This is a genomic window from Novosphingobium sp., assembly GCF_036820275.1.
GTDB lineage: Bacteria > Pseudomonadota > Alphaproteobacteria > Sphingomonadales > Sphingomonadaceae > Novosphingobium.
Genome location: NZ_DAISLT010000043.1, coordinates 1 through 52238, shown reverse-complemented (window position 1 = coordinate 52238; position 52238 = coordinate 1). Strand labels below are relative to the sequence as shown.

The window sequence follows — 52238 nt, the reverse complement described above, 5'->3', positions numbered from 1 at the left end:
TCACGAAAGCTCCTTCTCACAAATTGGAGCCTCCGGAAAACCCGGGGCGCTTCAGGACCGTTGAAAGGCACCATGTTGACAAAATCTAGATAGGACCCCGGCTCGATCAGCGCCAAATACATGCCAGGCGCGGAAGGGTCGGGCACTACCCGATCCACTTTCGCGACTGCGAAGTACCCTTTCGAAAACCGAATCTTGCTTGGTTCGTAATAGATGACCCAATCGCCGACGCAGGCGCTCACTCGGCTCAGATACTGCGGAGGAAACTGATACCGCTCAGCAGGGCTATCGTCATAAATCGAGTCCGAACGATGGATGAAGACACCTTTGGCCATCAGACGTCGATACCTGGATAAGCTAGGTAGGGAAACTATTAACCCTCTATGGCAGCGCCAAATTCCTAACTAACCCATCACATTGCTCGCAGCCCCATTGTCGCTAGAGCGACGTCAGGGAGAACGGTCACCTCCTCGATTAGGCATCATTGCCCCTTGCAAACACCTTAGCGAACAAATCGCGGTCCCTAAGTACAGACGTTCGCGCCCCTTGTCGGTCACTCAGCCGTCAAAAGCTGATGCCGAGGTGCCGACGGTCAGGTTCAGCCGCTCGCGACCTTTCCCAGTCGTTCAACAGCCAATTTCGCGCTCTCAGGTGTGGTCCGTCAGTTCTCCTTCTTGCGGGCATCCAAGACAGGCCTTTTCCTGAACGTCATGTGTTAAGAATGAACGAGAACGACTCACGCGACAGGCGGCGTTCGTGGACGTGACGGGATAATGCCTCGTACCGTCATAAAGGCAGTTTAGCCGCAGAACTCCGATGTCATAAGATTGATATCATTTCCTATTTTCTCTTGCGTCGCTCGATTATCAGATTTCATTTGCGTAGGCGAACTGGTATCGATATCAGTTTAGGTATCGATACCAAAAAAGGTTCGAGGGAGTCGAGGAAGTTCAGGGCGCGCCAAAGCGTCCGAACTGCAGGAGGGGATACATGAAAAACACCGTACGTTTGACGTCCGCGCTTCTCGCAAGTTGCATTGCCATGCCTGCACTTGCCCAGACCGAGATTGAGCCAGCTGAAAACGCGAGCCAAGACATCGTGGTGACCGGCATTCGTGCCAGTCTGCAAAGCGCCGTCCAGATGAAGAAGAACACGATGGAAGTCGTCGACTCCATCACCGCGCAGGACATCGGCAAGTTGCCCGATCCGAACGTCGCCGAGACCCTCACCCGCGTCCCGGGCGTCCAGGCCTATCGCTTCGGCGGCGAGGCGTCATCGCCCGTCGGCAACGGTTCGGGCCTGACCATTCGCGGCCTCACGGGCCAGACCGGATCGCGCGTCGACGGACGCGCCTACTTCACCGCAGGGAGCCGCGAATTCAACGTCGAGGGCGCGAGCCCTGGCATGGTCGCTGGCCTCGATGTGTTCAAGAACCCGTCGGCCGAGCATATCGAAGGCGCGATCGGCGGCCTGGTCAACATCCGCACGCGCAAGCCCTTCGACTTCAAGGGCCTGGCTGTATCCACCGCAGCGGGCGGCCGCTACAACGATCTGGGCAAGAAGCTCACGCCCGAATATTTCGGGATGGTGTCGAACCGCTGGGACCTTCCGGGCGGCGGCGAGATCGGCGTGCTGCTGGCGGCAAGCTACGCCAAGAGCTTCAATCGCGGCGACAACACGCCATCGGTCGGCGGCACCCAGTTCCGCCGGGCGATCCGCGCGGACAGCGCCGAATACGCGGCGAACGTCGGCACCGGACTGAACCTCAATGGCGCCTATCTGGGCCGTTCGGACGTGACCTATCTGGCGGACGTCAATCCGGCGACCGTCTCGGCCAGCGAGCGCCAGAACCTGCTGACGTCGGTCGGCGTGCAGAACAACATTGCCCAGGAGGACTACACCCGCACCCGCAAGGGCCTCAACGGCGCGCTGCAGTGGCGACCGGCCCCGGGGCTCGAGTTCTACGTGGAGGGCAACTACAACTCGTACCTCTATCACCAGGACTATCGCTTCCTCAACGCGACCGACAGCCGCTACGCGCAAGGCCTGACGACACAGGCTTTCACGATCGACGAGACGCTGGCCAACCGCAACGCAAACGGCGGGTCTAACGACCTGCTGTCCGGCCAGCGCATAACCGGCGGTACGTTCCTCAATTCCGGGCTTTCGACCACCGGCGGCGACGAGCATCGCCGCTACGAGACCTTCGTCATCGCGGGCGGCACGAAGTGGGCCGCGAGCGATCACCTCGACGTCGATTTCGACTTCTCCTACGTCAAGGCCGATCAGTCTCAGGACAACCGGTCGGTGACGCTGGCATCGGCGGCCGGATTGACCTGGGACATCACACGCGATTTGGGCCGCCCGCAGCAGGTCTCCATCACCGGCCCCGACCTGTCTTCGGCCAGTTCGTGGGTGTTCAACAACTACTCGAACGCAACCAATCAGGTCTGGCACGATGACGGCATCGCCGCCGCACTCGACCTTGTCTACAAGTTCGACGATTCCTTCCTCAAGGACATCAAGTTCGGGGCGCGATACGCCACGCAGAAGGACCGCTACCGCAACTACTCGTTCAGCAACCGCAACCTTACCACCAACGGCCTGGCGCTCGCTGCCGATCGCTCGAACGCGATATCGGTAGCCTCGATGGCGGATCTGGTCGAAACGTCACCGACCAATTTCATGAATGGCGAGGCGGGTTACTCGGGCGGCTACCTGACGTTCTCACCCGATGCCCTGCTAGGCGACAACGTGCGTGCGCGCTTCGCGAACGCCGGTATCCTGCCGGAAGACTCGCTGGCCGAAATCGTCCTCAATCGCCGTTACTTCAGCGAGAAGAGCTATGCCGGCTACGTCGTCGCCGACTTCGGGTTCCTCGACGACCGGATCAAGGGCAATGCCGGCGTCCGCGTGGTCAAGACCGACACCTTCGTGCGCGCCATGATCGATCCGCTGAATACCGGCAACATCACCGCCAGCGAAAGCACGTCCTCGTATACGTACGCGCTGCCCAGCTTCAACCTGACAGGCTACATCACGCCTGATACGCTGGTGCGCTTCGGCTACGGCAAGGGGATCACTCGTCCGGAGTTCTCATCGCTCAACCCCTCGTTGATCATCAATACGGTCAGCGGCGTGGGCACGGTCGGCAACCCGGACCTCAAGCCCCAGACAGCCAACAGCTTCGACCTCTCGTTCGAGCATTACTTCTCGCCGGTGAACTACGTTTCCGCCGCGCTGTTCTACAAGAAGATCGACGGCTTCTTCAGCGGCGTATCCTCTTGCCAGAGCGTGGCGGGGGCCCCGACGCCGACCACCAACACCAGCTGCTCGGGCGACCAGTACTTTATCACCCAGACCATCAATGCGGAAAAGGGAACCGCCAAGGGCATCGAACTGGCGGGACAGACCTTCTTCGACTACGATTTCCTGCCCGAATTCGCGCATCATTTCGGTGTGCAGGGCTCGTTCACCTATGTCGAGACGAAGAACCCGCTGACGCTCAACGGCCAGCGCGTCAACACGATGCAGCCGCTGACGTCCAAGTATTCGTACTCGGTGACCGGGCTTTACGAAGACGAGACGATCTCGGCACGCCTTGTCTACACCTGGCGTTCCAAGGCGATCCTGTTCGGCCTGGCGGCCAACCCGATCGATGGTCGCTACATCCGCAGCTTCGGGCTGCTCGACGCCTCGATCAACTTCAACCTGGCGCACAATTTCTCGCTCGCGATCACCGCCTCGAACCTCACCAACCAGGCGGCTGACCGCTTCGTAGGCGAACCCGATCTCGCGACCGGGATCGAGCGCCAGCATTTCATGAACGGCCGCAACTTCGGCGCGACCCTGCGCTACAATTTCGGAAGCTGACGCTTCCGGAACGAGAGGGGATTCCTCCCAACGGACCCTCTCAAGCCTGATGGGTCGTCGGCTCCTCCGCTGGCGACCCATTTTTTCATTGCACGTACCTCACCGCGGTAAAGCCGAGATCCGTTCCGCGTAGAGTCCGACATCGATATCCTCGAGCGACAGAGCTCCATCCGGTCCGCCGACATCCACGAGGCTGACATCGCGCACGGTCCTGTGCGTATCGTATCCGGCGATGACGGGGCGGTTCACGCGCCCGCTGCGTAACCGGACGCGGCGCATCACAATGTTCTCGATCCCCCGACCCGGAGCCAGACTGTACTTCTGGTTGAAGACCACCCGGAAATTGAACAGTATCCCCTCCTCGATCCGATCGACGCGAATATCGTCGAACACCACGTTGCGGACCAGGTTGTTGTCACCGTCGGTGATCGCCAACGCGCCCTGATAGTCGCGATCGTCCTCGTCGTGATCGAGGATATCGATGTTGCGGAATACCAGGTTCTCGATCGTGCGCGGTACATCCTTGCTTCCGTGAAGCCCGATATTCACAGGATGGGCGACGTCCGCCCAGAGCGTGGAGTTCTCCACGAGGTAGTTGCGTGCATCGCCATGATAGTCCCAGCGATCGGCATAGATCGCCACGGCATCGTCGGAGGTGCGCAGGAATGCGCCGTCGATGTGGACATTCGAGCAGGCCATCAGGTCGATGCCATCGGTCCAGCCCCCCACACTGAAGGTGCGCAGGTTGCGGATTGTCAGCCCGCGCGATTGTCCGCACATCAAGGTATAATGACCTGGATTGATCACGATCGGACCGTCGATCTCGATGGCCTGCGAATGAAGGACGGTTATCCCCTCCTTGCCGCCCTTGAGGAGGCCCGGCCCGACGATGCGCACGTTGTGCGCCCTGCCGACATCGACTTGCCCCTTGAGAATCGCACCACCGGCAAGCCGCACGTCGGTATTCGATTCAAACCGGAAACTGTCCTGTCCTCGCGGCGGGACATGGATGCCGGGACCAAATGTCACGACCTTGCGACCTTCCTTGGGCCTCATGGCCGTATAGATCGGATTGGCAAAGAGATGGAGGTTATGCAGGCGATCATCGTCAAACTCGACCGACAGGTTGGCAGGGCCCTCCAGCTTCAAATAGGCGATCGCGCCGACGAGCCTGGCCTCTATTCCGCGTGACGCGGGCCGCACGGTGACGTGACGGACCGCGCCGTTGTTCTTCTGGATCGCCACCTCGACCGGGCCGCCGGTGCCGAACGTGACCATCGAGGCGGGCTGCGGCTTGTCGAGATCGACCATGACGCGGTATTCGTACAAGTCGCGCCATTCCCCTCCCGGCTGACGTACTCGCACAGTGAAAGTGTCGTCAAACGAGGTATAGTAGTCACTGCCCGGCGGCGGCGGGTAGACCTCGAGGCTTTCGGGCGTAATGAGCGGCGCAGCCTGTGCGGAAAGTCCAAAGACTAGCGCGCCGAGCGCGACAACCGCCAGGGGCTTCACTGACCGATCTTCCACCAGTCGTACTGTGCGTATCCGACACTCGTCGCGACCGCGGCCGGCGTGCCGATGGCCGCCTGCGCGAAAAGACCGATCTGAGCCCCGACCCAGCGTCCCTGCCTGGCTTCGAACGTCGATCCGAGCTCTTCGTAACGCATACCGTCAAGACTGTAGGCAAAGCGTACCGCCATGCGCGTATCTCGAAGCATCGAGGGCCAGTAGGGCGCGAAGTCCGGTGGCGGCACATCCACCATGACCGGTTTGGCGCAGGCCCTTAGCCAGACACGATCCTGCTTCAGCACCGGCCCTGCTGTTTCGGTGATGGGTAGGCCAGGGCTCTCGCCGTCCTTGCGCACCTGCACTATCCGAATGCCTTCAGCCCGGTTCTCCAGGCCGATCCATGCGAAGTTGAACCCGTGGACCGCCAGTCCGGCCCGCTCGCCGAGCCGCAGGGGCGCAAAGCGCATCAGCGTACTCGCGCAGAACGTCAATCCGGGAGCCTTCTGCGACAGCACCGCCCCGGTCTCATACAGGTCCGCAGATCCCGTCACCGACTTGAGCCTCAGCCATCCGTCCTCCACGCTGGCCCAGTCGCTCCCTGGATTGCTGCCAAACTGCCAGGCGAGAGAGTAGCCTCCCTCGAATTCATCATTGGCGACCGGCGCCGCGACCGGCTGCGTCGGCACGTCGGGTTTGCGATGTACCAGCACCGGTTCGCCGCGTCCGTCACCATCGGTATCAGCGCCGATGACCGGCCAGCCGTCCTTCCAGCGCATCGGCTGAAGGTGAACGATTCGCCCGTAGGCATCGCGATCCTGGAAATGGAGGAACCAGTCCTCGCCGCCCGGCGTGTCGACCCACGCGCCCTGGTGCGGCCCGTTGATCGCCGTGCCGCCCTGATCCATAACATTGCGCCCTTCGTATGGGCCGGTAATCCTGCGACTGCGGAAGACACCCTGCCAGCCGCCCTTGACGCTGCCGCTGGGCACGAAGACGTAATACCAGCCATCGCGCTTGTAGAGCTTGGGACCCTCGGTAGTCTGCCAGGGACGCGGCCCGAGACTTGTCGCGACCTTGGGCATTTGCCCGGCGTCGATGATGATGCGTTCGGGGCCTTCGGTTCTGCTCCCGTCCGCACTCAGCCGCCTGAGTGCGATGAGATTGGCCTTGCCCGCCCTGCTCTTCGCGAAGGCGTATGCGAGCCAGGCGGTGCCGTCATCGTCCCAGAACGGCGCCGGATCGATCGCCCCAGTGGTACCGTCCACCAGCACCGGCTCGCTCCATGGTCCTTTCGGATCGATCGCCGAGACCATGAAGATGCCGCGGTCCGGGTCGGGATAGTAGATCACGAAGCGGCCATCGCGATGGCGGATCGCGGGAGCCCACACTCCTCCCCCGCGCCGGGCGGTGCGATAGTGGTCGTCAGGCGGAATACGGCCGAGGGCATGGCCGATCAGCGTCCAGTTGACGAGGTCGCGCGAGTGTAGGATCGGCAGGCCCGGCACATCCGTGAACGAGGATGACACGAGATAGAAATCGTCACCCACGCGAACGGCATCGGGATCAGAATAGTCGCCCGCCAGCACCGGGTTGCGATAGGTGCCGTCGCCCTGATCGGCGATCCAGCGCCCCTCACCGGCGCTTACTCCGGCGGATGCGCTTGCCGTCAGACATGCGGCCAGGGCCGCAAGCGAAAGCGAGCTCGTACGAAGCATGATCCTCTCCCGGGTCAGGTTGCGGCCTCTTCGGCGAGCAGGAAAGCCCCGACCAATCCGGGCGGCTCACTGCACGCAGGCGAGACGATCGTGCGCTCCATGTCCTCGATCGTGCTCAACGCATGGACATAGCCGCCCAGCAATTCGAGCGTGCGCGCCCGGATCAGCGGCAGCAGGCGCTCCTGCTTCATCACCCCGCCGCCGAGCACGATGCGCTCCGGCCCGGCCGTCAGGAACAGCGTAGCACACAGTTGCGCGAGATAGCTCGCCTCGACATCCCAAAATGGATGGTCGTGCGGAACATGGGAAGGCGTGAGATCCCACGCCGCAGCCACGGCCGGCCCCGCCGCAAGGCCTTCGAGGCAATCTCCGTGGAAGGGGCACAGTCCGGCGAAATCACCATGGTCCGGATGACGCCGGACCGGAATGTGCCCGGCCTCGGGATGCCCGATACCATGGACGGTACGGCCCGCACTCACGAGACCCACCCCGATCCCGGTACCAACCGTGACATAGGCAAGATCGCGCAGACCGCCGCCGATCGCCGCGATCTCCGCGAGGGCGGCGGCGTTGACATCAGTATCCAGTCCGATCGGCACGTCGAGAAACTTGTGCGCGCGAGCGATGATGTCGGTGCCCTCCCAGCCCGGTTTGGGCGTCGCCAGGATGCGGCCGTAGTGCGGCAGGCCCGGGGCTACGCCGACGGGCCCGAAGCTGGCGATGCCCAGACCCGCCAAAGGCTCGAGGTCCGCCGCCGAGCGAAAGAACGCCTCCACATCCGCAAAAGTGGCATCTGGATCGCGCGTCGGGATGGTGGTGGTGCGAAGTGAGCCGCCACCCGAACTGCCTACCGCACAGACGAACTTGGTGCCCCCCGCTTCGATCGCGCCGAAGATGGTCATGCGATAGTCCTTTCGCAAATGTCTTGATGGCTGCAGGCGCAGCCGGTTCAGTCGATCGGCGCGCCGGTCGAGGAGCGTTCGACCAGTGTCAGCATCTCGCGCACGTGCCGCACTTCTGGCCGTGCGCCGGTGCGTGCCTCGCGCACCTGGTCGCTCAGCAGCGCGACGGCGCGCGACGCCATGTCGGAGATGGGCTGGCGTATCGTGGTAAGCTCGGGCCAGATGGTGGCGGCGATCTGCGCGTCGTCGAAGCCGGCAATGCTGAGGTCGCCCGGAATGCGCAGATTGAGACCATGGGCCACCGCGGTCACGGCCGCCGCCATGTCGTCGTTGCTGGCGAAGATAGCGGTCGGCCGATTGGGCTGATCGAGCAGCTTGTGCGCGGCATCGAGCCCCGAGCGGTAGTTGAACAGGCCCGGCGCAATCCATTCGTCGCGGATCGTCAGCGATGCTCCCGCCATGGCCGCGCGGTATCCCTGCTCGCGGCGCTGGGACGGCGAGTGAGCCGGATCGCCCTGGATGAAGCCGATCGCGCGATGCCCCTTGCCGATGAGATAGCGCGTCATGTCGAAAGCGCCCTTGTAGTCGTCGACGATGATCGCCGAGATGCCTTCGCGGGGGATGGCCGTGGCGAAGGCGAGCGGGATTACGTCCGCGCTGGCCGCGAGATCGAGGAGCGCCTGCGAATCGCAAAGCGGCGGCGGCAGAATGACCCCGCCGATGCGCGCCTCGACGAGGCGATGGAGGCTGGCGATGGCTTCCGCCTCGTTCGCGCCCGGCTCGATAAGGAACTGGCAGCCGCTCTCCCCGCTCTGGCGAAACGCGCCCATGAGGAAGGTACCCAGATTCGACGAGGAAGGATTGGAATAGATCGCCCCCACCCGTACCGCGCTCGAAAAGCTGCGGGCGTTGAGATTGGGCGAATACTCAAGTTCTGCGATCGCGGCATTTACCCGCTCGCGCATCGCCTCGCTGACATGCCGCTTGCCGGTCATCACCCGCGACACCGTCATTGATGACACGCCGGCATGGCGCGCCACATCATGGATCGTCACGACAGGGCGATGCGCACTTTTCGCGCCGCTATCCTTGCGCTTCGACTCATTTGTCATCAAATTGCCTCTCCAGGGCCGTCACGGCTGGCGAACACCCGATACGGTGACGCCCTTCCCTTCCTGATATCGATAACCGCTCGTGACCATGTGTCAAGTTAGGGCCTTGCCAAACCGGAATCGCGGCTGCATACGTGATATCGATAACAGAGGGCGGCGCGTTCGCGAGATCGAAGCAGCCGCCACACAGAGAACGAGGATGCCGTGCTTGCCAATCGACAGAGAAACTACGCTGTTCTGAGCGCCTTCCTGTTCGCGTTCTTCTTCGCGCAGGCCATGGCGATGTCGTTGCTGTCGATCTGGCTGACCCGCTCTCTCCACTTGAACGGGGCCCAGGCCGGGACGGTCTTCGCGGTCAATTCGATCGGCGCGATGCTGGCCCAGCCTGCCTACGGCTTCCTGTCCGATCGCATGGGCTTTCGCAAAGTGGTGCCGGTCGTAATTGCCTCGCTGGTGATCCTTGCCGGGCCGTTCTTCCTGTATGTCTATGCGCCGCTGCTGCGATGGAGCCTGCCGCTCGGCGCGGCAGCGGGCGGGATCTATCTCGGCTTCACCTTCATGGCTGGCAGCTATGCCCTTGAGAGCTACGTCGACCGTGTCGGCCGGCGCTATGGGTTCGAATACAGCCGCACCAGACTGTGGGGCTCGATCGGCTTCGCGACGGCTGCGGCATTCTCCGGCCGTCTCTACAACCTCGATCCGGCGATCAACTTCTTCCTTGCCAGCCTCGCCGGCCTGGCGCTGATCCCGTTGATCCGCCTTGCCCGGATCGAACCGGACGAGGCGGCGCAACAGGCCGCCGACCAGTTGAAGCTGCGCGACACGCTCGCCCTGTTCGGCCAAGCCCGGTTCTGGCGGTTCATGATCCTGATCTTGGGGGTCACCAACCTCTACCTCGTCTACGACCAGCAGTTCCCGTTCTACTTCTCCTCGCTCTTCCCCACGCCGGAGGAAGGCGCCGCGATGTTCGGGTACCTCAATGCGGCGCAGATCTTCGTCGAGGCTGGGGGGATGTTCTTGGCTCCGCTCATTGTGCGCCGGATCGGCGCTACCCGCGGACTTCTGCTGGCAGCAATGATCATGATCGTTCGCATTGCCGGATCGGGCTTCGCGATCGGTCCGGTCACGATCTCGATGTGCAAGATGGCGCATGCTGTGGAACTTCCGATCCTGGCCGTCTCGATCTTCCGCTACATCGCCTACCATTTCGAGAGCCGGTTCGCCTCGACGGTCTACATGGTCGGCGTCAGCTTCGGCCATTCGCTTGGCCTCGCCATCCTCTCGCCGCTTGCGGGCACCGGCTACGACCTGTTCGGCTTCCAGCACACCTATTTCCTGATCGCGGGCTTCGCGCTCTTCTTCTGGATCTGGTCGGCGATCTCCCTTGCCCCGACCCCGCCCGAATACATGCCTGTCCCCCTCAAGGGCGGACAGGCGTCCGACACCGTCGCGATCGCATCCGCATCGGACGTTCGCCGTTACGAGGATGCTCATTGATGAGTGAAGTTACCTTCGAGGCTCTGTCTCACCGCGCGCTCGAACGCCCGGGTCCGGATGTGGTCGACGCCTGGATCGCCGCGGCACTGGCGCGGGTCGATCGCATGCTGCCGCAGTTCGATACCCATTTTCCCGCGCCCTCGAGCGAGAGCGACATCTACGGCCCCATCGACAACGTCGAGTGGACCAACGGCTTCTGGACCGGAATGCTGTGGCTCTCGTGGGAATTCACGGGGGCGGACAAGTATCGCAAGATCGCGGTACAGAACCTCGCCTCGTTCGCCAACCGGATCGACAAGCGCATCAACGTCGACCATCACGACCTCGGCTTCCTGTACACCCTGTCCTCCTGTGCCGGTCATCGCCTGACGGGCGATCGCAACGCGAGGGATGCCGGCGTTGCCGCGGCGGCACAGCTGCTGGCGCGCTTCGACCCGGTGGCGAAGGTCATCCAGGCCTGGGGCGACATGGATGTGCCCGCCGAACGCGGCCGCATGATCATCGACTGCAACCTTAACGTGCCGCTGCTCTACTGGGCGACCCGCGAGACCGGCGATCCTCGCTTCGCGGCCGCGGCCGACCAGCATCTCGAGCAGGCCGCGCGGCTGCTGGTGCGCCCCGATGCCTCGACTTTCCATACCTACTACGTCGACACCGTCACCGGCGAACCACGTCACGGCAGCACGCACCAGGGCTACTCTGACGACAGCAGCTGGGCGCGCGGACAGGCCTGGGGCATCTATGGCTTCGCCCTCGCCTGGCGGCACACCGGCAGGCAGCACTACCTTGACCTCGCGTCGCGGCTGGCGAACCACTTCCTCAACCGTCTTCCCGACGATGGCATCTGCTGCTGGGACCTGATCTTCACCGATAACGAGGGTGTCGACAGGGACAGCTCGGCAGCCGCCATCGCCGCTTGCGGACTGCTGGAGCTGGCCCAGGCACTGCCGCTGTCCGATGCCCTTCGCGAGACCTACGAGGCTTGGGCCGTCGCGATCATGAAGACGCTCTCGGAAGACTATCTCGCGCCTCTCGACGGGTCCAACGCGCTGCTGCTGCACGGCGTCTACCACATGCCAAACAAGGCTGGCGTCGATGAAGCCTGCATCTGGGGCGACTACTTCTATCTCGAGGCCCTGATGCGCCTGCGTCGTCCCTGGTCGCCGTACTGGGCGTAACGCATGGCCTGGCGTAACCGTAAGATCAGACGCTCCCCGAAGTCGCCGCCCGATCGGCTCCGGCGCTGCGCGAGCCCAGCTCGCTGGGCCGCTTGCCTCGGCGCATTGGCGATAGCGGTCTGTGCGACGATGGCGAACTGCGCGACTAGGGCCGATGCGACTGCCTGTCCGCGCGAACCCGACAACGCGCGGCTCATCGTCCTGACGGACATCGGAAACGAGCCGGACGATTCAGAGTCGCTGATCCGGCTACTGCTCTATACCAACGAGATAGACCTCGAGGCGGTTGTCGCGTCGACCTCGGTCTGGCAGCATGAACGGATCCGCCCCGAACTCGTGGATGAGCGGATTGCCGCCTACGCGAAGGTCGCCGGAAACCTGCGCGTCCACGACTGTCGATACCCTGAAGCCAGCACCCTTGCCCGCACTGTCAAGCGGGGAAGCCCCCGCTACGGCCTCGCCGGCGTTGGCCCAGGTAAGGCAACCGACGGCTCGCGCGCCATTATCGCCGCCCTCGACCGCGACGATGCCAGACCGCTCTGGATCGCCCTGTGGGGCGGCGCAGTGGACCTCGCGCAGGCGCTGACGGACATGCGCGACACCCGCTCGCCCGAGGCCGTCCACAAAGCCGTCGCTCGGCTGCGGGTCTACGCGATCTCCGACCAGGACGATGCCGGCCCGTGGATCAGGACGAATTTTCCCGGGCTGTTCTGGGTCGGCAGCATCCACGCCTTCGGCGACTATTCGGCCGCGACCTGGCGCGGGTTCTCGGGCGATCTGTACAGACGGCCCGACATCGTCGCTCCCGCGCTGGGCGGACCCGACGGTCGACTGGTGACGAACGACTGGCTGTCCCGCAATATCCGCAAGGGTCCGCTCGGCACGTTGTATCCGGCTTGGCTCTACGCCATGGAAGGGGACACCCCGTCGTTCATGAATCTCGTGCGCAACGGTCTGTCTTCTCCGGAACACCCCGAATGGGGAGGTTGGGGTGGCCGCTACGGTCGAGTGTCGCCCGAGCAGGGCCTCTTCGCCGATGCCACCGATACCGTCGTGGGCATGGACGGCGTAACCTATCGCAGCGGGCAGGCCACGATCTGGCGGTGGCGCCAGGCCTACCAGAACGACTTCGCAGCGCGCATCGCCTGGACCCTGGCCGGATGCCAATCCTGTGCGAACCATGCGCCTCGAATCGCGCTGAACGGGACGCATTCGCCCTCCCCGCTTACGCTCGCCGTCAGGCCCGGTACAACGGTTACGCTCGATGCCAGCGGTTCGCGGGATCCCGACGGGGACCCGCTCGACTTCGCTTGGTCGAGCTATCCCGAAGCAGGATCGACATTCCCCGAGGCCGCTCCCGAAATTCGCGACAGCCACAAGGCGATCGCGACCGTTACCGTTCCATCCGGCGCCACGAAGCCGATCCACGTCATCCTGCAGGTGACCGATCGTGGATCGCCAGCAATGACCCGGTACCGCCGGGTCATCATCAATCCGGCGAAAGCCGTTGAAAGCATCAGTCAATGACTTTCCATCGCCCCTGTGCACGCAGTGTTGCGAAGGACTGGGAGATCACCGATTTCCGGTCCGCTTTCCATTCCATAGCCGGAGACCGGGTCGGCGAGGGCTGGGTTTCCGATGGCCCCTGCAACATCGCTGCCGAAGGGCCAATGCATGCGCTTGTCGCCCGCACCTCGTCGCAGGTGCGAGGCCAGGCCAGGAATTCGAACAACGTCAGACAATCCGATACCCCAAGGAGGGAAACCAGTGTTCTGCAAGACGTACCACGCCACCCATCCGGACATGATGGAGTGTGTCTCCAACGAGGAACTGCGCGACCGTTATCTGGTCACAGGCATGTTCAAGGCCGGCGAGGTCAACCTCAACTACTCGCACAACGAGCGCTTCATCATCGGCGGCGCAGTTCCGGGCGCGGAGCCGCTCAAGCTGCCGCTGCAGACCGTCCCCAAGAGTGCCGAGGGTAAGTCGTTCTTCGAGCGACGCGAAGCGGGCATCACCAACATCGGCGGCCCAGGCGCGATCACTGTCGACGGCCAGCGTTTCGAGGTGAAGAACAAGGAATGCCTCTACGTGCCGATGGGCAGCGAAGAGGTGATCTTCGAGGGTGAGGGCGCGCGCTTCTACATCGCGTCGGTCCCGGCTCATAAGGCGCTGCCGATCAAGCACATCACACTCGATCAGGCCAACCCGCTGGCGCGCGGCGACCTCGCCAACTCGAACCAGCGCACGATCTACCAGCTCGTGATCCCCGGCGTGTGCGAGAGCGCGCAGCTCCTGCTCGGCCTGACCGTGCTGGAAGAAGGCTCGGTCTGGAACACCATGCCGCCGCACCTCCACGACCGCCGCTCGGAAATCTACCTGTACTTCGAACTGCCGGAAGAGAACGACCGCATCTTCCACTACATGGGCGAGCCCGACCAGATGCGTCACATCGTGATCGCCAACGAAGAGGCGGTCATCAGCCCGCCGTGGTCGATCCACATGGGCTCAGGCACCAAGAAGTATGCGTTCATCTGGGCGATGGGTGGGGAAAACCTCGACTACACCGACATGAACGTGCTGGATATCTGCCAGCTCCAGTAGGAGCGGCTCCGGCACCGAAGGCAATGACGAATAATCAGGGACGCCGCACGCGGGGATCGCGTGACGGCGCCCGCAGTGGCGAGATGGTATCATGGCAATTTCCTTCGACCTGACGGGCAAGGCCGCGCTCGTCACCGGCGCCAACACCGGCATCGGCCAGGCTATCGCCGTCGCGCTGGCCGAGGCGGGCGCCGACGTCGCCGTGGCGGGCCGTTCCGAGCCGACCGAGACGCTGGCGCTGATCGCCGCGACTGGGCGCAAGGCCGTCAACATCAAGGCCGACTTCTCGTCGATCGAGCCCGTTGGCCGGGTGATCAATGAGGCGGTGGCCAGCCTAGGCAAAGTTGATATTCTCATCAACAACGCCGGGATCATCCGCCGCGACGACCTGCTGCAGTTCTCCGAAGAGGACTGGGACGCGGTGATCGACACCAACCTCAAGACCCTGTTTTTCCTCAGCCAGGCGGCGGCGGAGGGCATGGTAGAGCGCGGCACCGGCAAGATCGTCAACATCGCCTCGCTGCTGACCTTCCAGGGCGGCATCCGCGTGCCCAGCTACGCGGCGGCGAAGTCGGGCGTCAGCGGCGTGACCAAGGCGATGGCGAACGAGCTTGCGCCCAAGGGCGTGCAGGTCAACGCGATCGCGCCGGGCTACATCACCACCAACAACACCGCCGCGCTTTCCGCCGACGAGACGCGCAACCGCCAGATTCTCGAACGCATCCCGACCGGACGCTGGGGCAAGCCGGAGGACATCGCGGGCGCCGCCGTGTTCCTCGCTTCCGAGGCATCGGACTACGTGACCGGCCAGGTGCTGGCGGTCGACGGCGGCTGGCTGGCGCGCTGACATGACCAGGAGCACTTCCGGTCATGTCGTGACCTTCGGCGAAGTCCTGCTGCGCTTCGCCACGCCGGGCGCGCGGCTGACCGTCCAGTGCGATGCGCTGGACATGGTCGTCGGCGGGGCCGAGGCCAATGTCGCGGCGGGGCTCGCTTCGCTGGGCCATGACGTGAAGATGCTGACGCGCCTGCCGTCGAACCCGCTCGGCGACAAGGCGCGCGCGGCCCTCGGCGCGGCCGGTGTCGATACCACGCACGTGGATCGCGATGTTGGGCGCATGGGTCTCTATTTCCTCGAGAGCGGAGCGGGCTTGAGGCCCTCGTCGATCACATACGATCGCGCGGGTTCCGTGTTCGCAACCTCCAAGGCGGACCAGTTCGACTTCGCCTCCGCGCTCGAGGGCGCCCGACTGCTCCACCTGTCGGGCATCACGCCGGCGCTCGGCCCCGGAGGAGTCGCGCTTGCGCAAGCCGCCGTCGCTGCAGCCGATGCCGCCGACGTGCCTGTCTGTTTCGACGGCAATTACCGCGCGCTCCTGTGGGATGCGTGGGACAGCAACCCGCGCGAGATCCTGAACGGACTGATGCAGTCGGCCACGATCATGTTCGGCAATCACCGCGACATTTCTTTGCTGCTGGGCAAGGCGTTCTCAGGCGCTGGCTCCGACCGGCGGCGAGAGGCGGCGCTGGCCGCTTTCGAGGCGTTCCCGAAGCTGCAGCTGATCGCCTCGACGGCGCGGCACGTTGTCAATTCCGGCCACCACCGCATTGCGACGCGGCTCGATGCGCGAGACGGTGCGCACCAGACGAACGAAGTTTACGTCACCAGCATCCTCGATCGTATCGGCACCGGGGATGCTTTTGCCGCTGGTGTGCTGCACAAGTGGCTGCAAGGCGCGGACCTCGCCGAGACGGCGGAGGCCGGGCTGGCTTATACCGTGCTCAAGCATACCATACCCGGCGACATGAGCCTCCTGGGTGTGGATGAACTTGAAGCGTTCTCCGCCGGCGGCGGGGATGTACGGCGGTAAATTCAAGGTCGGCCCGAATTCCGCCCAATAAAGCAAACAGCAAGTTCTGGTATCGATACCCACTTGCCACCATTGACTGATATCGATATCAGATTCGTAACAATCAGACGCCCTTGGGAGAGCGCTCATGAGTTCCATCACTTTGTCGCGGTACAGCGGCGGCGTTCGTACATCGATAAAGCTGGCGCCGTTACTGGTAACCTCCTGCTTGGCTGTTCCAGCGTTCGCTCAAGACGCTGCAACCGGTGCGAATGCACACGAGCCAACTTTCGAAGAGATCATCGTGACAGGTGTGCTCAACCGCACTGCCAAGCGGGATGCCGCCGTCGCCATCTCGACAATCGATTCAGACACCGTGCAACGCTCGGCCCCGGTCAGCGCGGCAGACCTTCTGAAGAACGTGCCAGGCGTCTATGTGAACTCATCGATCGGCGAGGCGCGCAACATCGTCTATGCGCGCGGCCTGTCGGTCGGGACGCAGTCTGCGACATCGGGTTATTACTTCGTTGCATTGCTCGACGATGGCCTGCCCGTGATCGGCATCCAGGGTAGCGGCTTCCAGCCTGACAGTTTCTATCGTCAGGACCTTACTCTGAAGCGCGTCGAGGCGCTGCGAGGCGGCAGTGCGACCGTCACAGGGCCGAACGCGCCCGGCGGCCTGTTCAACTACATCTCCAAAAACGCCCTCACGGATCACGACGGCGGCGTGGCTTCGGTTCGCCTCGGTCTCGAGGGCAAGAACCAGCCCTATCAGCGTGCGGACGCCTACTATGGCACTGAATTCGGCGAAAGCGGCGTCTATGGCTCAATCGGCGGGTTCTACCGCCGTTCGTTCGGCGCACGGCCGACCGCCTATCCGTTCAACCGGGGTGGGCAGATCAAGGCATCGTTGGGCTGGAACTACGGCTCCGGCTCACTGGTCTTCTACGGCAAGTATCTCGACGATCACAACGGATCCTACGATTCCGAGCGCATCCCCTCGATCGGCTTCGACGATCCGCAGATCGCGCCCGGCCTATCGCGCTACGACAACTACACGCTGGGCCGCAAATCAGCCTTCACCATTCCCGGATCGGGCGTCGTGGGCAGCCAGCGCTTCGATCCGGACAATCTCGACCACACCGTCGCGCGGACCGTGGGCCTCAAGTGGGAACACGACGTCGACGACACGCTCCAGATTAGCAACCATTTCCGGTTCAACGACAACCGCCTGAAGCTCAACCAGAACGGAATCGGCACTTTCGGACTGGACAACCAGAACCTGTGGAACAACCTGGGCTTCAGCGCAGCAGGGCTCAGCCGCGTTCCGGGAACGATCACGGTGACCGGCAGCAACGGCCAGTTGCTCGCCCGCGTGGCCAGCGCCGCCACCGGCTACACGGTGCTGACCAACAACCTGCCCAACCAGCAGGTTCTGGCCAACGGCGTCATTTCGGGGACCGGCACCTCGACCGATTTCGACGAGCAGTCGTTCATCGACCAGTTGACGATCTCCAAGCGTATCGGCCGGCTGACCGTGACCGCCGGCGGATACCTTTCGCGTTCGAAATTCGTGCGTGAGCTGCTGCCGCCAGGCGGCTACATCGCTCCTATTCAGTCGGACATGGAAGCCGCGCAGGTCACCTTCACCGATGCCGCCACCGGCAACGTCTATCAGATGACCAATCCAGCTGGGTTCGGTTCGATCGGCACCGCACCGGTACGCAATACCGTAAAAAATCGCTCGACCTCACTGTTCGGCGGCCTCAACTGGAAGGCGACCGACAAGCTCACGCTCGATGCCGGCATCCGTTACGAGCGCTTCGGTTACAAGGGCACGAACCTGCTCGCCTCGGCGAACCCGCTGGCGCGTGACCGCACTAACGGCGGTGTCGATGGCGATCCGCTGACGATCTACGACAATCTAGTGGGCGTGCTGAACCGCGAAGTGCCTTTCGACAAGAAACTGGATTTCGTGAACTACACGGCGGCAGCGAACTATCGCTTCTCCGATCGCTTCTCGGCCTACGTCCGCTACGCACGTGGCAAGAAGAACGGCGACGGCCTTTGGGGTGGCTACGATACGGTGTTCAAGGCCGAAAACCAGCCGATCACCCCTCCCCTAATTACGCAGTACGAAGCAGGGTTCAGCTATGCGAGCCCAGCTGTCCGGTTGACGCTGACGCCCTTTTTCACCCTCCTCGACAAGGTGAACGTTGTCGGCCAGGGCACCGACCTTGACGGCACGACCTACGTCACCACACCCGCCTTCAACAAGACGCGGGTCTACGGGATCGAGATCGAGGGCGATATCCGGGTGACGCAGCAGTTGCGCCTGACGGCTGCCGTGACGCTCCAGAAGGGCAAGGCGCTCGAATGGTACAACTGGAACATGGGGCAGACGGGCCGGGCGGACGACCAGCTCGAAGCGTATCCCGACAGCAAGCTTGAGAACCTTGCGAAGATGCAGGGTCGCATTGGCCTGGAGTATGCAACCGGCCCATTCACGGCCCTCGTCAACTTCACCTATCTTGGCTCCCGGCCGTCCAGCTTCACCGGGCTGACGACATTCCCGACCCAGACCCAGACCGACCTCTCGCTGTCTTACGATGTGACGCCCGACTTCCGTCTCGGCTTCAACGTCAACAACGTGTTCAACGACATCGGCATCTTCTCGATCCAGAACCCGAACCTGCCGATTTCCGGGCTGACACAAGCACAGATCATCAGCATGTATCCCAATGCCACCACTGGCATCCTGACCACCCAGCCACGCTCGTTCTTCCTGACCGGAACGGCCAACTTCTGATGTCGTCGCGTCTGTTAGGAGCCCTGCCGATGCGCAAATACGCCATTCTGCGCCGTCGTGTCGGCATGAGTCTTGCCGTCGTAGCCCTGTCTTGCACGCTGACCCCAGTCGTAAGCGCGGCGGAAGACGCGCTGCAGGTATATTCGGTGCCGAAGGGGCTGCTGTACTCGGCACACAACGACGACTTCACGGTTCGGGTGCGCAAGCCGGGCGGACCGTGGCAGGACCTCTACGAGTACCGTGTTCAGGTCGACACCGACACCAAGCAAAACGCTTCCATGGTGTATTTCGATTTTCAAGGCACCGTTGAAATCGAAGTGCAGAAGAACAATGGCCGCTTCGATACGGTCTCCGTCGCTCCATTGGCGAGCGCGGTGAAGCCGGAACGCCAGGGAAGCATCGTACGCATGACGCTGACGCGTCCGGAGAGCTTCTCGCTCCAGTTCAATGACGACCGACTCCGCAACCTGCACATCCTGGCAGGGGCCATGCCCGCGGCCGCGCCGAAGGGGCCGAACGTGCGCGTTTTCGAGCCCGGGCTCCATCTCCCGCCCGAGGGCAGCGACGTGTTCCCGGTCAAGTCTGGCGAGCGCATCTATCTTGCAGGCGGGGCCGTCCTGAAAGGCTCCTTCGCACTCGAGGGCGTGAAGGACGTCAGCATATCGGGACGCGGGATGCTCTGGGACCCCGGGCGGGGGATCGACCTCGATAAAGCGCAGAACGTCGCGGTCTCCGACCTCATCCTAATCAACAGCGATCGCAAGGACGCTGCACGGGTCATCAACATCCGCAATTCCAGCAATGTCGCGCTGCGCAACGTCACCGGCTTCACCTCGGGCAAATGGTCGGACGGGATCAACATCTCCACCTCGCAACACGTCTCCGTCGATGGCGGCTATCTACGCGTGTCGGACGACGCCGTGGTGATATATGCCGTCGCCGACTGTCCGCTGTGCCGCCAGCGAGCGGAACAGACCGGTATTCCAGATATCAACCCGCCGGGGGACACATTCGACATTTCAGTTCGCAATCTGCGCATCTGGAACGATGTGGCTCACGCGCTTTATATTGGCCATTTTGGCGACAATGCCCACCCGCGCACAATCCGTGACGTGACCTTCGACAACATCGACATCGCCAATCTCGACGAGGACGATCCCGACTGGGAAGGGGCGATCGCCGCCTACTCGGGCGACAGCACGCGCATCCGCAACATCACCTTCAGCAACATCCGCATCGACAGGATCGAGGAAGGCAAACTCATAAACATCGTCGCCGGTAACAACGCCCGCTACAACAAGGCGCCAGGACGCGGAATTGACGGAGTGACCATACGCAACGTCACGTTCTCCGGCGAGGGCATGCCGAGCCAGTCGATCATATCGGGTCTTTCGGCCAAGACCGCCGTTCGCAACGTCACGATCGAGAACCTCAACATCGCCGGCCAACGCGTCGACACGCCGCAGGGGGCGGATTTGCTGGTCGGCAAGCACGTCGAGAACCTACAACTCCGCTGATACCAGTACGCCCCCCGGGAGAGAGCACAAGCATGAAGACCAATCGCCGCACCGTCCTGGCAAGCCTTGGCGCTGCCGCTACTGGGATGGCCGCGACCATCCCTGCGGCGCGTGCCGACGCTCCGGCTGTGGATCAGCGCCTGACTATTTCATCCCCCGATGGACGCACCACGCTGGAACTGTTGATTCCGACATCGCGCGGCGAGCACCCGCGCTGGGCCGCCCGGCACGGCAATTCCGTCATGCTGGAGCCCTCGCGCTTGGCGCTCGTGCTTGCCGATGGCAAGCGCCTCGGGCCGGACGCGAGGTTCCTGGGCTCGGACATCATTGCTATCGATGGCACGTGGGATCCGCCGTACGGGATTGCCGCGCGCTATGACGGCAGGGCGAGCCAGTTGGAAGCCAGGTTCGAGGACCGCCGGACACGCATCCGTTTCGCAATCCGCCTGCTCGCGCACGACGATGGGATCGCTTGTCGCTTCGTCCTGATGTCCGCGCCTGGGCAGTCCATAACGCTGGGGGGGGAGCAGGTCGAATTCCGCATGCCAACCGGAACTCGCGTGTGGACCAGTCGTGACGAAGGCGAATATGCCGTGTCCTTGCCGGGCCGCATAGCGCCTGTGCCTCATCCCGAATTGACCGCCAGCACCGACAAGGGCGCGCTGGCCGACACGCCGGCGCTGGCACAGACTTCTGCAGGCCTTGCCATGCTACTCTGCGAATCCGACCGGTTGCACTACCCGCGGATGATGTTGGCGCCGGGTGAGGATGAGCAGACTATGGTCAGCCGCCTTATGCACTTCCCGGGCCGCGCCACCGGCTATTCGGGGCCCGGCGACACCCACGCCGCACCCGTGTTCGCTGTTGAAGAGCCTTTCACGACGCCCTGGCGCGTCATCATGGTCGGCGAACGTCCCGCCGCGCTGATCGACAAGGCCGGGCTCGTCCCCACCCTTGCCACACCGGACAGGTTGGGCTCCGACGACTGGATCCGCCCGGGCCGAGCCTTCCGAATCCGCAAGCCCTATTCGAACGCAGGTGCCATGGAAGGCATCGCTTTCGCCCACGAACGCAAGCTCGACTACATCGAGTTCGATGCGCACTGGTATGGCGACGGCACCGACCCCAGTGATGCGACCCGGCCCATCGACGGCTTCGACATCGAGGGTATCGTTGCCGCTGCGCGCGCGAAGGGGATTGGTACGATCGTCTACGTCGACCGCGTGCCCGCGATGCGCCAGCTCGATGCCATCGTCACCACCTACAGAAAGTGGGGCATCGCCGGGATCAAGTTCGGCTTCATCTGGGAAGGACGGCAGGAGGATGTGGACTGGATCTACAACCTCGTGAAGACCTGCGGCGACAACCGCCTCCTAGTGAACCTGCACGACAACCTGCGTCCTGCGGGGCTGGAGCGCACCTTGCCGAACTACGTGGCACTCGAAGGGGTGCGCGGGAACGAACAATTCCCCACCGCAAGGCACAACGTCACCCTGCCCTTCACCCGCGCGCTGTCGGGTCCGATCGACTATACGATCTGCTACGACCACTACATGAACAAGACCACCAACGCGCACCAGCTGGCGATGGCGGCCGTTTACTATAATCCGCTCACGTTCCTCTACTGGTACGACGCTCCGGCCAAGTACCGCACCGGAAACTGGCCTGCGCTGCACTGGTTCGACGAATGTCCCACGACCTGGGACGAGACCCATGCGATCTCCGGCGAGCCCGGCGAGTACGTGGCAGTCGCCCGGCGAAGCGGCAATCGGTGGTTCCTGGGCGCGATGACCAACGAGGAGGCACGCACGATCCAGGTTCCCCTCGGCTTCCTGGGCGAAGGCAAATGGCAGGCGAACGTCTTTGGCGACGGCGCTCGAGCTCAGGAGCCGCGACTGACCAAGGTGGACATCTCCACGCGCGAGGTAAATGCCGCGGCTATCCTGACCGTCGTGATGCAGCCCAGCGGCGGGCAGGCGATCCTCTTCGAGCGGGTGACGTGAGCATGAGCCTGACCACGAGCCACACAGCAAATGGTCCTGGGACCATCCCCCAGACAAGGGACTGAAAAAATGATGCGAAGCGCTTTGGCCGCCGCGGCTGTGATACTGGCAACCGCGCCCGCGATGGCACATGGCCAGGGACATGAGCAGACCGGAGCATCGCCTGCCACCCTGGCATTCAATCCCGCCAACATCGCGCGGGTGAAGCAACTCATCGCCAGCGACTCCGAAGCACGCGCCCGCTGGAATGCCCTGCGAAAGACGGCGGACAAGGCGCTGTCCTCGCCGCCGCGCGGCGACCGCGAAATCGATAGTGCTCTGGAAGCGCTAGGGCTCGCATTCCGCGTCACGGGACAGGCGAAGTACGCGCAAGGAGCGAGAACCCTCCTGCTGCAGCGCGCGGCGAAGAAAGACTGGCTGACCGACGCCCCCCTCGCCCGCCGCGATCCGCCCTGGAGATCCGATCTCGGTATGGGTTATGCTGCCGCCAGCACCGGCATTGCCTATGACGCCGTGCGCGACACGCTTTCGCAGGCTGATCGCCAGACCATCGTCCAGGGAATCATCCGAGGCGCCATACTCCCGATCATGGACGACTGGGTCGATGGTGCAAAGCGTATCCATGCGCTCGATACGATGGGGCATAACTGGTGGGCACACATCGTCTTCGGCGCCGGAGTGGCGGCGCTCGCCGTGCGCGAGGATGATCCTCGCGGCCTCGAATGGGCCCGCCGCATAGACGAGGCGAGCGTGGAATGGTTCGAGTTCCCAGGCACCCGCATCGGCACCAAACCCCCCACTTTCGGTAGTGACGGCGCCTACTCGGAAACTGTCTCCTATGCCGAACTGGCATTGCACAGCTTGATGCTTTTCCGCCGTTCGTGGAACGAGGCGATGGGCAGCCCGCCCTCCTCCATCAGGGGACTCGACAAGGTCGCGGGATATTTTCTCGCCACCAGCTATCCTCGCAGCGAGGGGTGGGTGTCGCTCAATTTCGGTGACAGTCGCCCGCCAAGTTGTGGTTGCCACACGCTGGCCGACCTGTGGGCGCTTGGCGAACACAATCCTGAGTACCTGAAGTACATCGCCGGCTTCTCCGGCGTATCTGCGAAGGATGCCTGGAGGGATGCCACCAACCTCCCCTATTTCCCTGACGCCCGGGCCCGCGCTTCCGCGTCGTCGCCTATCGCCACATCGCACACTTACGTATCTCGGGATCAGGGCCTGCTAACGATGCGAAGTGATTGGTCTCCCGATTCCACGCTCCTCGGGGTCAAATCCGGGTTTACCTGGAACCACAATCACGCCGATGCAGGCAGCTTCATCCTATACCACAAGGGTCGCACGCTCATCGCGGATTCCGGCCATTCAGGCTATTCGACGCCGGAATACGATGCCTACTACCGGCAGAGCGAGGCCCATAACGTTGTCACCATCGACGGGCACGCGGAGCCCGCCAGCGACCTGTACGACGGTTCGGCTTCAATGGGCACGATCGACCACGTTCTCGATACGCCCAACATTCGCTACGCCTGGGCGGATGCCACCGGACCGACGAGCCGATACTTCCAACGCAACTACCGCAATATCTTTTGGGTGGGAGACACGATCCTTCTCATCGACGACTTGCGCAGCCGCGATCCCGGCCAGTTCGAATGGCTGCTGCATCACGGCGGAACAGCAACGCGCAAAGGTGCGACAGTCGAAATTCGCGACGGGGACGCCGGTGTCGACATCACGCCGCTATTCCCCGCGACTCTGCCGGTCGGTGGCTTACCGACCGACTATCCTTATGCACTGCGTCTCGTCAGCCATGAGGGCCTCGCTGACGAGGACCCGAAAATAAAGCAGGCCTACCTCGGCTTCCAGCCCGTCGGGAAAAGCGATCGCGAGAAGTTCCTGTTTGCCCTGCAACCCCGCATTGACGGCAAGCCTGCGTCAAAGATCGAACGCCTTGTAGGCACGGACTGGATAGGCGTGCGCATCACCGGCACCGATCGCATCACCGAGGTCTATTTCAACCTTCTGGCGGACGGACGGCTTCGCCATCGCAACGCCAATGCCACGATAGCCGGCCTCGACACCGACGCCTACGTCCTGGCTGTCAGCCACCCCGCGCGCCGTGACGCAAACACGAACCCTGACGAGATCACGGTTGTGGACGCCAGCTATGTCCGCCGCTCGGGAGCTGTCCTTTTTGAAACACTAGCTAAGGTCACCGCCCATCTCGCGATGGGATCCAGCACAAAGGTTCAATTTAGCGGCACTCACGGGACCGTGCGCATCGCCTGCTCCGCGCCCGTGCAAGTGGCAGGCACAGAGCGGTCGGCCGCGTGCTCCAATGGCCAAGCCGTACTGCCGAGAACGAACTGATAGCCCCCACTCGAGCAACGGTGAGCAACCCTTCTGCAGTCGCCCCTTCACTGACGCTCAGCATCCAGATCTCGCTTCACACGTGCAGACCTTCCGCTTCGCCTTGCTGGATGGGTAAGACTTCCTTTCGTTCGCAGTCGCTCAATTGTATTTGACTGATCGTTCTACAACCCCTATCTCACACCTCATGGCAAGACCAAGGGAATTTGATCAGGAACAGGCGCTGAGCGCAGCCATGGCCGTATTCCGCGAGCATGGATTCGAGGGGACGTCGGCTGGGATGCTGGTCGATGCCATGGGTATCGGGCGACAGAGCCTCTACAACACCTTTGGCGACAAATGGCAGCTCTACCAGATGGCGCTTCGCCGCTATGCTGCCGAGGAAACAGGCGAGCATATCGCCATGCTGCGAAGCAAGCCGCGCGCTATCGACGGGATTGAGACGATGGTGGATCGGGTGGTGGCCAATGCGCGGGATGCCTGTCTCGGGGTCGGCTCGATTTGCGAGTTCGGCCGCAGCCGCCCGGAACTGGTCGCCATCCGCGACGCCGCCGACCGCGCCATGAGGGCCGTCCTGACCGATACCATAGCGCGGGCACAGGCGGAGGGTGATGTTGCGCCGGATGTCGCGCCGGATACCATTGCCTCGTTCATCGTCATGAGCTTTTCGGGTTTACGGATCGCCGCGCGTGCCGGCGCGGCTGACGAAGACTTGCGGGCGCTGGGCGATCTGGCCTTGCGCGCGCTGCGATAGGCGCAGGGGCGCCTTTTTATTTGTCTCATTTTGGAATGCTTGTTCAATAAAGGAAGCTGACATGCAAGCAGTCGTGATGACCGGAACGGGAAGCGCGGATGTTCTCGAACTGGTGGATATTCCGGAGCCGCCATCGGCGCCCGGCCCCGGCGAAGTCATGGTCCGGATCGCCGTTGCCGGCGTCAATTTCATGGATATCGGCGTCCGTCAGGGCATGGCCTGGACCGAGATGCCCAATCCCAAGATTCTGGGCGTGGAAGGCGCGGGACGGATCGTCGCAGTCGGACCGGGCGTTGCCATGGCGGTTGGCCAGCGTGTCGCCTGGGTCTACGCGCCGGGTAGCTATGCAGGGAAGATCGTACTGCCGGAAGCGGCGCTCGTGGAAATCCCTGACGACGTGGATGACAGAACCGCAGCCGCGATCATGATGCAGGGGCTTACGGCCAGCCATTTCGCCACCGATTTCCACCCCGTGCAAGCAGCTGAAGTCGCCCTCGTCCATGCGACGGCAGGAGGACTCGGGCTGCTGCTGACCCAGATCATCAAGCTGCGCGGAGGGAGAGTCATCGGCCGCGTGTCGAGCGCCGACAAAGTGGCGATCGCGAGGGAAGCGGGCGCGGACCATGTCATCGTCGACACCCAAGGCGATTTCGCTTCGCAAGTGCTGGCGCTGACCGACGGCGAAGGCGTGCATGTGGTCTATGACGGATCCGGGCCGACGACATTTCAGGGGTCGATCGATTCTTTGCGCCGCAGCGGTACGCTCTGCTGGTACGGCCCGGTCCTGGGCGGCCCCGGCCTGCTCGATATCATGAACCTGCCGCGCAGCATCAAGCTCGGTTACGCGGTTTTCTCCGATCACATCCATAGCCCCGAACTGCTTCGAGAGCACGCCGGGCGCCTGTTCGATTGGGTCGTGAGCGGCGATCTCAAGGTCCGGATCGGCGGCATCTATCCGCTGGCGAACGCCGCGCAGGCGCACCGTGACATGGAAAGCCGCGCAACCACCGGCAAGCTGCTGCTGATCCCCTGATCCGCCCACTCATCGCTCTCAAGAAAAGGACCCTACCATGAAAATCGGATCACCTTCCAAAACTGCCCTCATCTTTGGAGGATCGCGCGGCATCGGTGCCGCCGCGGTCGAGCGGTTGGCGCAGGACGGGTATGCGGTCGGTTTCACATACGCCAATAGTGAGAAGCCTGCCACGGCGTTGGCCGAGGCTATCGCCGGACGAGGGGGCGAAGCCCTCGCCATCCGCGCCGATAGTGCAGATGCCGCCGCTCTCACCTCCGCTGTTGCGCAGTTCGTCGATCAATATGGGAAGATCGACCTCGTCCTCGTCAATGCCGGACTGTTTCGCATGAATACGATCGAGGCCGTCACACTCGATGAATTGGACAGCATGCTCGCCGTGAACGTTCGCGGCGTCTATCTCTCGATCCAGGCGGCGGTGCCGCACACCGTCGATGGGGGCCGCGTCATCACGATCGGCAGCAACGTTGCGATCCGCACCGGATTTCCCGGATCGAGCGTGTACCAGATGACGAAGGGGGCGGTTGCCGCCATGGTCAAGGGCGTCGCGCTGGACCTGGCGCCACGCCGAATCACGGTCAACAATATCCAGCCGGGCCCTACCGACACCGACATCAACGCGGGTTCAATCGACATGCTGTCCGAGATGAGTCCGCTGAAGCGCGTGGCGAAGCCTGAAGAAATCGCCGGGTTGGTGTCGTATTTGGCCCGCGACGAGTCACGCTACATGACCGGGACAAGCCTCACCATCGACGGCGGTTTCACATTATAGGCGTCGTTCCTCCGCTGCGCCACATCGCTCCGACAAGAAAGGTGACTGGGCCTCAAGCTCGGTCACCCGGCGGTCAAGCATACGGGGTAATCGATCAAGTCATGGCACCAAGCCAATGGCTGATTCAAATCCCAGACACTCTGTTCACTACGATCACTTCCATCAAAAGCGACCCTTTGTGGCCGTTTAGCCTGCAATTTATACTGCCTAGGAGCCGACCGGCAGCTTTCACAATCAAGACGCTCAAGATCGGCCGTAAGGAGGAAGACAGATATGGGTTATGGACGCACACTGGCTGTCATTGCGGGCCATTCAAAACACGAGGACCGTCAACTGTATCGTTCAGTTGAGGGTTCCGTGATCTCAGATGAGCGCCGACCGTTAAACAGATCCAATGCCGAGGCCTCCCCCCAGTTGCAACATTAGAGAGCTTTCGCTTCGCATCGTCCTGAGACAGCCACGAGCTGGCGGCAATCTTGCGACCGCCGGAAACGCAACCATCATCTCGGGCTTTTCAGGATTACGGAACGAGGAGATGGTCATGGAAGGCACGCAGTACGATCCACGCGACCAACGCAATATATTGGACCAACCCACTACCCAAAACGATAGTCGCCCCAAGGGTCGGCCTGGCCCACACGGAGCCTCAGGTGATACAGCCGAAGGCATTCGCTCGCTGGAGGCCGAGCGCCGTGATCCCGGTCCTGATCTGGAGGCAAGCGGAGGAATGGGGGCGAACCCCTCCCAGGCATACAAAGGTCGAGCAGACGACCGTGCGCTGCGAGAAGCGGGCGTACAGTCAGGGACGCAACGCGATCCGAAATTTCCCGAGGAAGATGAGTAATCTCCACGAGAAGATGTCGCTCCCCATTCAATGTTCGCTGGAAAGCTGTCTCAACTCGCCTTTCTGATCGGTATATAGCGACAGGTGAAGCTTGGTTGCTCGTGCCGGTCGATCGGCGTGAGGTGCACAAAAAGGCGCTCGCCAACGGGACCCTCGCTCAGGCAATAGGCGTGCTCGGCCTCGTAGAGATCGTCCTTATGTGGCTCGATCCAGCCCTTCACCATCTTCAGCGCACGATATTTCGCCTTTGATTCGCTTTGCGCGACCACGAAGACGTTGCGGTGTCGCTCGGCGAATTCTTCCGGTTGGTAGCCACCCAGGTTGACAAAGTAGAGTTTGTCCTGCTCTTCGAAGGGTTCGGGGCTCAGTGAAATTTCAAAGCCATCCGCCTCGGTGACCTCGGCCCAGCAATCGACATGCAGGCTTCTGGGCACACCCCACCATTGCTCCCGCAAGGTTGAAAACGTTTCTTCAATGCTGTCGGCGATCACAAACCGGACATCGTGTACCTCGATGTTCGCACCAGGGTGTTCTCCGCCAATATAGATCGCGAAAAGCTTCATCGTTCGCTCAATTCCTGTTCTGTTTCGCCGGTAACGCAACGCTGGCCGATTTCGGCAGCCAGTTCAGCGGCCACGATCTCGCCGATTTCATGTGAGCTTGTGATGCCCTGCACAAATGGGTGCCGCCCCATGATGAAGGGAAGGCTGACGCAGAAAAGCTGGTCTGCTGGAATTTGCGAGGAGATGGGGTGAAACCGGTCGTCGATGGCGATACCTCGCGCGGGTCCGCCTTCGGTCGAGGATTCCACGTCGTGAACGATCCCCTGCTCGCGAAGCGAGAGAAAAGGAAAGTCCTTCGCGGAGAGCGCGCGCTGGCCGGTCGCTTCAATGAAGACCGGGAAATGGAATTTTGTCGAGCCATGCGTCAGTAGCGCTCCGCTCGAAACGCCATGCGGATCAATCTGATAGTTCTCCCCGACCGCAACCACCTCCAGCTTTCCGGCATCATGCAGGGCGAGCATGCGCAGAATCGATTCATGCGGCACGGTGGCATAGTCGTCGATGAAGACGGTCTTGAGGTGCTTCGAAAATCGCAGGAAATCGGCGTCATTGAGATGGGGAACGATGCTTTCGATCACCTCATGCATGCGAAGAATCGCGTAACGCCAAGCTACGACGTGCTGCTGTTCGTAGTTCAACTGGGCTTCGGCAAGGTTATGGCGCGCCCATTCGAAAGGGTCGCTGGACAAGCGGCGGCTGAAATATCCTTCGCAGAAATCCTCAAGATCGAGCGATGCGAGATGCGTTTCTTGCGCGTACGGCGGATCCGCTGCAGCAAGCTCACGTTTGAACAGCTCGAACGTCCGGTCCAAAAGCGAAGTATCGTTGGACTCGATTAGTTCTTCGATCGCTTCTGCGGTGCAGATCGATAGGGGCTCATAAGGGATAGGAAAATAGAAGTCGGCCTCCGGTAGCAGCCCCTTGCGGGAAAGCATAGTCATCTTGAAATCTTCGGTGCCCGGCGCAGGGACATAAGTGATCCCGCCGTCTTCAGCCTCCACGAAATCGCCGTGGGCCACAGCTAAAGCGACGGCAGCGTCTATGGCGGTGAGCGAAGAGCCACGAATGCCAACATGGGTCGCCGGGATCTTCTCGATCTCGCTCGCCGGCCAGGGACTGGCGAAATACCCCGGGCTGACCTCAGGTTGCTCCGGCCATTGGTGCCCGGTGGCAAGAATGACGTGATCGAAGGTGGCTTCGAAACATTCGCCGCGATGGGGCTGGACGCGCAAGGTCATTCCATCATGCCCACTGATGGCATCGAGAACCTCGCACCGTGTGCGCACGGTCACGACGATCCCCTCAGAGGCTGCCTGCTCCAGCAGCATTTCCATCTGTTCTGAGAAAAATTCACCCAAGACCACGCGCGGATAGAAAGTCCGATCGTCTATGGCCGCCTGGTCGATGTGCATGTCCGCCAGCCGTTCCGAACTCTGTGCGTGCAGCCATGCTACGAGGCTTGTCGCGAGAGGCGGTATCTCGATGCTGGCGATGTTGGAAAGCATCGCCGGATCGTTCCAGCCGGGTCGGTAGGGTGTGCCCTTACCAATGATCGGCTGCTTTTCGAAAATAGTGAGCTCGAAGGGCGCGGGCCGCAGCGCGAGCAAGGCATTCAAGGTGTAGATGGCGGTAGGGCCGGCGCCCACGATGGCCACAGAACAAGTCATGCAATCCCCGGATATGCAATTGGAACAGGCAAGCGCCGATGTTCGCCGCGATGATGGCTTTGGAATGAAAACCCCCGCCGAAGCTGGGGTTCCTTGGTCACTGCCCGGTGCCGGGCTCAGACGTCTTCGGCGGCTTGCCATCCTCGATCCGGCCCTCGTTGCGCAGATCGCGGCCTTCTTGCGCCTTCTTCTGGCTTTCGGGGGACTTGCCGTGCTCGTTGAGCTCTTCCTTGACGTAGCCGGCTGCTTCCTTCGCCTTACCTTCGATGCTCATGATCATCTCCTACGCTGGTCTGCATTTTGCAGATTCTTGCAGGGTGGAAGTGCGCGACCGCCGGAAACAGTTCCAAATGGGAGGCTCAACTCGTCGCAGGAAAGACGTACATTCCGTATCCCAGAGGACACGACCTCTGATCTACAAAGTGTTCGCCATTTCGTTTGTCACGCCCGCCTGAAGGCAACCCTTGCTCACATCAGGCGTTGTTGTCCGGTTCGGACAGGCTGTGGGACGAGGCTCACCGCTTTGTGCTTGTCTGAAGAAGATGATGCAGGGGAAGTGCGAGTGGCCGACGCAAAGGTGGGTGAGTTTTCCTTGGCGCATTGGGACGAATGGGACTGGAGTTTCTCACCCCTTGGTCCGCCTGTGACATGGACTTCGCGGTTGCGCGGCGCCATAGATATTCTGACCACATCCGAGGCACAGATCGTTCTGTTCTGGGGCCCAGAGTTTGTTGCGCTTTACAACGATGCGTACGCGCCGACCATCGGCAGCAAACACCCCGCAGCGCTCGGCCGACCGGCACAGGAGTACTGGAGCGAGCTCTGGAATGATCTCGAGCCTTTGCTGCGAGGCGTGCGGGAAAGCGGCAAGACGTTTTCGGCCAAGAACAGGCCCTTTTACATCGAGCGGCATGGCTTCGGTGAGACGGTCTATTTCGACATATCCTACTCGCCGGTTCGAGATGATGATGAAAGCGTCGGCGGTGTGTTGTGCATTGTCTCGGAAACCACAGAGCAGGTGATGGCGAACCAGCGGCTGCGTGAAAAGGAGGCCGCACTAACCGTGAGCGAAGCGATGGCCCGGCGTCAGGCAGACGAGCTGGCATCCGTCTATATTGCCGCCCCAGTGGGATTGGCGGTGCTCGACCGGGATCTGCGTTTCGTACGCGTGAACGAACGGCTGGCGGAGTGGAACGGTCGATCCATTGACGATCATATCGGCAAGACGATCGGTGAAATCGTACCTGACCTCGACGAGCAAGCGCTGGGAATCTTCGAGCGGGTCCTGGCCGGCGAGGCGCTATGGGGACAGGAAGTCGCCGGCAAAACTCCCGGTCGGCCCGATGGCACGAGCATCTGGCGCGAGAACTGGGTGCCGCTGCGCGATGCGGAAGGCAACATCGTCGGCATCACGGTCTCTGCCGAAGACGTAACCGAGGAACGCAGGGCGCGTCGCTCGCTAGAGCTCTTGAACCGCGTAGGGTCAGCCCTTGCCGGAGAACATGATCTCGAACGCCTGGTACAGATGGTTACCGACGCCGGCGTCGAATTGTCCGAAGCGGCGTTCGGTGCGTTCTTCTATAACGTCGTGGGTGCTGATGGTGAGAGCTACACCCTCTACTCCCTGTCGGGAGCGCCGCGCGAAGCGTTCGCCAATTTCCCAATGCCGCGCAATACAGAGGTATTCGCGCCAACGTTCGCAGGGACCGGCAATGTCCGATCGGATGACATCCTGGCCGATCCGCGTTACGGTCAGAATGCGCCACGATCCGGCATGCCGGAAGGGCACTTGCCTGTTCGCAGCTACCTCGCGGTTCCGGTGAGCACCAATGACGGGAAGGTTCTTGGTGGACTGTTCTTCGGTCATCCCGAGACGAGCAGGTTCTCCGGCCTTCATGAGGAGATTGTCACCAGCCTGGCGTCGCAGGCTGCGGTTGCGATCGAAAATGCACAACTCATTCGGCAGGTGCGCGAAGCAAATGAAACACTGGAGCGCCGGGTTGCCGAACGAACCGAGGAACTGACGAAGCTTCACGAAACGCTGCGCCAGTCGCAGAAAATGGAGGCTATCGGCCAGTTGACCGGTGGTGTCGCTCACGATTTCAATAACCTGCTGACCGTCATCTCCGGGGCAACCGAGATGTTGCGAAAGCCGGATCTGTCCGAAGAGAAGCGCGTCAAATATCTCGATGGATTGACCGACACGGTTAAGCGCGCGGCTACGCTGACCGGACATCTTTTGGCCTTCAGCCGCCGTCGCGTCCTTCAGCCCGAGGTTCTGGACCTCAACATCCAGCTGGATGCCCTTTGCGAAGTCCTTTCACGTTCCATTAGCAGCAATATTGAGATTGTGGTCGAACCCTCCAATTTGATTGCGCGGGTGGAAGTCGATCCCACTGAACTCGAGACGGCCATTTTGAACGCGGCGGTCAATGCGCGGGACGCTATGCCGGAAGGCGGCACTCTGACCATCAGCATCCGGGACTACTCTCTTGGCAAAGATGATGCCGTCGCGATCGAGATAACCGACACCGGAACGGGAATGACACCCGAGACGATAGAGCGTGTGTTTGAGCCATTCTATACGACCAAGCCCGTCGGACAGGGAACCGGGCTTGGACTGTCCCAAATCCACGGCTTTGCGGCGCAAGCCGGCGGCGCCGCGGAAATCCTCTCAAAAGTCGGCGTGGGCACCACCGTGCGGCTGATCCTGCCCACCGTCGACAAGCAGCCGCGCGCATCCGGTCATGCTCGCGGCGACGCGACGCTTCCGCCCGGTTTGAGAATTCTTCTGGTAGAGGACAACGAACAGGTTCTGGATTTTGCCGAGCGGTTACTGGTGGATCTTGGGCTTGAGGTCGTGACGGCACATAACGGTGCGGACGCATTGCGCATCGCTCAGGAACAGGACTTTGACCTGGTCTTCAGCGATGTCGTTATGCCCGGCCTGAGCGGTATCGATCTGGCCCGGCAGCTCCATATCCGGGCTCCAGAAACACCGGTTTTGCTCGCGACCGGTTACAGCGAGCAGATGGTGGGCGAAGGGACGGCACAGTTCTCCGTCTTGGCCAAGCCATATGGTGCCGAGACGTTGACGAGTGCAATCCATAGTCTGCTGGTGACGCCGGCGGTTCCCAGCTAAGTGTAGCCGGGGTCGCGAGGCACCTTCAGCCGTTCACGATGATCCCACCGTTGGGGTGCAGAACCTGGCCTGTCATGTAACTGGCATCCTCACAGGCCAAAAAGAAGAAAGCGGGGGCAACTTCGTTGGGTTGTCCCGGCCGCCCCATCGGCGTGCTTTCACCAAAGTGCGCAAGCTTCTCTGGGCTTGCTCCGCCGCAAGGGTTGAGCGGCGTCCAGATCGGACCGGGAGCCACGGCATTGACGCGAATTCCGTGCTGGATAAGGTTCTCTGACAGCGACCGTGTGAAAGCCGTGATGGCGCCCTTCGTGGAGCTGTAATCAAGCAGTTCCTTGCTGCCCTGATACATTGTCACGCTGGTGCAGTTGACGATGGCGGCGCCCCTTGAAAGGTGTGGTCTGGCCGCTTGGGTCAGAAAGAAACTTCCGAAGATATTCGTCTGAAAGGTTCTGCGCAGCTGATCCTCGGAGATGTCGGTGATGTCCGCATCAGGGTGCTGTTCGCCGGCATTGTTGACGAGGATATCGATTCGGCCGAAGGCCATCAGGGTTTCTTCGACGATCAGGTCGCAGCCTTCCTTGATACCGACATCCGCCCTGATTGTAATGGCGCTGCGCTCCTCCGCTTCCACTATCCGGCGGGTTTCCTGGGCGTCGTCATCCTCCAGAAGATAGACGACCGCGATGTCGGCGCCTTCACGCGCATAGAGGGCCGCAACGGCTCGCCCGATGCCGCTGTCAGCGCCCGTGACGATCGCGACCTTGCCGGTAAGCCTGCCGGACCCGGGATAGCGCGGTTGCCATTCGGGCTTCGGCTGCAGGCCGCTTTCGTGTCCGGGCAACGCGTCTTCGTGGATCATACCGGCAGTCTGGCTCATGACGGTCTCCTTGTAGTGACCTAACGAGCGATGACTGCGGGCGGTTCTGCTTCAGACGCGCTGCGCTGCGCCTTTAAGGCAAGATGTGATGATTGAGGGACAAGTCGGTAGCGACAAATGCTGAAGCCGACGCATCATGGAAGGCAATGCTGTTGTCCTTTCGCCCGCCAGCACCCGAAACAACGCCGACGCTCGCTCGTTCCGAATGGGCAAAGACAACAACAAGCGTGGCATTCGGCATGAGATGGATCGCCCTTGGTGCATTGTTTCTTCTCCCAGCCTGCCACGGGCTCCCGCAGGATCCGGAAGATACGCTGGAGAACGTCAGGACGGCCCGGCAGTTCAGAGTGGGGCTGGTCGCGGGCACACCGGACACCTTGGAACTGCGGCGCCTGCTTGGCGAGATCGAGCGGCAGACCGGCGCGCGCCCACGTATCGCAGGCGATGGGTCAGAAGCCCTTCTCACAGAGCTCTCCCAAGGAAAGACCGATCTTGTCCTGGGCGCATTCGCCAAGGATAGCCCGTGGAAGACCAAGGTGGCTTTCGCTCCCCCGCTGCGAAGTACGGGGTCCGGCAAACACGCGATCGAAGTGAAGGCTGCCATGCAAAATGGCGAGAACAGCTGGATCATTCTGGTCGAGCGCGCATCGCGCAGGGTGTCGCAATCCGCGAGGGAACGATGAAAAGCAGCCTGCCGGACGAACTGCGCGGCGTCATGCGCGACGCAATCAGGCTCGAATACTGGAACCTGTTCTGGACAGCGACGATCATCGTCGCGATGGGGCTGGTGCTGGGTCAGAGCCAAACCATGAAGACAGCCTGGGTCGAGGATACCCTCGGCGTCGTCCCGCCGATCATGTTTCTCATCGCCGCAAAAATGGAACTTAAGGGCCGCCGGTCGAAAAGGTTTCCCTTCGGGTTCGAGCGGGTGAACGGCCTCGGCTTCTTCGTGGCCGCAGTCGCTCTCACCGCGGTCGGGCTTCTCCTGCTCTACAATGCGGTTGTTGCGCTGGCGACCGCCGAGCATGCGTCCGTCGGCTCGATCGTGCTGTTCGGAAAAGACGTCTGGCTTGGGTGGCTGATGATCGCCGCGCAGCTCTATTCCCTTGTTCCGCCCATGCTGATCGCCCGCAAGGAGCTACCGCTCGCCGAACAGCTCAATGACAAGCTCCTGCATACCGACGCTTTGATGAATAAGGCCAACTGGTTGACGGGCGCAGCGGGCCTTGCCGGCATTATCGGGCTCGGCCTTGGCTGGTGGTGGGCCGACTCCGTCGCGGCTGCCATCATCTCTCTCGATGTTGTCAGCGATGGGGTAAAGGCCTTGCGCTCCTCGACCGCCGAACTTGTCGACGGATCTCCCCGCGCTCTATCGAGCCCCCAACTTTCTGAAGATGCGCAGGAATTGGAATATCGTCTGCTTAAGGAATTTCCCTCGGCTACGATCCGGCTGAGAGAAACCGGACGATTGATCCGGGCTGAGGTCCATGGTGTCCACCCGCCTACCGAGCACAGGCATCCTCGACATTATTGGCCCAAAGAAAAAAGTCGTGCCTGGCGCCTCGCCCAAGTCAGCTTCATCCCCCCGGCCGGCGATTGAGGCAGCGCCGTTCGATTAGATTTCCTCGTTTAGCGGCGCTGTGGTGGCGAAAATATCCCGCGCTGCCCCCCGCCCTTGCCACCGCTGGCCGACTCTTTCCGGCGGCTCCGCCGCCGATTTCCCTTCCCCTTCAGACCGTTGAGATGTCATTCATCCCCGCTTGCGTTCACCTCAAATTTCGTCAGAGCGAGCAGAAGGCTCGTGACCCTTCCGCACAAATCGGGCACATACGGCTGCGCAACCCGATCGGATCGAGGGGGTGATGACAAACAAAGTGCCAACGACGCTTGCAGGAGATATTGAAGTGCAGGACCTGAGCGTACCCGACGAGCTCAAGACGTTTTTCGAGAATTCGCCGATAGCGCTCGCCCTCGCTCTTCCTGACGGAGACCATCCGCTGGCGCTGGTGAACCGCAGGTTCGTGGAACTGACCGGCCACGCGTCTTCGGAATTGATCGGGCACAACTGCCGCGTGCTCCAGCGCGATGCCGACGAGAGTGAAGCTCGGGCCAAGCTGCGCGCCTTCCTGGAAGACGACCTGTCTCCCAACGTGCGCACCCCGATCCTCAACTTCCGCAAGGACGGAACGCCATTCGTCAACCTGCTCTACATGTCGCGGCTTCGCTCTCTTGCAGGCGAGACACGGTATATCTTTGCGTCGCAGTTCGACGTCAGCCGGGCCCAGCCAGAGCGTCTTCAGGGTTATGATCGGGAACTGAACCAGACGCTGACCAGGCTAAGCCCCGTTGCCGCGGAAAGCGGAATCATCGTCGAGGGCACTTTGACCACGATTGCCAATTCGGCCGCGATCATTGCGCAGGCAAAACTGACCCTCGCCAACCTCGACGACAGTTCGATCCTTTGAGCGGCGACAACAAGACTGATGATGTGGCGTTGCAGTCTGAGGGCACGTCTCCGATAGCGGTGCCGGTGGTCGGCATTGGTGCTTCGGCCGGTGGGCTTGAGGCGCTGCGTGAGATGCTGTCGGCTGCGCGCTTACCCACCAACATGGCGTTCGTGATCGTCCAGCATCTCGATCCGAATTACGAAAGCATGCTCGCGCAGTTGCTCGACCGGGCCTGCCCGCTCGATGTGCTGCAGTGTGAGGGCGGTGAAACTTTGTCGCCCGACCGGGTGTACATCATTCCGCCCGGTCGGGGGCTGGTCCTGCAGGACGGCAGGCTGCAACTGACCGAGTTCGCCCAACCGCGAGGGCTGCGTCGGCCGATCGACGACTTCTTTATCTCTCTGGCAACAGACCAACAAGCGAATGCGGCCTGCGTCATCCTATCGGGGACCGGGGCCGATGGATCCACGGGCCTGCGCGCCATCAAGGAGCATGGTGGAGTCTGTGTCGTCCAGCAGCCCGAAACGGCGCGCTACGACGGCATGCCGGTCTCGGCAGTTGGCACGGGTCTGGTGGATTACGTCAAGCGCCCGGCGGACATAATCGACTGCCTTTCCGCATTCTTCGCACGTCGCAGCGGCGACCCTCGCGAGCAGCAGGCGGAACTCGTCGCCGATCATGTCGATGATCTGTGCGGCACGCTGCGGTCGGCGGTGGGGCACGACTTCTCCGGCTACAAGCGTTCAACGCTCGTGCGGCGCGTGGAAAGGCGAATGCACGTGCTGTCCATTGCGTCAGCGCGATCCTATCTGGACCGCGTACGCAGCGATCCTGTCGAGTGCGAGGCGCTGTTTCGCGACCTGCTGATCAACGTCACGCGCTTCTTCCGCGATCCCGAGATGTTCGAGGCTTTGCGAACCAAGGTCATCCTCCCGCTCTTGCGCAACCGCGAGACCGACGAGGAAGTTCGCGTCTGGGTGCCGGGCTGCTCCAGCGGCGAGGAAGCCTATACGCTGGCCATGCTCTTCGCCGATGCCGCACGCGAGAACGGGTTCGCCAACCCGGTGCAGATTTTTGCGACCGACATTGATGAGCAGATGCTGCAGATCGCGCGCGAGGGCAGCTACCCTGCTTCCGCGCTTGCCGACATTCCCAGCCCTTTGCGCGAACGATGGACGAACCCGCACGGCGAACGCTTCTCGATCGCGAACCAGATCCGCGATCTCATTCGATTTTCCAATCACAGCGTGGTCAAGGATCCGCCGTTTTCCCGCATAGATTTGGTATCTTGCCGTAACCTTCTGATCTACTTCGATGACCGCCTACAACAGTCCGTCATGCCGATCCTGCATTACGCGATCCGGCCCGGCGGCTACCTGTTCCTTGGTCCGTCGGAGAGCATCGGCCGTTTCGATCACCTGTTCCCTCCAGTCGACCATCACGCCCGCATCTTTGAACGGGGCGCTGGTAGCCCAAGCTATCCGATCGATCTTCCCGCCAGCGACCGAAATACCCAGCGGCAGCGTCAGGTGTCGAGCCGGGTGGAGGGCGGACACAGGGCCGCAGAGAGTGAGATCGCCATCCAGCGGCTGACGGAACTCTACGCACCGCCCTCAATGGTGCTGAACCAGGACGGCGCGGTACTGGCTGCGTACGGAAAGTTGAGCCGCTACTTCGATTTTCCCGTAACCCGTACCGGCGGCGCAAACGCCATTTCACTCGCAAAGCCTGGACTTCGCGACGTGCTGGGGCCCCTCGTACGCCAGGCGCGTGACGGCAAGAAGCGCACCATCGCGCGGGAAGTTGAGGTCAAGTCGGACTACGGCCTGCAGCCGATCGAAGCGGTTTGCGAGCCGCTGCCCGATGGCACCCTTCTGCTCGTGTTCCGCGACCGCGCGCCATTCCGCCCCTTCGATGAGCATGATGCTGCGGAGATCGAGGACGGCGACGATCATATGGAGGCGCTGGAAGAGGAATTGCGCCTTACCCGCCATAAGCTGCGGACGGCGGTCGAAGAGCTAGAGACGGCGAACGAGGAACTGAAGAGTTCAAATGAAGAAATGATGTCGATGAACGAGGAGCTTCAATCGACAAACGAGGAATTGTCCACCGTCAACGACGAGCTCAAGAGCAAGGTCGACCAGCTTACCGTCGCAAATTCTGACCTGCGCAACTTCTTTGAATCTACCGACCTTGCCGTGATCGTTCTCGACCGCAATCTGCGCATCCGGAGCTTCACCGAGGCCGCGACCAATATATTTCCGCTGCGCCCCACCGACCGGGGGCGCCTGCTCGCAGACGTCGCGACGCGGCTCGACGATAACGGCTATCTCGATGACGCGCTTCGGGTCGCCGAAACTGGAGAGTCTCTGCAGCGGCGGGTCCATACGCGCGAAGGGGGACGCACGCTGGCACTGCGCGTGCTTCCCTATCGTACGCAGCATGGAGGGGTGGACGGCGCCACGCTGGTTCTGACCGACATCACCGTAGCGCTGCTTATGGAAAGCGATCTTGCTGCCGAGCGCGAGCGGCTCGATCTTGCGATCACGGCGGGTGGCATTGGCGTCTGGGAGTACTGCGAGAAGACCGGCGAACTCATCCCCGATGGCACCAATCGCATCCAGTTGGGCTTGCCGGTCAAAGGCGAAGTGACGGTGGCGGACGTGATCTCGCGCATCCATGGCGATGACCGCACGGCGGTTGAGGATGCCTTGCGCCGCGCAGCATCGGGTGCGGAAGACTTCGCTGTCACGTTCCGCGTGCCCCAGCAGGACAAGGACGGGTCGGTTTCCGACCGCTATCTCAAAAGCTTCGGGCGCACGATTGGAGGTTCGAACCCGCTCCGCATGGTGGGGGCAGCAATCGACATCACTGCCGAATACGCCCTTGCCGATGCGCGCGGTCTGATGCTGCGCGAAATGAACCACCGCGTCAAAAACCTCTTTGCGGTGGTCAGCGGCATGATCGCTGCGGCGAGCCGAACTCACGACGATGTCCAGAGCCTGTCGCTGGACCTGCGCGAGCGGATTTCAGCCTTGGGCAGCGCGCATTCGCTAGCCGCCCCGGCGGGTGAGCCGCGACCGATATCATTGAGGGACCTGATCGAGACGACGACTGCGCCTTATTCGGGACAGGCGAATATCAAAATCGATGGCCCTGAGGTCACGGTCGCGCGCACCTCCCTGTCCTCACTGGCGCTGATCCTGCATGAATGGACGACCAATGCAGCAAAATATGGCGTGCTGGGCGCGCGAACCGGCAGCCTTTCGATCACATGGGCGTTACGCGATCGGACCATCTCGATGGAATGGACCGAAGCAGGCGAGAATGAGATTGATATGACGGAAGGCCAGGGATTTGGGACGTTGCTTGTGGCCACGTCGGCCCGTCAGCTCGGCGCGAGTATCGAACGCACCGTGGAAGGCGGCAAGCTGGTACAGCGGATGGAATTGCCTGGCTCGGTGATTGCCGGATGACTTGCGATGTCCTGATTGTTGAAGATGAATTGTTCGTGGCGCTTGATCTGGAAGACACTGTCGAAGCGCTCGGATACTCCATTGCAGGCACATGCGGAACGCTTGCCGGCACTTTGGCCGCGATCGAGCGGCAACTTCCGACGTGCGCCATTCTCGATGTTCGCTTACCGGATGGCGAGGTGTTTCCAGCCGCCGATGTGCTCAGGGACGCTGGTGTGCCGCTGATCTTCCATTCCGGCCATGCCGACGAAAATCAGCTGAAGACCCGCTATCCCGAAGCCCAGGTCTACTCAAAGCCCTGCTCCCCTAGCCGCCTGCGCGAGGCCCTGCTGCGCGCGGCAGCGTGATCATCTTCAGGCTCTATCGTTCGCGGCTCTAAAAGACGTTTCCGTTCTGCGCATGAGCATCGCGCATCACCCGCACGAGGTCGTCAAGCGAGTAGGGCTTTTGCAGCAGGGGAAACCCATGCCGCATGTCGTCGGCAAGCACGTGGCTGTATCCGCTGGTGAGTACCACTGTCAGGCCCGGCCAGCGGGCCCGGATGCGTCGGCATAGCTCTACCCCGTCCATACCGGGCATGACGACGTCGGAGAACACGATGTCGATCTCGTCGTGTTCAGCCTCGAGCACGGCTAGCGCCTCACGCGCGTTTCCGGCACGGCGAGCCGTAATGCCCAGATCGGCCAGCAGTTGCGCAGCGAAGTCCCCTACCTGCTGATTGTCCTCGACGATAAGGATTCTCGCGTCGGTGACCATGGCAGGTCCCGTCATTTCCTGGAACACGTCTTCGACTGTTGCCGTCGATCGGGGTAGGTATAGGCTGAAGGTCGCTCCGCGGCCCATTTCGCTGGTGACTGCGATCTCGCCGCCCGACTGCCTGGTGAACCCATAGACTTGGCTCAGGCCGAGGCCAGTGCCCTTGCCCACTTCCTTCGTCGTGAAGAACGGTTCGAACACACGGTCGATGTGCTCCTGCGGCATCCCCGATCCGATATCCGTGACCGAGACCTTGACGAAGTCGCCTTGCCCGGCCGCATGCCCGCGGCGTGCCGGGATCGACCGCGCGGTGTCCACGGAGATGGTGATCCGGCCCTCACCGTTCATTGCATCGCGTGCATTGACCGCCATATTCACCAGCGCCGTCTCGAACTGGCTGGCATCCACTTCGACGAATGTGGGATCACACAGGACAAGGACATCGATATCGATGCGCGACCCGACCACGGTGCGCAGCATCTCCGAGATACTGGCTACCTTTTCAGCGGGATCGAAGACTTCTGGTCGCAAGGGCTGACGACGGGCAAATGCGAGCAACTGGCTGGTGAGCTTGGCCGCCCTGTCGGCTGTCTCCGAGATTGCGTCGATGTACTTGCGCTGCTTTTCGCGCGGCAACTCCCGCCGGGACAGCAGTTCTGCCGACGAGCGAATGATTGTGAGCAGATTGTTGAAATCGTGCGCGACCCCGCCGGTCAGTTGGCCGATCGCCTCCATTTTCTGCAGCTGCCTGATCTGGTCCTCTGAGGCCATGAGTTCTCGAGATCTCTCCTCAACCCGGACCTCAAGGGTCTCGTTGAGCTGGCGAAGAGCCTCTTCCGCAATCGTGCGGTCAAGCAAATCAGCCGCTTGTCGCGCAAGAATGTCCAGCATCCGCAAATCACGCTCGCTAGGTTCATGCGGCTGCGCCCAGTGCGTGGAGATCATGCCAAGGAGCTTGCCGCTACGCGAAATGAGGGGCGTGGTCTGAGCCGACCGGATTCCGGCCTGCCGAAATGCCGCCAGATCTTGGGTGCCTGCGATATCGGCCCATTCTTCAAAATCGGGAACGATTGCGCGTTGGCCGAACTTCAAAGCGAGGGTGCAACTGCTGTATGCGGCAGGCTTGACCCATTTCCAGAATTCGATGGCGTGCTCAGGTAAGCCGCGATGAGCGAGTAGTTGCAGTTCGCCGCCATGGCCTGACGGGTCGCCAGCAGGGCATAGGAGCTGCATTGTGCCGAACTGAGATCCCGTGATTGCGACCGCGGCTTCGACAATCTTGCCGTAAAGCTCGAAGCGGTCCTGCTCACCGATCAAAGTGACGCTGATCCGATGGAGCAGCTCGATATCGGATAGGTTCTCCTGTGATCGTCCGGATATCCCATCGACGGTCTGGATCGCCAGATTGCTTTTTGCCGACATCACGAACTTGCCCCCACAGCTTTGCTATCCCACTGCATCAAGGTGCAATACGCGCAAAGGGCTTGTTGAGTTCCTAGGTCACACATCTAGCACATCCCGCCTTCGGCGCAATGCTGCGGGTAAAAGACGCGGCGAAAACACGGTGCCTCGGAAACGACCCTTACCGGGCGTTCAGAGGCAATTTTTGTTGCCCAGGTGCGGACGGGCAGCTTTCCCTCTCAGGGTTCCCAAGCTGCCTGCCAGAAGAGGAGGTCGACGAAGCCCTTGCTTGTCGATGGAATCAGAGACTCCTGGGCCGGCTGGTGCGCCGGCCCCGTCTAACGTCAATAATCCATCGCCGGCATCGGGGCGGATTTCTCCTCTTTCGGCAGTTCGGCCACGAGCGCCTCGGTGGTGATGAGCAGCGAAGCGACCGACGCTGCATCCTGGAGCGCAGTACGCACGACCTTTGCCGGATCGATGACGCCAGCCTTTACCAGATCCTCGTACGTGCCGGTGGCAGCGTGGAAACCCCAGTTGTAGTCCTCGCTCTCGAGCAGCTTGCCGACGATGAACGCGCCGTCCTCGCCGGCATTGTCAACGATCTGCCTAACGGGTGCCCGAAGAGCTCGGCGAACGATGTCGATGCCTGACTGCTGATCGTCATTCGCCACCTTGAGACCATCAAGTGCTTTCAATGCTCGCAGTAGTGCGATCCCGCCGCCCGGCAGGATGCCTTCCTCTACGGCAGCACGGGTCGCATGAAGTGCATCGTCGACGCGGTCCTTGCGCTCTTTGACCTCCACCTCGGTGGCACCACCGACGCGGATCACCGCCACACCGCCCGCGAGCTTGGCCACACGCTCCTGCAGTTTCTCACGGTCGTAATCGCTGGTCGTGTTTTCGATCTGTGAGCGGATCTGGGCGAGGCGGGCATCGATGTCGGAACGCGAGCCCGCGCCATCGACGACGGTCGTGTTATCCTTGTCGATGATGATCTTCTTGGCGCTACCCAGCATCGAGACGGCGACGGTCTCGAGCTTGATCCCGAGATCGTCGCTAACGACATTGCCGCCGGTGAGGACGGCGATGTCCTCGAGCATCGCCTTGCGCCGATCGCCGAAGCCCGGCGCCTTGACCGCCGCGACCTTGAGCCCGCCGCGCAGCCTGTTGACGACCAGCGTTGCCAAGGCCTCGCCTTCGACGTCCTCGGCGATGATGAGTAGCGGGCGCCCCGACTGCACCACCTTCTCGAGCAGCGGGACGAGCGCCTGCAGATTCGAGAGCTTCTTCTCGTGGATGAGGATATAGGGATCGTCGAACTCAACCTTGAGCTTCTCGGCATCGGTGACGAAGTAGGGCGAGAGATAGCCGCGGTCGAACTGCATGCCCTCGACCGTTTCGAGTTCGGTCGCGAGGCTCTTGGCCTCCTCGACGGTGATGACGCCTTCGTTGCCGACCTTATCCATCGCCTCGGCGAGAATACGGCCGACTTCCTCGTCGCCATTAGCCGAGATGGTCGCGACCTGCGCGATTTCGCTGTTGGCGCTTACCTTCCTGGCGTGGCTTTCGAGATCGTTGACGACGGCGTTCACGGCGAGATCGATACCCCGCTTGACGTCCATCGGGTTCATCCCCGCGGCGACCGCTTTTGCCCCCTCACGAACAATCGCCTGGGCTAGAACGGTGGCGGTGGTGGTGCCGTCACCGGCCTTGTCGTTCTGCTTGTTGGCGACTTCGCGCAGCATCTGCGCGCCCATGTTCTCGAACTTGTCCTTGAGTTCGATTTCCTTGGCGACGGTGACGCCGTCCTTGGTGATGCGCGGCGCACCGAACGACTTCTCGATCACGACGTTGCGGCCCTTGGGCCCAAGCGTCACCTTCACCGCGTTGGCCAGCGTATCCACGCCGCGCAGCATGCGATCACGCGCATCGGACGCAAACTTTACTTCCTTGGCAGCCATTGCCAAACTCCTTTCCGATTTTTCCTTCCTGAACGTTAGAGGGACGGCAGGCGTGCTCAGGCCGCCTGCTTCAGCTCAGCCTGGGTTTCGACTACGCCAAGGATATCGCTCTCCTTCATGATGAGCAGATCCTCGTCATCGATCTTGACCTCGGTCCCCGACCATTTGCCGAACAGGATCCGGTCACCGACCTTGACAGATAGTTCGGCGAGTTGCCCGCGATCGTCGCGCGTACCAGGACCGACGGCGAGGACTTCGCCTTCTTGCGGCTTTTCCTTGGCGGTGTCGGGGATAATGATGCCGCCTGAAGTCTTCTCTTCAGCTTCAATGCGGCGGACGACCACACGGTCGTGCAAGGGGCGGAAATGCATGGCAAAACCTCCAGATGCAAAACAAGATGTGATGGGCCTATCGCTCTTCTGCGCGACAGGTGCGGGCAAATTATGAAAACCCCTTTTGCGCTTCAAGAGGGTGCCAAAAAAATTTTGGCAGTCCCGCCCAACGAGTGCCAAAAGCGCGCGTTCGAGCGGCATGCAGCCACTGCATTGGCATCTTGACGCGACTCAATGAACCACCAAAATATCTCGTGTGCGGCATCACCGCGCACTTGATCACCGCGACTCAAGGAAAGGAGAGACGGCCATGTCGCAGCCATTCTCGCGTTTTCTTCACCCCTTCGATGTTGCACATCACCCGAGCCTGGAGCCGGAAGTGAAGCGTGCCATACTCGCATCGTGGGCTTCCGATCGGTCCGCGGTCCGAAATGAGCCCGCCTTGCGCAAACCGCCCGGTGCGAAACGCGCCGTACCGATCGACGACATCCTTGCCGCAATGCGCGATCTTGAACGAGGCGAGAATCCGATCCGCTCGCGCCAATGATGGACCGCAGCTTTCTGGCGCAGTTGGAAGGTTACGGGCTGACGACTGCGGAAATTCATTTCTATCTTCCGGATGCGCCCTCGATCTTGCAACCGTTCATCTGGCAGGAATACGATCTTGCGCCTGATTTTCCGGTGCTGTTCGACTTTCTCGACCACTGGCGGCGCGAGATCGAGGGCGCTCTCCATTCAGTCAGAATTGCCCATGACCGTCTGATCCGACCGACCGAATGGCGGCCGGTGAACCATGTCCTGCGGCTGGAATGATATTCTGTCGCGCCAGGGATGAGACGCCGTTGCCGCCGATGCATCCCGTTCTGCAAAAAAACTTCGAGCCCCATCTTGAAGCGGAATTCGACTACATTAGCTAGCGATTGCCGGGCGCCGCGTTCGGGCCCGGTGGGTCATGGAGAACGCCGGCTCTTTTGCTACCGGCGTAGCTCATGCCCAGATCGCTCAACAGAGGATTTGGAAAAATGAGAACCAACTTTGACTTTACGCCTTATCAGCGCTCGACGGTCGGTTTTGACCGGTTGTTCAATCTGCTCGAAGCAGGCGCGCGTGAGGAGGACGGCTATCCGCCCTTCGATATTTTGAAGCTCGGCGAGGATAGCTACCGCATTACGCTCGCGGTCGCTGGGTTTAGACCCGAAGATATCGAACTGGTCGCTCAACAGAACTTGCTCATTGTCACCGGCAAGCGCGCTGAAGACGACAGCAAATGCGAGTATCTGCATCGCGGCATTGCGGCGCGCTCTTTTGAGCGGCGGTTCCAGCTTGCTGATTTCGTCGAAGCCGGAAATGCCACATTCGAAAACGGCCTGCTTTCCGTCGATCTCAAACGTGTCGTGCCCGAGGCGATGAAGCCGCGGCGCATCGAGATCCGCGGCGGCGAGCCGGTCACTGCTCGACTTGGCGAGACGAAGGATCAGGTTAGCGAAGCTGCCTGACCCTGGTTGCTGGCCTGTCGGTGTCGCGTCTTTCCCAATTTCCTTAGCGGCGGCGACAGGCCAGAGTGCCACTCGCGACCGATCCCGCCACGCCGGGGCGCAACGGCGTCCATGGGGGCAGCGAAGGACTTGCAGCTCTAATCCACCGAAACGGTGATCTCTGATACGGCAAAGGAGAAGCAGTCCTGGACGATGGTGCAAAGGATTTGTGATGCGAGGGGAAGAGCCGACCGGGACGGCTCCGTATGCTTTTCCGAGGCTTTGCGCGACAGAGTGGAGACAAAGAGGATGAGACAGATTGATCCCTCGGACCTGACTCTCTATGCGCTGACGAGCACCGAACTCACGCGGTTCTCACGCGGCGTCGCCCTTGGGCTGCTCGAACCGCCATGTTCCGTGATCCGTCGATCCGACACCGAAATTAGCGTCAGATTTCGCTCCCATCGCGAAGCGGAACGAACGAGAAAGTACATTTCCTAGCACTCGGATTGCTCGGCACTGGTAGCGCAAAGCGGTGCGAATGATCAGTCGGCGGGCCGCGCACCTTGATCAGCCGATATCTGAGGTGGTTGGCCACCCTTATAGGCCGGAAGTCGGGCTTGTGGATCGCAATCCGCCGGCCGTTGGATTATCGGGACTTGCAGAAGCGTTATTATCGGCATGCGTGCGAGACGCGTTCCCTGGTGCCAGGGCGTCAATGGCCAATCGATCTGTCGTTCTATATACGACGAAGTTTTACGCGGCTGACGAAGACGCGGGAGTAACCTCGCGCAGCCACAGTACCCTCAGTCACCAAGCTTCTTGGTTGATGAGCGTGGCAAGACGGAGGGGAGCCAAGCGGCTCCCCTCGCTGGCCTTATAGAGATTTGGCCATCAAGCGCTCAAGCCGCTCCACGAATCCCCGCGGGTCGGCCGGTGCTTCGCCCTCGGCGATCCGGGCTTCGTCGAGGAGAAGAAACGAAAGGTCGCGCCGTTCATCGTTCGTGGCACTGCTCTGCGCCAGCTTCCCGATCAACGTGTGCCCGGCATTGACTTCCAGAACAGGCTTCGCCCGCTCCGGTGCACGGCCGGCGGACGCCAGCATCTTCTCGAGCTGGAGGTCCATCGCGTTGTCGGGGGCGACAATGCAAACCGCGCTCGTGGTCAGGCGGTCTGAAATCCGAACGTCGGAGACATGATCTGCCAGGGCTTCCTTTGCGAAATCAATGAACCCGGTCACATCCTCGGCGGCCTTGGCTGGCTCGCGACCTTCCGCCAGGGGAATGAGGCTGAGATCGGCCGCACCCTGTGTAACCGACTTGAACGGCTTGCCTTCGTATTCCGCGCCCATCGACGTCCAGAAGTTGTCGATCTGGTCGGGTAGCAGCAGTACTTCGATGCCGCGTGCCTTGAAACCCTCAAGCTGCGGGGAATCGGCGATCCGTTCGAGGTCGGTACCGGTCGCATAGTAGATTGCCGTCTGGTTTTCCTTCAGTGCGGAAACGTAATCCTTGAGCGAGCGCCACTCACTGTTCGAGGTCGTGGTCTTGAAGCGGGTAAGGCCGAGCAGGGTCTCGCGCCGTGCAAAGTCTTCGTAGAGACCTTCCTTCAGCACGGCCCCGAAGTTTTCCCAGATCGCCGCAAAGCGTTCGGGCTCGGCGTCGGCGAGCTTCTCCAGCTCGGAAAGAACGCGGTTACTCACGCCCTTCTGGATTGCCGAAAGGACGGGGCTGTCCTGGATCATCTCGCGCGACATATTGAGCGGCAGGTCCGCGGAATCGACGAGGCCGCGCACGAAGCGCAGATAGCGCGGCAGGATCTCCGCCTCATCGGTGATGAACACGCGCCGGACGTAAAGCTTAATGCGCCCGCTGCGATCGGGATCGAACAGATCGAATGGCTTGCTTTCCGGAACGAAAGTCAGCACCGAATACTCATGCCGCCCCTCTGCCCGGTAATGGAGCGTCAGGGCGGGCTTATCGAACTGGCCCGCCACGTTGCGATAGAAGTCGGTGTAATCTTCCTCGCTGATGTCCGACTTCGGTTTGGTCCACAGCGCCAAGCCGTCCGCGAGTTGCCGAGCTTCCTCGTCGCTTCCGGCTTCCTCGATGAAAATGGGGACCGGTACATGGCCCGATTGGGCCTTGACGATCCGCTCGAGGTTGTAGCGCTCCGCATAGCTTTTCGCGTCATCAAGAAGATGGAGAGTGACTTTGGTCCCGCGGGCAGGTGCTTGCGCTGGATCTACGGGCGCAATTGTGTACGTGCCAAGTCCATCGGACGACCAGCTGGATGCATCACTTTCACCCGCTCGCCGCGACACGACGTCGACTTTGCCCGCCACCATGAACGCCGAATAGAAACCGACGCCGAACTGACCGATTAGCTGCTGGCCTTCTCCGTTCTTGTCCGCGGAGAGCCTGTCCATGAAAGCCTTGGTCCCGGAACGGGCGATGGTGCCGAGCGTTTCGCCCATATCGGCAGCGGTCATGCCGATGCCGTTGTCCGCCACGGTCAGCGTGCCGGCATCCTTGTCCAGTGTGATGGTGATTTTCGGCTGCGGATCGTCGCCTAAAAGCGACGGATCGCCAATCGCTTCATAGCGCAGCTTCTCGCACGCATCGGCGGCATTCGAGATCAGCTCGCGCAGGAATACGTCCCGGTCCGAATAGACCGAATGGACCATCATGTGCAGCAGCTTGGAGACATCCGCCTCGAAGGCGCGGGTTTCAGAGGCGATAGCGGAATCTGTCGTCATCGTATCCTTGGCTCGCATGGTTCAGATTTGCCCCGGTCAGATGGAAAGCCCCTGGGCTCTCGTCAAGGCGTTGAGCGTGATAAGGGTTTATGCGGGAGCCACCGTTCTAAGGCCAACTTGCAGGCGTGTTGGGACCTTGTGAGGGTCAGTCTAGGAGCACCGCCGTTGGGATTTCGATTCTGCGCACTGCCTGGGCCAAAACAGCTGATCTTCGACCCTGGTCTTGGCACCGCCAAAGTAGGCGATGTTCTCCAGATTCAAAGCGGCTCCGAGTGGCTGGGATGTTGGACTGTCCAGAACGACAGTTTCGAAGACGCGGAACGAGATAGCTGGCATTCGATCGGGTCGGCGTGCGGTTTCGTGACCGACCCATTCAAGACGTTCAGCGTTCGATTTTCGATCCCCAAGTGCCGACTGTCCGCTCTGCTGATCCATGACATGAGCAGACAACATGACGCGGCTAGCTACCGATCTGAGAAGCCAAGCACATTCGTCAGGTCGATGGCTTTACCTGTGATCTCGCCGACTTGGACATCGCTCAGTGTCACACCTTTGACGGGCAGCGCCTCCTCTCCGCGAACGCTGGCCCGATATCGGGCCGAAGCAGCGGTCACATTCCGAATGTGCAGCCCCTCAATCGGCGTCAGCTTGCGCTGATAGGTCGGTACCAGCGTCCGCCACTGATACAGCACATCTGTATCGACGCTTAGCACGCCACCCGCGATCGCGGTCGAATTGATATTGGAAAGATGGATGTTCCGGACAAACCCGCCGCGCCGTTCGTTGGTCTTGACGAATAGAAGGTTGTTGAGCCTGCTTTTCACCCCTTCCCCTTGCTCGACGCGGCAATGGTCGACGAACACATTCTCGATCCCGCCAGAAATCTCGCTGCCGATCGCCATCAACTGATGGCCGTTCTTCACAAGGCAATTGCGCATGGCGATGTTGCGCGACGGGGTCGCAAGTCGCCAACCATCATCCTCTCGCCCGGATTTGACGGAAACAGCATCGTCGCCCTGGTCGAACACGCAGTCTTCGATCAACATATTCTGGCTCATTTCGGGATCGACGCCATCATTATTGTGGCCATGCGCAGAAATGCGAACGTCCCGGATCACCACGTCGCGACAAAGATAGGGATGGATCGTCCAGAAGGGGCTGTTCTGGATCGATATGCCCTCGATCAGGACGTGACGACAGCGATTAAACTGGATGAAATGCGGCCTGAGATTGGCGGCACCCTTGGTCATGTCACGCCGCTCGACTGGCGTCCCCGCACGCGCCATCTGATACAGCTCAACCAGCCCACCCATGTGCGCCTTTGGCCGAAGATACCATTCGCGCCAGACGTCAAGTTGCGCCTCAAGCCGGCCGCTGCCTGTGACAGCGACATTTTCGCATTCACGCGCGTAGACGAGCGGCGAATAGTTCAGGCATTCGATCCCCTCCCAACTGGTAGGAACCGGAGGCAGATAATCTTGCGGATTGGCCGAGAAAAGCAGCGTGGCTCCATCTTCAACATGGAGGTTGACGTTGCTCTTCAGATGAATGGGTCCGGTGAGCCAATTGCCTGCGGGCACGAGCACCACGCCGCCGCCTGCCGCGTGGGCTGCGGCGATCGCCTTCTGGATCGCGGCACTGGTCTTGCCCTGATCGCCCGCGACAGCCCCGTAGCGGACAATGGAAAAATGCGATGCGCCGGTGAAGTCAGGAACTCGAATGGCCGGCATCGGAAATGGCGCGTCGACATGGAAAATGCGATACGACCTGACAGCGCGCGCGTAGGCAACGGCAGGTAGCGCGGGCAGGAGCAGTGCCGCCTGCATGAGCGATCTGCGATCGATAGCCATCATTCCATCCTTATTCCTGGTTCGTGGAAATCAGCCGGATCTGGCCAAGCAGGCCCGCCGGTCGCGCATGGATCAGTTGCTGATCCTGATTTTTGAAACGCTCCCCGAAGCGCATCGACAATAGCCGAAAATCCGCCGGAGGCTGCGCCGCGAGCGCGTTGAGGGCGCTGTTCATGACGACGAGTTCGATCCGGTTCGCGCCATGACGCAGCATCGGGGTCACGTCCAGCCGCCAAGGCGGCGCCCATATCGCACCGACTTCAGTACCGTTGACCCGTACAATAGCCGCATCACGCACTGGCGCGTCCAATTCTGCCTGCGGACGATCAGGATTGGGGGACTGAATCGGGACCGGGCGGTCGTCGCCAAGATCAAGCATCAATCGTTCGCCCGCAGCAGGTTGCTCGGGAAGGTCGATAGTTCGGGAATAGGTCACCGATCTCGAATAATGGGCGAATGCGGGATCCCTCGTCCAGCTATGCCCAGGCAAAGGCGGTTCGCCCCTGTCCCTTTCGGCCTTCGCAACCCAGCCTTGAGAGAGATCGAGCACCTGTCTCATATCCGCATCGGCTATCTGCAACCGGGGGGTGTCATTCCCGAACACGAGAAAACGGGTTTGATAAGGCGCCAAGTCAATCGCAATTTCGCCTGTTCCCGCTCCTGCACGGTCGCCGGCCAAGGCATCCCACCAAGCGCCCTTGCCGTTGTCGCCCGCAAAGCGCGCGCGCGTGCGTAGTCGCTGCGGGCCGGTATTGACCAGAAAATAGATATGCGTGTCGTTCAGCTTGCGATGGACGAAGCCCAGATCGGGCGCCGATTGGTCCATGACGACATCCCCGCGCTCCAGTCGCCGCAAGGCCGCTGCCAGTGCTTCGGGTGGGACGACGGCCGAATGCCTGCTTCCGGGCCGAAACAGCCGACGTGAGAGAAGGCGAACCGCCCGGCTGTTGTCTGAGGGGGCGCCCGATGTGGTCCAAGCCGCACCGGCAGCCTGACCACAGCACGCGCCGTCACCCCCCTGGAAGGGCACGACCGGAAAGGGTCAATGCGTCTGGAAAGCCGGGCAGCGGCGCGCCTATGGGTCCATGACGCCCTCCCCAGCGAGCAGCGCGCCCCATGAACACCAAGATTGATTTAAGGGTGGAAGACAGCCTCCCGAGAAGTCATGATGAGAAATGGCTTCCG

The 52238-nt window shown here is 61.6% G+C and carries 37 protein-coding genes and 1 pseudogene; 23 read left to right on the top strand and 15 right to left on the bottom strand.

Features of this window, described 5'->3' with window-relative positions; all coding sequences use genetic code 11:
• Nucleotides 1-335, bottom strand: a pseudogene (locus tag V7066_RS24035) (hypothetical protein); the annotation flags it as partial.
• A 655-nt stretch (nucleotides 336-990) separates the two neighbouring features.
• Between V7066_RS24035 and V7066_RS24030 the strand changes: the two are divergent.
• Nucleotides 991-3873: a TonB-dependent receptor gene (locus V7066_RS24030; protein WP_334185488.1), complete on the top strand. Its 2883-nt coding sequence runs from the start codon at nucleotides 991-993 to the stop codon at nucleotides 3871-3873.
• A 99-nt stretch (nucleotides 3874-3972) separates the two neighbouring features.
• Here V7066_RS24030 and V7066_RS24025 read toward each other — a convergent pair whose 3' ends face one another.
• Genes V7066_RS24025 through V7066_RS24010 form a run of 4 tightly spaced genes read right to left on the bottom strand, consistent with a single transcriptional unit; the run spans nucleotide 3973 to nucleotide 9111 of the window.
• Complete coding sequence (locus V7066_RS24025; RefSeq protein ID WP_334185487.1) at nucleotides 3973-5385, bottom strand: glycosyl hydrolase family 28 protein; 1413 nt, start codon at nucleotides 5383-5385, stop codon at nucleotides 3973-3975.
• Complete coding sequence (locus tag V7066_RS24020) at nucleotides 5382-7097, bottom strand: glycoside hydrolase family 43 protein (protein WP_147221909.1); 1716 nt, start codon at nucleotides 7095-7097, stop codon at nucleotides 5382-5384. The genes V7066_RS24025 and V7066_RS24020 overlap by 4 nt, the downstream gene beginning before the upstream one ends.
• A 14-nt stretch (nucleotides 7098-7111) precedes the next feature.
• Nucleotides 7112-7999, bottom strand: coding sequence for an ROK family protein (locus V7066_RS24015; RefSeq protein ID WP_334185486.1), 888 nt, complete (start codon nucleotides 7997-7999; stop codon nucleotides 7112-7114).
• 47 nt (nucleotides 8000-8046) lie between these two features.
• Complete coding sequence (locus V7066_RS24010) at nucleotides 8047-9111, bottom strand: LacI family DNA-binding transcriptional regulator (RefSeq protein ID WP_334185485.1); 1065 nt, start codon at nucleotides 9109-9111, stop codon at nucleotides 8047-8049.
• 204 nt (nucleotides 9112-9315) lie between these two features.
• Here V7066_RS24010 and V7066_RS24005 point away from each other — a divergent pair, with 204 nt between their 5' ends.
• The 13 genes from V7066_RS24005 to V7066_RS23945 all read left to right on the top strand — a co-directional run bounded on the left by V7066_RS24005 (nucleotide 9316) and on the right by V7066_RS23945 (nucleotide 27501).
• Nucleotides 9316-10608, top strand: a complete 1293-nt coding sequence (locus V7066_RS24005; protein ID WP_334185484.1) for an oligosaccharide MFS transporter — start codon at nucleotides 9316-9318, stop codon at nucleotides 10606-10608.
• On the top strand, nucleotides 10608-11786 hold the full coding sequence (locus tag V7066_RS24000; RefSeq protein ID WP_334185483.1) for a glycoside hydrolase family 88 protein: 1179 nt from the start codon (nucleotides 10608-10610) through the stop codon (nucleotides 11784-11786). Before V7066_RS24005 ends, V7066_RS24000 begins: the two co-directional genes overlap by 1 nt.
• A gap of 129 nt (nucleotides 11787-11915) precedes the next feature.
• On the top strand, nucleotides 11916-13313 hold the full coding sequence (locus V7066_RS23995) for a DUF1593 domain-containing protein (RefSeq protein WP_334185482.1): 1398 nt from the start codon (nucleotides 11916-11918) through the stop codon (nucleotides 13311-13313).
• A 240-nt stretch (nucleotides 13314-13553) separates the two neighbouring features.
• On the top strand, nucleotides 13554-14390 hold the full coding sequence (gene kduI, locus V7066_RS23990; protein WP_334185481.1) for a 5-dehydro-4-deoxy-D-glucuronate isomerase: 837 nt from the start codon (nucleotides 13554-13556) through the stop codon (nucleotides 14388-14390).
• 91 nt (nucleotides 14391-14481) lie between these two features.
• Entirely contained in the window at nucleotides 14482-15237 is a 756-nt protein-coding gene (kduD, locus tag V7066_RS23985) for a 2-dehydro-3-deoxy-D-gluconate 5-dehydrogenase KduD (protein ID WP_334185480.1), read from the top strand.
• Nucleotide 15238: 1 nt separating this feature from the next.
• Nucleotides 15239-16261 (top strand): sugar kinase, encoded by a 1023-nt coding sequence (locus tag V7066_RS23980; protein WP_334185479.1) that lies wholly within the window; start codon nucleotides 15239-15241, stop codon nucleotides 16259-16261.
• Nucleotides 16262-16544: 283 nt separating this feature from the next.
• Nucleotides 16545-19049, top strand: coding sequence for a TonB-dependent receptor (locus V7066_RS23975; protein ID WP_186830172.1), 2505 nt, complete (start codon nucleotides 16545-16547; stop codon nucleotides 19047-19049).
• A 29-nt stretch (nucleotides 19050-19078) separates the two neighbouring features.
• Nucleotides 19079-20566 (top strand): glycosyl hydrolase family 28 protein, encoded by a 1488-nt coding sequence (locus V7066_RS23970; RefSeq protein ID WP_334185478.1) that lies wholly within the window; start codon nucleotides 19079-19081, stop codon nucleotides 20564-20566.
• Between the two features lie 32 nt (nucleotides 20567-20598).
• Nucleotides 20599-22569 carry a glycoside hydrolase family 97 protein gene (locus tag V7066_RS23965; RefSeq protein ID WP_334185477.1) on the top strand — a complete coding sequence of 657 codons (1971 nt, stop codon included), beginning with the start codon at nucleotides 20599-20601 and terminating at the stop codon, nucleotides 22567-22569.
• A 123-nt stretch (nucleotides 22570-22692) separates the two neighbouring features.
• Complete coding sequence (locus V7066_RS23960) at nucleotides 22693-24942, top strand: heparinase II/III domain-containing protein (RefSeq protein WP_334185476.1); 2250 nt, start codon at nucleotides 22693-22695, stop codon at nucleotides 24940-24942.
• Between the two features lie 235 nt (nucleotides 24943-25177).
• A complete protein-coding gene (locus tag V7066_RS23955; RefSeq protein ID WP_334185475.1) occupies nucleotides 25178-25696 on the top strand; it encodes a TetR/AcrR family transcriptional regulator in 519 nt (172 codons plus the stop codon).
• 61 nt (nucleotides 25697-25757) lie between these two features.
• Nucleotides 25758-26729, top strand: a complete 972-nt coding sequence (locus tag V7066_RS23950; protein ID WP_334185474.1) for a quinone oxidoreductase family protein — start codon at nucleotides 25758-25760, stop codon at nucleotides 26727-26729.
• A gap of 37 nt (nucleotides 26730-26766) precedes the next feature.
• Nucleotides 26767-27501: an SDR family oxidoreductase gene (locus V7066_RS23945; RefSeq protein WP_334185473.1), complete on the top strand. Its 735-nt coding sequence runs from the start codon at nucleotides 26767-26769 to the stop codon at nucleotides 27499-27501.
• A gap of 894 nt (nucleotides 27502-28395) precedes the next feature.
• Here V7066_RS23945 and V7066_RS23940 read toward each other — a convergent pair.
• From V7066_RS23940 to V7066_RS23930, 3 genes are all read right to left on the bottom strand, one after another.
• Entirely contained in the window at nucleotides 28396-28908 is a 513-nt protein-coding gene (locus V7066_RS23940) for a DUF1543 domain-containing protein (protein WP_334185472.1), read from the bottom strand.
• Complete coding sequence (locus V7066_RS23935; protein ID WP_334185471.1) at nucleotides 28905-30575, bottom strand: FAD/NAD(P)-binding protein; 1671 nt, start codon at nucleotides 30573-30575, stop codon at nucleotides 28905-28907. Before V7066_RS23935 ends, V7066_RS23940 begins: the two co-directional genes overlap by 4 nt.
• Nucleotides 30576-30672: 97 nt before the next feature.
• Nucleotides 30673-30855 (bottom strand): hypothetical protein, encoded by a 183-nt coding sequence (locus V7066_RS23930; RefSeq protein ID WP_334185490.1) that lies wholly within the window; start codon nucleotides 30853-30855, stop codon nucleotides 30673-30675.
• A 282-nt stretch (nucleotides 30856-31137) separates the two neighbouring features.
• Here V7066_RS23930 and V7066_RS23925 point away from each other — a divergent pair, with 282 nt between their 5' ends.
• Nucleotides 31138-33717 (top strand): PAS domain-containing protein, encoded by a 2580-nt coding sequence (locus V7066_RS23925; protein WP_334185470.1) that lies wholly within the window; start codon nucleotides 31138-31140, stop codon nucleotides 33715-33717.
• A gap of 25 nt (nucleotides 33718-33742) precedes the next feature.
• On the opposite strand, the gene V7066_RS23920 is transcribed toward V7066_RS23925, so the two are convergent.
• Nucleotides 33743-34594, bottom strand: coding sequence for an SDR family oxidoreductase (locus tag V7066_RS23920; RefSeq protein ID WP_334185469.1), 852 nt, complete (start codon nucleotides 34592-34594; stop codon nucleotides 33743-33745).
• A gap of 239 nt (nucleotides 34595-34833) precedes the next feature.
• Here V7066_RS23920 and V7066_RS23915 point away from each other — a divergent pair, with 239 nt between their 5' ends.
• The 5 genes from V7066_RS23915 to V7066_RS23895 all read left to right on the top strand — a co-directional run bounded on the left by V7066_RS23915 (nucleotide 34834) and on the right by V7066_RS23895 (nucleotide 40864).
• The gene (locus V7066_RS23915) at nucleotides 34834-35277 is read left to right on the top strand and encodes a hypothetical protein (RefSeq protein ID WP_334185468.1); all 444 of its coding nucleotides are present in this window, start codon (nucleotides 34834-34836) and stop codon (nucleotides 35275-35277) included.
• Entirely contained in the window at nucleotides 35274-36194 is a 921-nt protein-coding gene (locus V7066_RS23910) for a cation transporter (RefSeq protein ID WP_334185467.1), read from the top strand. The genes V7066_RS23915 and V7066_RS23910 overlap by 4 nt, the downstream gene beginning before the upstream one ends.
• Nucleotides 36195-36456: 262 nt before the next feature.
• Nucleotides 36457-37059, top strand: coding sequence for a PAS domain-containing protein (locus tag V7066_RS23905; RefSeq protein WP_334185466.1), 603 nt, complete (start codon nucleotides 36457-36459; stop codon nucleotides 37057-37059).
• A complete protein-coding gene (locus tag V7066_RS23900) occupies nucleotides 37056-40517 on the top strand; it encodes a chemotaxis protein CheB (protein ID WP_334185465.1) in 3462 nt (1153 codons plus the stop codon). The genes V7066_RS23905 and V7066_RS23900 overlap by 4 nt, the downstream gene beginning before the upstream one ends.
• Nucleotides 40514-40864 (top strand): response regulator, encoded by a 351-nt coding sequence (locus V7066_RS23895; RefSeq protein ID WP_334185464.1) that lies wholly within the window; start codon nucleotides 40514-40516, stop codon nucleotides 40862-40864. Before V7066_RS23900 ends, V7066_RS23895 begins: the two co-directional genes overlap by 4 nt.
• A 28-nt stretch (nucleotides 40865-40892) precedes the next feature.
• On the opposite strand, the gene V7066_RS23890 is transcribed toward V7066_RS23895, so the two are convergent.
• The 3 genes from V7066_RS23890 to groES all read right to left on the bottom strand — a co-directional run bounded on the left by V7066_RS23890 (nucleotide 40893) and on the right by groES (nucleotide 45009).
• The gene (locus V7066_RS23890) at nucleotides 40893-42695 is read right to left on the bottom strand and encodes an ATP-binding protein (protein ID WP_334185489.1); all 1803 of its coding nucleotides are present in this window, start codon (nucleotides 42693-42695) and stop codon (nucleotides 40893-40895) included.
• A 323-nt stretch (nucleotides 42696-43018) separates the two neighbouring features.
• Nucleotides 43019-44638 carry a chaperonin GroEL gene (gene groL, locus V7066_RS23885; RefSeq protein ID WP_334185463.1) on the bottom strand — a complete coding sequence of 540 codons (1620 nt, stop codon included), beginning with the start codon at nucleotides 44636-44638 and terminating at the stop codon, nucleotides 43019-43021.
• Nucleotides 44639-44694: 56 nt separating this feature from the next.
• Nucleotides 44695-45009: a co-chaperone GroES gene (gene groES, locus V7066_RS23880; protein WP_054436084.1), complete on the bottom strand. Its 315-nt coding sequence runs from the start codon at nucleotides 45007-45009 to the stop codon at nucleotides 44695-44697.
• 271 nt (nucleotides 45010-45280) lie between these two features.
• Here groES and V7066_RS23875 point away from each other — a divergent pair, with 271 nt between their 5' ends.
• From V7066_RS23875 to V7066_RS23865, 3 genes are all read left to right on the top strand, one after another.
• Nucleotides 45281-45517 carry a hypothetical protein gene (locus tag V7066_RS23875; protein WP_054436085.1) on the top strand — a complete coding sequence of 79 codons (237 nt, stop codon included), beginning with the start codon at nucleotides 45281-45283 and terminating at the stop codon, nucleotides 45515-45517.
• On the top strand, nucleotides 45514-45783 hold the full coding sequence (locus V7066_RS23870; RefSeq protein WP_334185462.1) for an usg protein: 270 nt from the start codon (nucleotides 45514-45516) through the stop codon (nucleotides 45781-45783). The genes V7066_RS23875 and V7066_RS23870 overlap by 4 nt, the downstream gene beginning before the upstream one ends.
• Nucleotides 45784-45992: 209 nt before the next feature.
• Nucleotides 45993-46466: an Hsp20 family protein gene (locus V7066_RS23865; RefSeq protein WP_132470068.1), complete on the top strand. Its 474-nt coding sequence runs from the start codon at nucleotides 45993-45995 to the stop codon at nucleotides 46464-46466.
• Nucleotides 46467-47322: 856 nt separating this feature from the next.
• On the opposite strand, the gene htpG is transcribed toward V7066_RS23865, so the two are convergent.
• The 3 genes from htpG to V7066_RS23850 form a co-directional block, all read right to left on the bottom strand.
• Entirely contained in the window at nucleotides 47323-49203 is a 1881-nt protein-coding gene (gene htpG / locus V7066_RS23860) for a molecular chaperone HtpG (protein WP_334185461.1), read from the bottom strand.
• 464 nt (nucleotides 49204-49667) lie between these two features.
• Nucleotides 49668-51053: a glycoside hydrolase family 28 protein gene (locus V7066_RS23855; RefSeq protein WP_334185460.1), complete on the bottom strand. Its 1386-nt coding sequence runs from the start codon at nucleotides 51051-51053 to the stop codon at nucleotides 49668-49670.
• A gap of 10 nt (nucleotides 51054-51063) precedes the next feature.
• Nucleotides 51064-51879, bottom strand: coding sequence for a hypothetical protein (locus V7066_RS23850; protein WP_334185459.1), 816 nt, complete (start codon nucleotides 51877-51879; stop codon nucleotides 51064-51066).
• Nucleotides 51880-52238: the final 359 nt, after the last annotated feature.

What these genes read in the sequence shown, in the direction of transcription:
- V7066_RS23945 (WP_334185473.1), top strand. Translation starts at nt 26,767, where the DNA reads ATGAAAATCGGATCACCTTCCAAAACTGCCCTCATCTTTGGAGGATCG.
- groL (WP_334185463.1), bottom strand. Translation starts at nt 44,638, where the DNA reads ATGGCTGCCAAGGAAGTAAAGTTTGCGTCCGATGCGCGTGATCGCATG.
- V7066_RS23970 (WP_334185478.1), top strand. Translation starts at nt 19,079, where the DNA reads ATGCGCAAATACGCCATTCTGCGCCGTCGTGTCGGCATGAGTCTTGCC.
- V7066_RS24010 (WP_334185485.1), bottom strand. Translation starts at nt 9,111, where the DNA reads ATGACAAATGAGTCGAAGCGCAAGGATAGCGGCGCGAAAAGTGCGCAT.
- V7066_RS23865 (WP_132470068.1), top strand. Translation starts at nt 45,993, where the DNA reads ATGAGAACCAACTTTGACTTTACGCCTTATCAGCGCTCGACGGTCGGT.
- V7066_RS23930 (WP_334185490.1), bottom strand. Translation starts at nt 30,855, where the DNA reads ATGATCATGAGCATCGAAGGTAAGGCGAAGGAAGCAGCCGGCTACGTC.
- V7066_RS23910 (WP_334185467.1), top strand. Translation starts at nt 35,274, where the DNA reads ATGAAAAGCAGCCTGCCGGACGAACTGCGCGGCGTCATGCGCGACGCA.
- groES (WP_054436084.1), bottom strand. Translation starts at nt 45,009, where the DNA reads ATGCATTTCCGCCCCTTGCACGACCGTGTGGTCGTCCGCCGCATTGAA.
- V7066_RS23960 (WP_334185476.1), top strand. Translation starts at nt 22,693, where the DNA reads ATGGCACATGGCCAGGGACATGAGCAGACCGGAGCATCGCCTGCCACC.
- V7066_RS23980 (WP_334185479.1), top strand. Translation starts at nt 15,239, where the DNA reads ATGACCAGGAGCACTTCCGGTCATGTCGTGACCTTCGGCGAAGTCCTG.
- V7066_RS23855 (WP_334185460.1), bottom strand. Translation starts at nt 51,053, where the DNA reads ATGGCTATCGATCGCAGATCGCTCATGCAGGCGGCACTGCTCCTGCCC.
- V7066_RS23915 (WP_334185468.1), top strand. Translation starts at nt 34,834, where the DNA reads ATGAGATGGATCGCCCTTGGTGCATTGTTTCTTCTCCCAGCCTGCCAC.
- V7066_RS24000 (WP_334185483.1), top strand. Translation starts at nt 10,608, where the DNA reads ATGAGTGAAGTTACCTTCGAGGCTCTGTCTCACCGCGCGCTCGAACGC.
- V7066_RS23955 (WP_334185475.1), top strand. Translation starts at nt 25,178, where the DNA reads ATGGCCGTATTCCGCGAGCATGGATTCGAGGGGACGTCGGCTGGGATG.
- V7066_RS23870 (WP_334185462.1), top strand. Translation starts at nt 45,514, where the DNA reads ATGATGGACCGCAGCTTTCTGGCGCAGTTGGAAGGTTACGGGCTGACG.
- V7066_RS24030 (WP_334185488.1), top strand. Translation starts at nt 991, where the DNA reads ATGAAAAACACCGTACGTTTGACGTCCGCGCTTCTCGCAAGTTGCATT.
- V7066_RS23965 (WP_334185477.1), top strand. Translation starts at nt 20,599, where the DNA reads ATGAAGACCAATCGCCGCACCGTCCTGGCAAGCCTTGGCGCTGCCGCT.
- V7066_RS24020 (WP_147221909.1), bottom strand. Translation starts at nt 7,097, where the DNA reads ATGCTTCGTACGAGCTCGCTTTCGCTTGCGGCCCTGGCCGCATGTCTG.
- V7066_RS23940 (WP_334185472.1), bottom strand. Translation starts at nt 28,908, where the DNA reads ATGAAGCTTTTCGCGATCTATATTGGCGGAGAACACCCTGGTGCGAAC.
- V7066_RS23905 (WP_334185466.1), top strand. Translation starts at nt 36,457, where the DNA reads ATGACAAACAAAGTGCCAACGACGCTTGCAGGAGATATTGAAGTGCAG.
- V7066_RS23850 (WP_334185459.1), bottom strand. Translation starts at nt 51,879, where the DNA reads ATGGACCAATCGGCGCCCGATCTGGGCTTCGTCCATCGCAAGCTGAAC.
- kduD (WP_334185480.1), top strand. Translation starts at nt 14,482, where the DNA reads ATGGCAATTTCCTTCGACCTGACGGGCAAGGCCGCGCTCGTCACCGGC.
- htpG (WP_334185461.1), bottom strand. Translation starts at nt 49,203, where the DNA reads ATGACGACAGATTCCGCTATCGCCTCTGAAACCCGCGCCTTCGAGGCG.
- V7066_RS23875 (WP_054436085.1), top strand. Translation starts at nt 45,281, where the DNA reads ATGTCGCAGCCATTCTCGCGTTTTCTTCACCCCTTCGATGTTGCACAT.
- V7066_RS23995 (WP_334185482.1), top strand. Translation starts at nt 11,916, where the DNA reads ATGGCGAACTGCGCGACTAGGGCCGATGCGACTGCCTGTCCGCGCGAA.
- V7066_RS23890 (WP_334185489.1), bottom strand. Translation starts at nt 42,695, where the DNA reads ATGTCGGCAAAAAGCAATCTGGCGATCCAGACCGTCGATGGGATATCC.
- V7066_RS23950 (WP_334185474.1), top strand. Translation starts at nt 25,758, where the DNA reads ATGCAAGCAGTCGTGATGACCGGAACGGGAAGCGCGGATGTTCTCGAA.
- V7066_RS23895 (WP_334185464.1), top strand. Translation starts at nt 40,514, where the DNA reads ATGACTTGCGATGTCCTGATTGTTGAAGATGAATTGTTCGTGGCGCTT.
- V7066_RS24015 (WP_334185486.1), bottom strand. Translation starts at nt 7,999, where the DNA reads ATGACCATCTTCGGCGCGATCGAAGCGGGGGGCACCAAGTTCGTCTGT.
- V7066_RS23935 (WP_334185471.1), bottom strand. Translation starts at nt 30,575, where the DNA reads ATGACTTGTTCTGTGGCCATCGTGGGCGCCGGCCCTACCGCCATCTAC.
- V7066_RS23920 (WP_334185469.1), bottom strand. Translation starts at nt 34,594, where the DNA reads ATGAGCCAGACTGCCGGTATGATCCACGAAGACGCGTTGCCCGGACAC.